Origin of the sequence: Mesorhizobium sp. M1396, from assembly GCF_040317725.1 — a bacterium.
In the GTDB taxonomy this organism is placed as follows: Bacteria; Pseudomonadota; Alphaproteobacteria; order Rhizobiales; family Rhizobiaceae; genus Mesorhizobium.
Genome location: NZ_JAMYLA010000028.1, coordinates 1 through 57671 on the forward strand (window position 1 = coordinate 1; position 57671 = coordinate 57671).

Here is a 57671-nt window from a genome sequence, read left to right on the forward strand (position 1 = left end):
GCGTAGGCGCCTTCCTTATATGGGACTGAGCAAAGCCGCCCAACACCTGCCGCCGCGTTCCTTCACACCCCCCTCTGTCCTGCCGGACATCTCCCCCGCAAGGGGGGAGATTGGCAGTTCCGCTGTCGGCGCCTTCCTTCCAACGCTGGAGACTAGCGAAGGCCGACGGACATCTGATCTCCCCCCTTTGCGGGGGAGATGTCCGGCAGGACAGAGGGGGGTGCTGTCCCGCCGACTTCTCATGAGACGGCAGCCGCTGATCACCCCTGCTCGGCCTGGATCCTGTTGTAGTCGTGGATGGTCTGGCTCAGCCGGCGGCGCAGGAAATTGGAAATGTTGTCGAAGACGAACACTACGACCAGGGTCAGCAGCACCATGTAGAAGACGTTGGCCCAGTTGGAGTTGGTGCGCATCGCTTCCCATAGCTTCAGGCCGATGCCGCCGGCTCCGACGGCGCCGATGATGGTCGCGCCGCGGGTGTTGGATTCCCACTGGTAGAGCGTCTGGCTGATGAACACCGGCACCACTTCCGGCAGCACGCCGTAGCGCTGCACCAGAAGGCCGTTGGCGCCGGTCGAGATGATGCCCTCGCGCGGCTTGTCGTCGATGTTCTCCAGCGCCTCGGAATAGGTTTTGCCGAGCGTGCCGATCTCGGTGAAGAAGATAGCCGCACTGCCCGCCAGTGGTCCCGGCCCGAAGGCACGGGTGAAGAACAGCGCCCAGATCAGCATGTCGATGGAACGCATGAAGTCGAAGAAGCGCTTGAGCACCTGGTTGACCAGCCGGCTGGGTGTGATGTTGCGGGCGGCGAAGAAGGCGAGCGGGAAGGCGACGATGCCGCCAAGCAAGGTGCCGAGAAAGGCCATGACGATGGTCTGCACGAGCTTGGTCCAGACATCGCCATGCTGCCACTGGGCGTTGTTCCAGATGTTGTCGCCGGCCAGCGCCAGGTTGGAGATGCCGGGTTTGAGTTCGGGCCCTGAGACGATCAGCGAAGCGACTTCGCCTGGCGACTTGCCGAAAAAGGGCGATCGCGTGTCGAAGATGAAATTCGGCCAGCCGAGAAAGCGCTTGCGTACCCTGACGCGATCAACGGCGACGCGGGCCTCGCCGGCAAAGCCCATGTCGGCGACGACCTCGTCCTCATGCGCCGTGATCCAGCCGGGAACCGGTCCGGAGATCAGCGGCTTGCCGGTGCCTAGCCCGACCGCAACGGTCTCACCGTTGGCAATTATCGTCGCTTGAGTCTTGTTGAAGGTGATCGACTTGGTGGTGCCGTCGATCAGGATCGTCACCGAACCATTCGGATTGGTCTTGACCCAGTCCGGATTTGGATTCGGGCCGAGCACCGAGAAGCGTGGGTATTTGGCGGTGATCTGCGGCTCATCGAGGCGGAAGATCGGCTGCACGTCGTAGCTGATCCACTGGGTCAGGAACAACGGCAGGCGCTCCCAGTGCGATTCCCGCATCACCTGCGGCAGATTGAAGAACCACAGTGCGTAGAGAAGGTAGAAAAAGATCCCGCCGAGCAACAGCAGCGGCCCGAAGCGTTTCTGGAACGGCCGCTTGAACACCTGCGGAAAGCGCTCCTCGATCGACTGGATTTCATCGGCGGTCATCGTCGTCATTCACGGACTCACAGCAAAAGCCTGCTCGCCGATTAGCTTGCGGCGCAACCAGGCGGAGAACTGGTCGACGATAAAGATCGTCGTGAACAGGAGCAGCACCAAGGCTATCGTCTTGGCGCCAAAGCCGCGCGAGATGGACAGTTTCAGTTCCTCGCCGATGCCGCCGCCGCCGACCGCGCCCATGATGGTGGAAATGCGGACGTTTATTTCAACGCGCAGCAGCGTGTAGGACATGAAGTTGGGCAGCACCTGCGGCAGACCGGCAAAGCGCACCCGCTCGAACCAGTTGGCGCCGACCGCCCTCAGGCCTTCCTCGGCGCGCATGTCGATGTTCTCGTTGATCTCGTAGAACAGCTTGCCCAGCGCGCCGATCGAATGCAGGCCGATGGCGATGATGGCGGCGATCGGGCCGATCGAGACGATGGCCGCGAACAGGCCGGCGATGACGATCTCGGGAAAGGCGCGCAGCAACTCCATGAAGCGCTTGACGATCAGCCGCAGCACCGGATGCGGCGTCAGGTTGCGCGCCGCGATGAAGGAAAACGGCACGGCAAAGACGAAGCCGATGAAGGTCGAGACCAGCGCCACGTTGAGCGTGGTCAGCATCAATTCGAAATATTCGGGGATGTAGAAGCTGCCCCAGACATAGGCGCGGCCAAGCGGAAAGTTGAATTCCTGGGTGCCGGTGTCATGCGGAGAAGCGATGTCGAACATCGCCCGCCAGACATCGTTCCAGTCCTTGGGGACGAGCCAGCTCAGGAAATCCAGCAAATGCGGCAGCCGGTCGAAGAAATGCCCGGCATTGGCCTCGTCGGCGAACCACATGGTGCCGCCGAGCGCGACAATGAGCAGGCCGACACCGATGGCGGTGTAGAGCCGGCGCAAGGACGTCTGGCGACGCCAGGCGTCGGCCATCTGGTGAGTGGTGCCGGAAGGGGCTGTCACGGAAAGGGTCATGATCGGACATGCAAGAAGGGCGGCGTTTTCTCGACGCCGCCCTTCCTGATTTTTGCCGTTAGCCGCCGATGGCTGCCTTACGAGCTTCGACGATGACGTTGTAGAAGTCTGCCTTCACTGGGACGTAGCCGGTAAAATCGCCGCCTTCGACGCCTTCGAAGCAAGCCTTGTCCTTCTTGGGCAGCTGCGTGAAGAAGTCGGCGAGCTTGGCGGTCATGTCGTCGCCGAGCGCGGTGCGCACGACCAGCGGGCCGTTCGGGATCAGGCCCGAGCGCCAGACTTCGGCGAAGTCGTTGGGGTCGACGGCGCCCTTGGCGACTTCCTTGTGGAAGGTGCCGGAGGTGTAGCCGTCCTTGAAGTCGCCGATGCCGGAGGAATCATCCACCGACACGTCGACCTTGCCGTCGCGCACGGCTAGCACGTTGTTCTCGTGACCGCCGTTGAACTGGGTCGAAGCGAAGAAGGTTTCGTTCGAAGCGCCGGTGTCCTTCGGGATCTGGGTCAGCGGGATCAGATAGCCGGAGGTCGAATCCGGATCGGCGTAGCCGAGCTTCTTGCCCTTCGCCGACTTGATGTCGGTGATGCCGGAGGATTTCAGCGCCAGGCCGATCGAATAGTAGCCGGTGGCGCCGTCGGTCTGCTGAGTGGTGAGGATCGGGGTGACCGCCTTCGGATCCTTGAGAACGACGCTGGCGTAGCCGGAAGCGCCGAGTTCGGCGAAGTCGAGCGTGCCGCCGAGCAGGCCCTGGATGACGCCATCATAGTCGGCGGCGGGGAACAGCGAGACCTTTTCGAAGCCGAATTCGGTCTTCAAATGGTCGGCGAGGCACTGGTAGTTGCGCAGCCGGTCGGTTTCGTTTTCGCCGCCGAGAATGCCGACGCGAAATTCCTTCATATCGGCCGCGTGGGCCATGCTGGTCGCCATGGCGAGCACCGAAACGGCGCTGAAAACCATCTTCCTGAACATCTGATATCTCTCCTGTAGGTTCCGGCCCCGCGCCGGCAGCGTTCTTGAGTTTGACTGTGCCCTTGACGTGGGCTGGCGATCCCGACCGCTCTCTTGTTTGTCCATGATCTCCGGACAAAACGGGTTCCCGTTTGTCCTAGAAAACCGGATTCCACTTTTCGGGATCATGGACTCAATATCCCGGAAATGCGGGTTCGAGCGGTCCGGCGGATGCGGCGATCTTTCGGCTGAAGGCAACGCTGGTCGAGGTGATGGCCTCTGAGATTTCCTGGCCATTGCTATCGGCGCCATAGACGAGGCGCACGGCCTCGCGGTTGAGCTCTTCCGGTGGGCCGTCGAAGACGACTTTGCCGGCGGCCATGCCGATGATGCGGTTGCAGTAGGTGCGGGCGGTATCCAGCGTATGCAGATTGGTGACGACGGTGATGCCTTCGCGCAAATTGATGTCCTGCAGCGAATCCATCACCACCTTGGCGTTGAGAGGATCGAGCGAGGCGATCGGCTCGTCGGCGAGAATAACCCTGGGCTGCTGCATCATGGCCCGGGCAATGGCGACGCGCTGCTGCTGCCCGCCCGACAAGGTGCCGGCGGGCTGCAGCGCGGTGCGGGCGATATCGAGCCGCTCGAGTGCCGCGACCGCCTCGGCGCATTCGGCGCGGGAGAACATGCCGAACAGGTTGGTGATGGTAGAACGGTGGTTCAGCTTTCCGAGCAGCACATTGGTCAGCACGTCGAGGCGTGGTACCAGGTTGAACTGCTGGAAGATCATGGCGCAGTCGCGCTGCCAGCGCCGCAGCGGCGAGCCGCGCAACTGGGAGACCTCGGCGCCGTCAAAAAAAATCGACCCCTGGCTGGGATCGATGAGACGGTTGATCATGCGAAGAAGGGTTGATTTGCCGGCGCCCGAACGGCCGATAATGCCAACCATCTGACCCTGCGGGATCGCGATGTTGATGTCGTTGACGGCAGTGTTCTTGCCAAATCGTCGGGTGACACCGCGGATTTCGAGCGTGGCAGAAATTGCTGGCATGGGCAGGTTCCAGTCCGGATCATATTGATCGTCAGGCTCTCGCCTAACGCAGCCACATGAACCTGCCGTGTCGCGGTGATGTCAGTTTTGTTACGCTCCACAGGTGTGGGCTACGGCCGGCCGGGGACCAGGAGTCCCTCGAAGCGCTTCATGTCCCTGAAGTTGCAGAAGGCCGTAGCCTTGCTTTCGATCACGGGAGCCTGCTGCTCGAAGAGCTTGAGAGAGTCATCGAACAGGTCCTCCCATGCGGCTGCCATGACGATGATGTGAAGAACTATCCTTCGTATTTTTCCAAAAACGCCTCGGCGGACATTTCCCGAAAATCCTCTAGGCAGGCACGTAGCCTGGCATGGTCCCAGTCCCACCAGGCAAGCGCCTGGTAGCGTTCGGCTGTGCGGCGGTCGAAGCGCTCTCGGATCGGCTTGGCCGGCACGCCTGCGACGATGGTGTAGGGGGCGACATCCTTCGAGACGACGGCGCCGGCGCCGACTGCGGCGCCATCGCCGACGGTGACGCCGGGCAAGATGGTCGAGCCATGGCCGAGCCAGGTGTCATGGCCGATGTTGACCCGCCTGGCGCGGCGCTGGGCGAAGAACTCGCTCTCGTGCTCGGCGTCGTCCCAATAATCCGAGGCGCGATAGGTGAAATGGTGCAGCGTCGGCCGCCAGGTCGGGTGGTTGGTGGCGTTGATGCGTACGCTTGCCGCGATGTTGGAAAACTTGCCGATCGTGGCGCACCAGACGGCGCAGTCCTGCATCATGTAGGAATAGTCGCCGAGTTCGCTCTCAGAAACCCGGCTGCGGTCGGCGATCTCGGTCCAGCGGCCGAGGGTCGAGTTCTGCACGTCCGCCGTCGGGTGGACCAGCGGCGCTTCCGAGAGCTTCCTGGTCATGCGGCGATTTTTCCGGGAGCGAAAGCGGTGACGTCGATGATGCGGTCGGCAACCGCCTCGCGCACGTCGTGGTCATGGAAGATGCCGAGCAGGGCGACACCCGCCGCCTTCTTGGCGGCGATGAGTTCGATCACCACGTCGCGGTTCCTGGCATCGAGCGAAGCTGTCGGTTCGTCGAGCAGCAGGATCGGGTGCTCGGTGATGAAGCCGCGTGCGATGTTGACGCGCTGCTGCTCGCCGCCGGAGAAGGTCGCAGGCGGCAATGCCCAGAGTTTCTCCGGCAGGTTGAGCTGCGCCAGCAAAGCGCGTGCCTTGCCGCGGGCAATCTCGCGGTCCTCGCCACGCTCGACCAGCGGTTCGGCGACGACACCGAGCGCCGAGACCCGCGGCACGGTGCGCAGGAACTGACTGACATAGCCGATCGTTTGCCGGCGTATGGCAAGCACGGTGCGCGGGCTGGCGGTGGCAAGGTCGATCAGCCCGTCATCATGGCTGACGATGATCTGGCCCTCGTCAACGGCATAGTTGCCGTAGAGCATCTTGAGGATCGAGCTCTTGCCGGTGCCGGACGGGCCGCCGAGCACGGTGCATTCGCCGGCCCTGATCGAGAACGAGACGCCGGCGACGACGGGCAGTTTGATGCCGTCGCGCAGATGCATGGTGAAGCTCTTGGCGACGTCTGAGACAACAAGCGGCGTTGGCATGATTTACACCTGCAAGATCGAGGAAACGAGCAACTGGGTGTAGGGCGCGCGCGGATCGTCGAGCACGCGGTCGGTGAGACCGCTTTCGACGACGCGGCCGTCCTTCATCACCATCATGCGCTGCGACAAAAGCCGCGCCACGGCGAGGTCGTGGGTGACGACGATCGCCGCCAGACCAAGATCGGTGACCAGACCGCGCAGCAGGTCGAGCAGGCGCGCCTGGACCGAGACGTCGAGGCCGCCTGTCGGCTCATCCATGAACACCAGCCGTGGCCCGGTAACGAGGTTGCGAGCGATCTGCAGGCGCTGGCGCATGCCGCCGGAAAAGGCGCGCGGCTCGTCGTCGATGCGGTCCTCGTCGATCTCGACGCGCGACAGCCAGTCGACGGCGGTGGCCCGGATCTTGCAGTAGTGGCGGTCGCCGACCGCCATCAGCCGCTCGCCGACATTGGCGCCGGCCGACACCGTCATGCGCAGGCCGTCGGCGGGGTTCTGGTGGACAAAACCCCAGTCGGTGCGCATCAGGAAGCGGCGCTCGGCCTCGCTCATGCGGTAGAGCTCGCGGAACTGGCCGTCGCGCATGCGGTAGCTGGCGGTGCCGGAACTCGGCAGCAGCCGCGTCGACAGGCAGTTGAGCAATGTCGTCTTGCCGGAGCCGGACTCGCCGACGACAGCCAGGACCTCGCCCGGCCACAGGTCGAAGGAGACGTTGTCGCAGCCGACGCGCGAGCCGTAGAATTTGGAGAGCGCGGAGACGCGCAGCAGCGGTTCGTCGGTCATTGCGCCGGCTCCCTGTTTCCTGGGGCAAGATGGGTTTCAGGGGCAAGATGGCCGCGATGGCCGTCCGCCCGCCGCTTCTCGCAGTGATCGGTGTCGGAGCAGACGAACATGTGGCCGCCATGGTCGTCGAGGATGACCTCGTCGAGATAGACGTTCTCGGCCGCGCACAGCGCGCAGGGCTGGTCGAAGGTCTGCACTTCGAACGGATGATCCTCGAAGTCGAGGCTGACCACAGCGGTGAAGGGCGGCACCGCATAGATGCGCTTTTCGCGGCCGGCGCCGAACAGCTGCAGTGCCGGCGAGCGGTGCATCTTGGGATTGTCGAATTTCGGCGTCGGCGACGGGTCCATCACATAGCGGCCCTCGACCTTGACCGGGTAGGCATAGGTGGTGGCGATGCGGCCGTGCCTGGCGATATCCTCATAGAGCTTGACGTGCATCAGGCCATATTCCTCCAGAGCATGCATCTTGCGCGTTTCGGTCTCGCGCGGTTCGAGGAAGCGCAGGGGTTCGGGGATCGGCACCTGGTAGACAAGCACCTGGCCCGCGGTGAGCGGATGTTCGGGAATACGGTGGCGGGTCTGGATGATGGTCGCGCTGGCGGTATCGGTGGTCACCGCGACATTGGCGACCTTCTTGAAGAAGGCACGGATCGACACCGCATTGGTGGTGTCGTCGGCGCCCTGGTCGATGACCTTCAGCACGTCGTCGGGGCCGATGATCGAGGCGGTGACCTGGACACCGCCGGTGCCCCAGCCATAGGGCATCGGCATTTCGCGCGAGGCGAACGGCACCTGATATCCGGGAATGGCAATGCCCTTGAGGATCGCCCGGCGGATCATCCTTTTGGTCTGTTCGTCGAGATAGGCGAAGTTGTAGGTGGCGATGTCTGTCGGTTGAGCGGTCATTCCGCGGCCTCCCGCTTCTCTTCGACCTTCGCCGGGTTTTCGCGGGCGTCGTATTCGGCGCGCATGCGGCGCACGAGGTCGAGCTCGGCCTGGAAGTCGACATAGTGCGGCAGCTTCAGATGTTCGACGAAGCCGGTCGCCTGGACGTTGTCGGAATGCGAGATGACGAACTCCTCGTCCTGGGCGGCCGCGACGACATCCTCGCCGAGTTCTGTCGCACGAAGAGCGCGGTCGCACAGCGCCATCGCCATCGCCTTGCGCTCGCTCTGGCCAAAGACGAGGCCGTAGCCGCGGGTGAATTGCGGCGGCGCCTTGGCCGACCCCTTGAACTGGTTGACCATCTGGCATTCGGTAACGCGGACAATGCCGAGCGGCACCGCGAAGGGCAGTTCGGGCACGTCGAGCTCCAGCTCGACCTCGCCGATGCGGATCTCGCCGACAAAGGGATGGTTGCGGGCATAGCCGCGCTGGGTGGAATAGCCGAGCGCCAGAAGGAATCCCTCATCGCCGCGCGACAGCGCCTGCAGGCGGATGTCGCGGGCCATCGGGAATTCCAGCGGCTCGCGGGTGATGTCGCCGGGGACGTGATCCTGCGGCATCTCTCCATCCGGCTCGATCAGGCCCTCGCGGGCGAGGATCGCCGAGACGCGCGGCATGGCTTGCGCTTCCGTCTCGCGCTGCAGCGGTTCGGCGACGTCACCTCCGGCGGCAAGCTCGGGATCGAGCAGCCGGTGGGTATAGTCGAAGGTCGGGCCGAGCAGCTGGCCGCCGGGCAGGTCCTTGTAGGTCGCCGACACGCGCCGCTCGACCAGCATGTTGGCGGTGTCGATCGCCTTGGAGTAGCCAAAGCGCGGCAGCGTGGTGCGATAGGCGCGCACCAGGAAGATCGCTTCGATCATGTCGCCGCGCGCCTGGACGATGGCGAGTGCCGCCAGTTCGCGGTCATAGAGCGAGCCTTCGCTCATCACCCGGTCGACGCCGAGCGCCAGTTGCTCGACGATCTGGTCGAGGCGAAGGGCCGGCACCGAACGGTCGCCACGGCGGCGGTCGGCAAGCAGGCTGTGGGCGTTGGCGATTGCGGCCTCGCCGCCTTTTACCGCGACATACATCTTACGCCTCCATCGTCTTGATGCGCGTGGTGCGCGGCAGGCAGGCAATGCCGTCCGATGTGGCGAGGATGATGTCGACGCCGCGCGGAAAGCGCTTGATATTCTGCTTCCACTGTTCGACGAAATGGCGCGGCATCTGTGCCGGCGCGATCGTGGCGCTGGTTTCGATGCCGGGCCCTTCGAGCAACAGCGGCATGCCGGAGACGAGATCGCTGATCTGCAGGATCAGCGTGGCCGAGCGGTCGGGATAATCCTGCGTGCCCTGCGAAAAGCCGTCGAGCGCCATCATCTCGGCTGGCGTTGCAACAAACGCGAAATGCGCATCGGGCGGCGTGTTGGCCAGTGGCGCGCCAGTGTGGAAACCGAGCCAGGGTTTGATGGCAGTGGAAGCCTGCAAAGCCGGGTCGAGCCAGAGCGGCGTGTCGTTGTCGCACAGCGCCAACGCTATGGCGCCGGCGGTTGCCGATAGCGGCGCCGGCGGGCGGGCGAAGGCCGGCAGCGGCTGCACGCTGCCCGGCCGCGCCATTGCGTCCATGACGGCGCGGAACACGGTCTGTGCGTTGAAGACCGGATCGGCGAAACCGCCGTCTATCGATTGGGCTGCGATGTCCATCAATCTTCTCCGCGAACCATGGTGAAGAAATCCACCTTCGTTGCCGCCGTCTCGGCGCGGCGTTTTTCATGGGCGGTGGTCAGGGCCGACCGGAGAGGGGCAATCAGCCTGGTTTCGACCTCGTTGCGGCGGGCCGGGTCCTGCCACAGTGCGTCGGCGATGGCCGCAAGCCTTGTCTTCTGCTTGTCGCGGCCAAGCGCATAGCAATGGCCGACCTGCCCGGATGGTAGCCGGACGGTGGCGCGGGTGACGGTCGCCTCGCCGACATTGAAGGGCGCGCCGCCACCGCCGATGCGGCCGCGCACGGTGACTAGGCCGGTTTCGGGGCCGCGCAGCAGTTCTGCTTCCGAAGGCAGTCTAGCCTCGTTCCAGAGCCGCACGATGTCATCGCCGCTGGATTGCGCCAGTGTTGCCATGGCGGCCTTGCGCTCGGCCTGGTCGCGGGCTTCCTGTCCTCGCATGAGCAATAGTCCTTGTGCCAAATTTGTCTATTGATATAGACAACTATACAAATTATACCCATTATTTAGCGCGAGTCCATGACGGGTGGATGACAGGGCTAAAAGGCTGGGGGCAATCAATGGTCGGGCGGCTGGCAGCGGACAGCATCGAGCGACGCAGCGGCGTTTCGCTGTGGCGGCAGATCGCCGACAAGATCCTACAGGCGATCGCCATCGGCGATTTCGCCGAAAACGCAGCGCTGCCGCCGGAGGTGGCACTGGCCGAGCGCTATGGCGTCAACCGCCACACGGTGCGCAGCGCCATATCAGCCCTTGTGCAGGAAGGGGTGCTGCGGGCCGAGCAGGGGCGTGGCACCTTCGTGCGGTCGCGCAAGCGGCTGTCCTATCCGATCGGCGCGCGCACACGCTTTTCGACAGGCCTGCAAGGGCAGACGTCGGAACGGCACATCGTCCTGCTTGCCTCCTCGGTCGAGCCGGCCAGCCAGCGCGTTGCCGAGGGGCTGGGGCTCGCCAAGGGGGCCGACGTGATCCGCCTGGAAACGCGCGGCGAAGCCGATGGGCGGCCGGTGTCGCGCGCTGCCGGCTGGTTCGATGCCAGGCGCTTTGCCGGCATCGATGCCGCCATGGCCGAGACCGGTTCGATCACCGCGTCGCTGGCCCGTTTCGGCATCGACGATTATCTCAGGCAATCGACCGTGCTGTCGGCGCGCCATGCCGATGCGGCGGACCTTGCCGACCTCGACCTGCAGCCGGGCGCCATCGTGCTGGTCACGGTCGCTGTCAATGTCACGCCGGACGGCCAGCCGATCCAGTTTTCCGAGTCGCGCTTCCCGGCCGAGCGCATCGAACTCAAATTGTCAGCTCTGTAGGGAGTGCCGACCTTATACGAGACTGTGATTTATCTGACTCACGCTGATATCAGGCCAGTTCGGTCGCGCTCACCTGTCAGCGTCGGCGCATTTGAGAACCGGCTTCGATCTGCGCGGGGCGTCGTCAATTCGGACCGGGTTCACCGCCTGCCATGTTATGACCCCACCTCGATCACGGCCTTGATCAGGCCGGATTTCTCGTGCGCCCAGCGGGCGAGATCGTGCGGCGTGCCGGCCAGCGTGGTGCGGTGGGTGACGAGCTTGGCCAGCGGCACGGCGCCGTTGCGGATCGAGGCGGCGACGTGATCGAAGTCGGCGCGCAACGCGTTGCGGCTGCCGATGAGCGTCATCTCGCGTTTGTGGAATTCCGGATCGGAAAAGCTGATGTCGTCCTTGACGACGCTGACCAGCACCAATGTTCCGCCATGCGCGACATGGGCGAAGGCCGACTGCACGGACTGGGTGTTGCCGGTGGCATCGAAGACCACATCGAAACCTTCGCCTGATGTCGCCTCCTTGACCAGATCGGGCACCGCGCCGCGCGAGCCGTCGAGGGTCTGGAAGCCAAGCTCGTTCGCGGCGAAGGCGAGCCTTTCGCTGCTCATGTCGAGCAGCGTCGCATCGAGACCGGCGATGCGGGCGAAGATGGCGGTGCCGAGCCCAATCGGGCCGGCGCCGATGACCAGCGTGCGTGCGCCGGAATCGGCGCGTGCACGCCGCACGGCATGCGCGCCGATGGCCAGGAACTCGACGGCGGCGGCGTCCGCCAGCGACAGGCCATTGGTGGGATAGAGATTTTGCGCCGGCACCAGGATGCGTTCGCACATGGCGCCGTCGCGATGCACGCCGAGCACCTCGATCCTGACGCAGCAATTCGGCTTGCCGTGCCGGCAGGCGATGCACTTGCCGCAGGAAAGATAGGGGTTGATGACGACCGGTTCGCCAACGGCAAGATCGACACCTTCACCGGTCTCGACGATTGTTCCCGCCACTTCATGGCCCATGATGCGGGGATAGGCGAGGAACGGGTGCTTGCCCTCGAAGATATGGTAGTCGGTGCCGCAGATGCCGACATGGCTGACGGCCACCAGTGCCCAGCCGGCAGGTGGCGCGCCGGGCGCTGGACGGTCTTCCAGGACAAGGTCACCGGGCGAGCGGCAGACGACGGCTTTCATGCGCAATTCCAGTCTGTAGTGAAATCGCCGGCCCGGCAGTCATGTCGGGCCGGCGACCGATTTGGGTTCGGCCTACTTGCCGCGACGGCGCAGCCCGTCGAAGTAGACGATGATGATGATAAGCGCGCCGGTGATGATGCGCTGCCAGAACGAGTTGACGTTGAGCAGATTGGCGCCGTTGTTGATGGTGGCCAGGATAAAGGCACCAAGCAGCGGCCCATGAACCGAGCCGACGGCACCGAACAGCGAGGTGCCGCCGATCACCGACGAAGCGATCGCCTGCAACTCCCAACCTTCGGCCTGGGTCGGGTTGCCGATGCCGATGCGGGCGGCAAGCAGCACGCCGACGAAGGCCGCGCAGAGGCCGGACAGCGTGTAGGCCATGTAGATGGTGCGCTGGACATTGACGCCGGACAGGCGCGAGGCCTCGGCGTTGGAGCCGACCGAAAACAGGTACCGGCCCCAGCGGCTGTGATGCAGGAAGATATACGCCGGAATGCCGACCAGGATCACCATCCAGAACAGGTTGGGGATGCCGATGAAGGAACTGCGCGAGAACGCGGTGAAGGTGTCGCTGTTGATGTTGATCGAATTGCCGTTGGTCATCAAAAGGCCGATGCCGCGCAGCGAGGTCAGCGTCGCCAGCGTGATGATGAAAGGCGGCAGGCCCATCTTGACTATGCCGAAGCCGTGAAACATGCCTATGGCGACACCGACCAGCAATGTCACCACAATGGCGAGCCAGATCGGGAAGCCGGCATTGATCATCATGGCGACGACGACAGTGGCGAAGCCGACAACGGCGCCAACGGACAGGTCGATGCCGCCGGTGATGATGACGAAGGTCTGGCCGACCGCCATGATGGCGATCATCGAGCCTTGGCGCAAAAGGTTGGCGATGTTGTTGCCGGAGGCGAAGCTCGGCGTCGCCACTGAAAGCACGATCCACAGCAGCACCAGCAACGCCAAAAGCGTCAGCCCAAACAGGACGTTATAGTTGCGCTTCGGCTTTTCGACAGCAATCGCCTCGGTGCTCATATCTGTCCTCCCTGCTTTTCTTGTTTCTCGGCGAGCGCCTGCGTGAGAATGTCCTCGTGGCTGGCGGCGCGAAACCCGTGCGTCGCCACCAGTTTGCCGCGCCGGAACACATGCAGCGTGTCGGCGAGTTCGTAGACTTCCGGCAGATAGGACGAGATCAGGATGATGCCTGCGCCCTTCGACAGCAGCGCACCGAACAGACGGTAGATCTCGGCCTTGGTTCCGACATCGACGCCGACCGTCGGCTCGTCGAAGATGAACAGCTTGGCGCCGTGGGCCAGCCATTTGCCGATGACGATCTTCTGCTGGTTGCCGCCCGACAGGCTGGACGCCAGCGCGCCGCGCGTCGGTGTCTTGATGCGCAGATCGGCGATCTGGCGATCGGCCTGCGTCTTTTCCTGCGCGCTCGAAATCAGCAGGTTGTTCGAAATGCGCTTGTAGATCGGCAGGTTGAGATTGAGTCCGACCGGCAGGTTGAGGCAGAGGCCCTGGTCGCGGCGGCTTTCCGGCGCCAGCGCCATGCCGAGCTTGATCGCGTCATGCTCGGAATTGACCTGAACCTCCTTGCCTTCCCAGAGAATCTGGCCGGCCGATTTACGGTGGCGGCCGTAAAGCGTGGTGACGAACTCGCTGCGCCCGGCGCCGATCAGGCCGTAGAGCCCGACGATCTCGCCGGCGCGGACCGTCATCGACACATTTTCGAACCCCTTGCCGGAGAGGTTCGTGGCTTGGAGGATCGCCGCGCCGGGCGTAAAATGTTCCTTGTGATAGATCTGCTCGATCGAGCGATTGATCATCATCTTGACCAGCTCGGCGTCGTTGGTCTCGGTGATGTTGCGGGTGCCGACCAGCGTGCCGTCGCGCAGTACCGAGACACGGTCGGCGAGTTCGAACACCTCTTCCATACGGTGGCTGATGTAGATGATCGTCACGCCCTCGCCCTTCAGCCGGCGGATCAGGGTGAAGAGCTGATCAGTCTCCTTGCGGGTGAGGTAGGCGGTAGGCTCGTCGAAGATCAGGAATTTGGTGCCGCGCACTGTGGCGCGGGCGGCGGCGATCAGCTGCTGCTGGCCGATGGTCAGGTCGCCGAGCGTGACGTGTGCCGGCAGGTCGAAGCCGAGATCGTCGATGATCTTCTGCGCTTCCTTGACCATGGCGCGTTGCTGCAGGATGCCGAAGCGGGAATTCTCCTCGCCGAGGAACATGTTGGCGGCGACGGTTAGGTGCCGGCAGAGTACGACTTCCTGGTGCACGGCGTTGATGCCGAGCGCCATGGCCTCATGCGGCGTCGCCAGAGCAGCCGGCTGGCCCTCCCAGATGACCTCTCCGGAGGTGCGCGGCATGACGCCGGTCAAAAGCTTGATGAGGGTCGACTTGCCGGCGCCGTTCTCGCCGACGATGGCGTGGATCTCGCCGGACTTGAAGGCGAGGTTGACCGGCTTGAGCGCGTGGGTGCCGGGATAACGCTTCTCCAGCCCGCGCAATTCGAGGATGGTCCGCCCCGGTTCCAGCACGGGTGCCGGATGCAGTTCCTGCGCCGTCGAAATCATGACAATCCTCCCAGATTGGCCGCACGATTGGCACGCGGCGAGGCAAGGATATGCCTCGAAAACAGCCTAGCCCAGGCTTGTGGATTGCCAAGCCGTTTGTGCCGGCAGCGGAAGTCTCCGGGGCCTGCGCCCCGGAGACGATTTTAATGCGACGGCTTAGAGCTTCGGGTTGAGCAGCGCGTCGATCTTCGGGTCCTTCATGTTGGCCTTGGTCACCAGATTGGCGCCGGTGTCGACATTGGCCTCGACCTTTTCCCCCTTCGAGGCGGCGAGCGCGGTCTTGATGCCGTCGTAGCCCATCCGGTAGGGATCCTGCACGACGAGAGCCGAGATGACGCCGTCATTGAGGAACTTGATCAGCTTCTCGTCACTGTCGAAGCCGACCAATCCGACCTTGCCGGAAAGGTTGTTCTCGGCAATCGCCTGTCCAACGCCCTGCGCCATGATCAGGTTGGAAGCGAAGATGCCTTTCAGATCCGGATTGGCGGTGATCAGGTCGGTCGCGATGTTGAGGCCGGTCGTGGCCTGGCCGTCGGCATATTTGTCGGCGACCAACTCGAGGCCAGGATATTTTGCCTTGAGCTGTTCCTTGAAGCCCTGGGCGCGCTGTTCGAGCGAGCCGGCGCCGGGAAGTGCGGTGATCAAGGCGACCTTGCCTTCAATCTTGCCGCCATTGGCTTCGCCGATGGCTGCGGCCAGACCGTCAGCAGCGACGCGGCCGCCCTGGACATTGTCGGTGGTCAGGAACGAGGTGAAGGCCTTGGAGTCGGCGCCGGAGTCGATGCCGATGACCTTGACCTTGGTGGCGGCCTCGTCAATCGGCTTGCCGAGCGCCTTGGCTTCGGTCGGCGCGATGACGACGGCGGCCGGATTGCCGGCGACGGCGTTCTCGAGGATCGAGATCTGGCCGTTGACGTCGGTTTCAGCCTGGGCGCCGAGCTCCGGCACATTGACGCCGAGATCCTTGCCGGCCTTGCGGGCGCCGGCCAGAACGATCTGCCAATAGAAGGACGTGGTGTCCTTGACGATGATCGGAATGGTCACGTCCGCCGCCGAAACCGGCGCCGAATGCATGACGCCGGCGAGCATCGAAGCTGCTGCCAGCGCCATGACGGCGCGGCGGTTGAGAATGCTGGTCACGAATTTCATGTGGTTCCTCCCTAAGTCGCCCGGTGAACGTCACGGAAGCTCCGTCCGGATAGGCGTGGCCCAAACAGAACTTTATCAATAAAAAACAGTTGCGATGTTTTGATAGTGCATCGAACCAGCCGATGCAAGCGGTGTTTGACGAGTCATCGCGAAGGCTGGCAGAGGCAAATCCATCGCGCTGCTCCTCCCTTGCCGTCGTCAAGCGCTTCCGTTTCCGTTCCGCGAATGCATGGAATATTAATTCCACATCTTCGTCAATATGGAATGTTCATTCTTTCCTGGGATCGCAAGAATGTGAGCCCTGGGCATTGTTCACTGGGGTGGATGCGAATTTCACGCCAGCTCCTGCACCAGCGTATAGGGGCGATATCTGGCGTATTCCGCCTCCGGCACGTCGAAGTCGAGCAGTTCGAGGTTGCGCGTCAGGTTTGCCAGCTTGGCGGTGCCGGTCAGCACGGTGGCGACCGCTGGTTCACGCAGCGGGAACTGGAACGCGGCGGCGGCCAGCGGATAACCGCCCTCGGCGGCGATCCTTTCCATCGCGCCGACGCGGTCGAGCACGTCATGGTTGGCAGGGCGGTAATCGAAATGCGCGCCCTGCACCGGCCCGGTCGCAAGGATGCCGGAGTTGAAGACGCCGCCGATGACCAAGGACGTTTGTTGCGCCCGGCACAGCGGCAGCAACTCCGGTTCGGCACTGCGATCGAGCAGGGAATAGCGGCTGGCGAGCAGGATGCAGTCGAGCGGTGCCCGGCGCATCACGTCGAGACAGATCCGCACCTCGTTGACGCCGAGCCCATAGGCGGAAATGACGCCGGATCGCTTCAGCTCTTCGAGCGCCTTGAGGCCGCCATCCATCAGATCGCGAAAGTGCAGCTTGGTCTTCTCGACGCCGTGCGTGTAAGCGCCGATATCGTGGACGAACAGGATGTCGATCTTGTTCAGGCCAAGCCGGGCATAGCTGAACTCGACCGAGCGCATGATGCCGTCATAGGAATAGTCATAGTCGAGCGCGAAGGGCAGCGGATCGACATAGGAGTGATCGGGAACATGATCATCCGGCACCGGGCGGAACAGGCGGCCGACCTTGGTGGACAACACGTAGGAATCGCGCGGCTTATAGCGCAGGAAGTCCCCGAAGCGTCGTTCCGACAGGCCGAAACCGTAGAAGGGTGCGGTGTCGAAATAGCGCAGGCCGGCTTCCCAGGCGCCTTGCAGCGTCTCCATCGCGGCTTCGCGAGGACAGGCGCGGTAGAGGCCGCCGAGCGCTGCGCCGCCAAAGCTGACCTCGGTGACCTCGAGCGCGGTGCGACCGATGCGGCGCTTGTTCATGCGAAAACCTCCCCGTTCCCGACCATTGTCCGGCCTGGCCATCTTCAGATATCAGTGGAAACTAAAGCGTCGCACCTAGGTGCCAGGGCACGAACTCGTTGTCGCCATAGCCGAAATCCTCGCTCTTGGTCTTGCGGCCGGAAGCCGTCTCGACGATCAGTTCGAAGATCTCCCGGCCCATGCCGGCGATTGTCTTTTCACCGGAGGCAATGACGCCGCAGTTGACGTCCATGTCCTCTTCCATCTGATGGTACATGGTCGAGTTGGTGGCGACCTTGATCGACGGTGTCGGCCGGCAGCCGAAGCAGGAGCCGCGGCCGGTGGTGAAGACGATGATGTTGGCGCCGCCCGCCACCTGGCCGGTCGCCGAGACCGGGTCGTAGCCGGGGGTGTCCATGAACACCAAGCCACTGCCGGTGACCTTTTCGGCATAGCCGAAGACGCCGTTGAGCGGTGTCTGGCCGCCCTTGGCGACCGCGCCGAGCGACTTCTCCAGGATGGTGGTGAGGCCGCCGCGCTTGTTGCCGGGCGAGGGGTTGTTGTCGATCGAGGCGCCGTGCTTGGCGACGTGATCTTCCCACCACTTCACGAAGCCATCGAGCTTCTGCGCGATCTCCGGCGTTGCCGCGCGGTAGGCGAGCAGATGTTCGGCGCCGTAGATCTCCGTCGTCTCGGAGAGGATGCCGATGCCGCCGACGCCGGCCAGGATGTCGACGGCAGCACCCAGCGCCGGATTGGCTGTAATGCCCGACATGCCGTCGGAGCCGCCGCATTGCAGGCCGACGACGATCTCGCTGACCGGGATCGGCTCACGCTTCAGCTGGCCGACTTCCTCGGCAATCTCGGCCAACACGCCCATCGCCTTTTCGACCGATTTGCGCGAACCGCCGGCGTCCTGGATGTTGAAATGGCGTTTGCCGGCAGCGACGCCCTTCTGGCCATAGAGGGTGAGCTGATTGACCTCGCAGCCGAGGCCGACCATCAGCACGCCGCCGAAATTCGGATGGCGGGCATAACCGGCAAGCGTGCGGTGCAGCACCATCATGCCGTCGCCGGTGGCGCTCATGCCGCAGCCTTGGCCGTGAACGATGGGCACGAAGCCGTCAATGCCGGGATATTTCGGCAGCAGGGTTCGGTTGGCGGTATCGGCGATCGAATGGCAGACGGTGGCCGAGCAATTGACGCTGGCGACGATGCCGATGAAGTTGCGTGTGCCGGCGCGGCCATCGGCGCGGCGATATCCCATGAAGGTGCGGGCGCGGTCCGCTTCCGTCGCGTGCTCGGCCTCGCTCGGCGGCACGACCGGCAAGCGGCCGGATTCGAAAACCAGATTATGCGAATGAACGTGCTCGCCCGCTGCAATATCCTGTGTCGCGCGGCCGATCGCCTGCGCGTATTTGATCACGGCCTCGCCGGCGGCGATCGGCTTGATCGCCACCTTGTGGCCAGGTTCGATCAGAGCGGCGGCGACGGCGCCGCCCGGCAGCACGGTGCCGATCTCGATGCGGCCGTTGGCGACGGCGACATTGTCGGCGGGGGACAGGAGGATGCAGTTGGAGGCGTTCACGGGCGGTTTCCTGGGTGATCCTGGGATGCGCGGACGGATTGACACGCGCCTGTTTAGAGATAATGTCTTTTATCGTGAAAAAACAGTTTTGCGTCAATTGTTTTTTCGCTGGGGAGTTCCGCATGTCCTTGGGTGTTCCGGACAGCGATTTCGCTTTTCAGGGTCACGGGAACGTCATATCGCGCTTCAAACCGGCCGCCGCAAGCGACGGCGTGCAACGGGTCAAGGATGTCGAAGAGCAACAACGTCTACAAGGATGCCTACAACCGCTGCCTGCGGCTGCTCGACGAAACGCGCAGCTTGCCTTCGGAGCCGGAACTGGGCACCTTGCTTGGCGTCAGCCGCACCACGGTGCGGACGATCCTTGCGCGGATGGAAGAGACCGGGCTGATCGCCTGGAACAAGCGCGCCAAGACGGTGCTGCGCGAACCGCGTCCCGATGATTTCTTCCCCGAGGAAGAAACCGACACGCTGGCCGAGATCATCGAGCGATCGTTCATGCGCAGGCTGCTCGCCGGCGGCGCCGAGGCCGGCATGCAGATCAACGAACTTGAACTGGCGCGCGAGATCGGCGTCGGCACCACCAGCGTGCGCGAATTCCTGATCCGCTTCTCCCGCTTCGGCCTGATCGAGAAGCGCCGCAACAGCCATTGGGTACTTAAGGGGTTTACGCGCGCCTTCGCGCTGGAGCTGACCGAAATCCGCGAGATGTTCGAACTGCGCTCGGCGGCGGCCTTCGCCGCTCTGCCGCAGGACAGCGCGGTCTGGAGCGATCTCGAGCGTCTGGAAGACGACCATCGCCGGCTGGCAAGCGAGATCGTCACCCGTTTCAACGAATTCTCCGAGCTTGACGAGCGCTTCCACCGGCTCATCCACCGCGCATCGCGCAACCGCTTCATTGTCGATTTCTACGACGTCATCGCCATGATCTTCCACTACCACTACCAGTGGAACAAGGCGCAGGAGCGCGAACGCAACGAAGTCGCGATCGGTGAGCATCTGGCCTATATCGAGGCGCTCAAATCGCGCGACCTCGGCAAGGTCGACGCCGCTTGCCGCAAGCATCTGAAGTCAGCGCGCCAGACCTTGCTGACCTCGATCCCGGAAAGCCGGTCTACACAAAAACCTTGATATGCCGCGTTGCCGCAGCAGCGATTTGGCGATTTTCCACCCGCCGGCCTCGTGCTAGGAATGTTGCGTTGCTGCGAAGAGGCAGGGATTTGGGCGTATCGAGGAGACGATGGAGCATGTCGGTCGCGCTTGTCGCGGCCTACCTGCTGTTGCTCCAGTCGACGCTTGGCGCATTCGCCTTCGCTGCCGGTACCAATGCATCGCAGCTCGATGCCTTCGGCAACGTCATCTGTACCCGAGAGGGCGCAACCCAGCTTCCCGGCGGCAACCCGCCGCCGTCCCATCTGCCGGCATGCTGCGTGCTCGGCTGCAGCATGTTTTCGCCAGTGTTTGCGCCGGCGCCCGATGCCGGCCTGGCACCGGGCGGCCTTTCCTTTGAAACGGTCGCCTTTGTCTTCCCGGCTGCCATCCATCTCGACTTTGCGCGTGAGCGTTCGCCGTCGAACCCGCGCGCGCCGCCGCTGACGGCGTGATGACGCTTTGCCCAACGGAACCTTTCGTGGGCTTACCCATCCAAAGATCAAACTGTCCGCGACCGGCAACGGCGCGACCATCACTTCATGGAGCAACCATGTCCCATTTTTTCCGCATCGCCGCGCGTCCTGTGCTCGGCAGCATTTTACGCAGCGTCGAAGGGCGTCTTGGCATTGCCGTGCTGGCTTTTGCGCTGCTGTTCGTCGGCACCCATCCCGTCTTCGCACATGAATTCAAGCTCGGCGATATCGAGATCGGCCACCCCTGGTCGCGCGCCACGCCGGCCGGCGCCAAGGTCGCCGGCGGCTATTTCACCATCACCAACAATGGCAGCGCGCCGGACCGGCTGCTGTCGATTTCCTCCGATGTTTCTGAAAAGGCCGAGATGCATGAGATGGGCGTCAAGGACGGCGTGATGACCATGCGGCCGGTTGCCGGCGGGCTGGAAATTCCGGCCGGCGGCAAGGTGGCGCTGGCTCCTGGCGGCTATCATCTGATGTTCGTCGGCCTGAAGCGGCAACCAAAGCAGGGCGAAAAGTTTTCCGCCACGCTGACCTTCGAGAAGGCCGGCGCCGTCAGCGTCGATTTCGCCGTCGAAGGCATGGGTGGTGGCGCCATGGATGATCATGCCAATTGATCCGTTAGACAAATTTTGAAGATCTGAGGGACCATCATGAACAAGTATCTTTTGGCGGCCGCGGCACTTTTCGTGCTCGGGACAAGTGCAGCCTTTGCGCATATCACGCTCGAAACCCAGGAAGCGGCCGTCGGCTCGACCTACAAGGCTGTCCTGCGCGTGCCGCATGGTTGCGACGGCAAGGCGACGACCGCCGTGCGTGTGCAGATCCCGGGAGGGGTGATCGTGGTGAAGCCGATGCCGAAGCCCGGCTGGACGCTGCGGACCAAGAAGGGCAAGTACGACAAATCCTACCAGCTCTACGGCCAGGCGGTGACCGATGGGGTCAAGGAAGTCGACTGGAGCGACGGCAGCCTGCCGGATGAATTCTACGACGAGTTCGTCTTTCGCGCGACGCTGACGGCGGACCTCCCGGTGGGCCAGACGCTTTACTTCCCGGTGGTGCAGGAATGCGACGGCGCCGCCGACCGCTGGATCGAGATCCCGGCGGCCGGCCAGGATGAAGACGCGCTCGAAAACCCGGCGCCCGGCATCAAACTGCTGCCCAAGAAATGATCTTTCGGGCGGCGCGCTCAGACCAGCGCGCCGCTATTCTCCTTGGCGGTGACATGAGCACGACGTCCTTCCCGCAAACGGCTTCCATGACCGGCAATCGCGCCGGCCGGCTTGTCGTCGGCCTGCTGGCCATGATCGTGTTTCTTGTCATCATGGGCGTGCCAAATCAGGCCTTCGCCCATTCCGCGCTGATCAAGACCGATCCGGGTGACGGCGCGGTGCTGGAACAGGGGCCGGCGCAGTTCTCGCTAACCTTCAGCGAGCCGGTCTCGCCGCTGGTGCTGACCCTGGTGCGACCCGACGGCACGCCGGTTCCGCTGACCGCCTTCCGTCTCATCGACCAGACGGTCGAAACCGACAATCCACGGACACTCGCGCCCGGCACGCATGTGCTGAGTTGGCGCGTCATTTCCGCCGACGGCCATCCGGTTGGTGGTGCCCTGTTGTTTTCCGTTGGCGCGCCAAGTGCGCCGCCGGCGATGTCCGAAGCCGTCGACCGGCCGTTGCGGTCAGCGATCTGGGTCGGCAAGGTCTTTCTCTACATCGGCCTTTTCCTCGGTGTCGGCGGCGCCTTCGCCCTTGCCTGGCTGGCCCGAGGTGCCCGCGCCGGACAGCGCTTCGTTGCGGCCGCAATCCTGTGCGGGTTGGTCGCGGCGCCTTTGTCGCTCGGCTTGCAGGGGCTGGACGCGCTCGGGGCGCCGCTCTCGTATCTGGCGCAGCCGGTTATCTGGCGGACCGGGCTCGGCACCAGTTTCGGCTGGACGGTGCTGGTCGCACTGATCGCGTTGGGGCTCGGCATGCTGTCGCTGGCCGGCCCCCGCGCCATCGCCAAACCATTCGCGCTGGCCGGCCTGGCCGGGGTGGGGGCCGCGCTTGCCGCCAGCGGCCATGCCAGTGCCGCCGAGCCGCAATGGCTGACACGGCCAATGGTGTTCCTGCACGGCGTCGGCATCGCCTTCTGGGCCGGCGCGTTGGTGCCGCTCGGTCTGGCGCTGAAGGTGCAATCGGCGGAGGCCGCGCCATTCCTGCGGCGGTTTTCTCACCTGATCCTGCCCGTGGTGGCCGTGTTTGCCGCTGCCGGCATCGTTCTTGCGGTCATCCAGGTTCAGACACCGGCGGCGCTGGTCAACACCGCCTATGGACGGCTGCTGCTGATCAAGCTCGGGCTGCTGGTCTTCCTGTTCACGCTCGCCGCCGTCAACCGATGGAAACTCACAGCGTCGGCCGAGACCGGAGCGACGGAAGTGCAACGCAGGCTCTCCCGCTCGATCGGCGTCGAACTGGTGATCGTGCTGGCGATCTTCGGCGTTGCCGCGGGCTGGCGCTTCACGCCGCCGCCACGAGCCCTGGCGATCGCCGCGGCGCAACCGGCCTCGGTCCACGTCCATGCACTGCAAGCGATGGCCGATCTCAGCATCACGCCCGGCCATGCCGGGCCGGTTACCGCCTCGATGATCATCATGACCGGCGATTTCGGACCGCTCGACGCCAAGGAGGTGACGTTGGTGCTGTCGAAGCCCGATTCCGGCATTGAGCCGCTGAAGCGTGCGGCGACCAAGCCTGGCGACGGCAGCTGGCGTGTCGACAACCTCGTCATCCCGGTTCCCGGCCGGTGGACGGTGCGCATCGACATCCTGGTCTCGGACTTCGAGATGGTGAAGATCGAGGCACCTGTCGACATCAGACCGTAATGCTGGACTGCCAGGTAGCTCGACACGGGCACGGCCGGCAATCCGGGTAACACAATTCGGCGAGGCGGTTGACGCAGGCGTCAAGGCCCGTCAATCATCGCCCGCAAATCGCGGTCTCAACAAACGATCCGAAAGCAGGGAAGAAACGATGGAAAAAGCCGAAATCGGCCTGATCGGCCTTGGCACGATGGGCTCCAACCTGGCGCTCAACATCGCCGAGCACGGGCATCGCATCGCCGTCTTCAACCGCACCAAAGCGCGCACCGACGCTTTCGTCGAAAATGCCGGCGCGCTCAGGGATATGGTCGTGCCTTGCTTCAGCCTGGAAGAGCTTGCCGCCGCCATCCGTCCTCCGCGTCCGATCATCATCATGGTGCTGGCCGGCAAGCCGGTCGACGAACAGATCGCCGCCTTGCGCGGCGTGCTGTCGGCCAACGACATCGTCATCGACGCCGGCAACGCTAATTTCCGCGACACGATGCGGCGCTTCTCCGAGCTTTCCGGCTCGGGTCTCACCTTCATCGGCATGGGCGTGTCCGGCGGCGAGGAGGGTGCGCGCCACGGACCGTCGATCATGGTCGGCGGCACGGAGGACTCCTGGAAGTGCGTCGAGAAGGTGCTGACCGCTATTTCCGCCAAGTTCAAGGACGAACCCTGCGCGGCGTGGCTCGGCACCGACGGCGCTGGCCATTTCGTCAAGACCATCCATAACGGCATCGAATATGCCGACATGCAGATGATCGCCGAGATCTACGGCATTCTGCGCGACGGCCTCGGTATGGGGCCGAAGGACATCGGCACGGTGTTTTCCAACTGGAACAAGGGCCGGCTCAACTCTTACCTGATCGAGATCACCGCCAAGGTGCTGGCCGCCGACGATCCGAAGACCGGCAAGCCGGTGGTCGACATCATCCTCGACCGCGCCGGCCAGAAGGGCACCGGCAAATGGTCGGTCATCGAAGCCCAGCAGCTCGGCATTCCGGCGACGGCGATCGAGGCGGCGGTGGCCGCGCGCGTTCTGTCGTCGATCAAGGACGAGCGGCTGGCGGCGGAAAAGGCCTATGGCAACGCTGGCGTGACGAAGATTACCGGTGAAAAAGACGCCTTGCTGAAAGGTTTGGAGTTGGCGCTGTTCGCCGGCAAGATCTCCGCCTACGCCCAAGGTTTCGCGGTGATGAGCGGCGCCTCCAAGGAATTCAACTGGAACCTGCCGATGCCGACAATCGCCAAGATCTGGCGTGCCGGCTGCATCATCCGCTCGCAGATGCTCGACACCATGGCGGAAGCCTTCAGCAAGGGCGGCGCCTCGACCAATCTTCTGATGGCGCCGGCCTTTATCTCGTTGATGCAGGAGGCACACCCGTCGCTGCGGCGCATCGTGGCAAGGGCATCGGAGGCCGGGTCGCCGGTGCCGGCGCTGTCTTCGGCGCTCGCCTATTTCGACAGCTACCGCCAAGGCCGGGGCACTTCGAACCTGATCCAGGCGCAGCGCGATTTCTTCGGTGCGCATGGTTTTGAACGCATCGACGATGCGGGCGCGTTCCACGGGCCGTGGGGCAGTGGAGCGGCTGGCTAGCAAGGCCGGTTCAATAAGCCATCTAGACGAGCACTGGCGGGCTGAACGCCTGGACGTCGCCGGCGACGACAAGGCTCTGCAAAGAGCCTGGTGCGGCGCCGCCAATCAAGCCGAGCACCGAGCGGGCAAGCTCGGAGCCAGCCAGCCGGAAATTCTCGTTGACGACCAGCAACTCCCTTCGGAACAGGTGCAGCAGGTCCGACGACTGCTTCGATACGACATCGACATCGCGGCCGAGCTTGAGACCGGCATCCTCGATGCCGGCGACGATGGCCAGCGTCGCCGCGGCGGCGCTGCTGACGAAGCCGTCCGGCCTGACATCACGGCGCATCACCTGAGCCGTCCTCATCCTGATCTGCTCGATCGTATGATCGATGGAAACGGTGTTGAACGGGATTTCGCTCGCGCCGACCTCGCTCAGCGCATCGGCAAAGCCGTTCAGCGTATGGCTGTAGTAGGTCAGCCCGGGCGGCGGCGACAGAAGTGCCAGCCTGCGTCGGCCCATGCTCGCCAACCGGCGCACGGCTGCACTCGCGAACGCATGGTTGTCGAAGTCATGGTAGGGGTGGACAAGGCCCATGTCGGTGCGGCCATGCGTAGCAAAGGGCATGCCGTGCTCCAGCATATAGCGGGCGCGCGGATCGTTGGGCTGGGTGCGTGAGATGATGACGCCGTCGGCCGAGCCGGTCTCGACCAGATAGCGGATCGGCTCCATCGGATCCTGCGACCGGGAATAGGGCGTGACGATCAGGTGATAGGGCGTTTCGGCGAGCACTTCCGATACGCCGTAGATGATGTCGGAGACGAAGCTCATGATCTCGCGATCGGTATTGAGCACGAGGCTGATGACATTGGTCCTGCCGGTGCGCAGGCGCACGCCGGCGCGGTTCGGCCGGTAGCCGATCTGCTTGGCGACGAGCTGGACACGGCGCCTGGTTTCGGCGCCGATTTCCGGGGCATCCTTCAGGGCACGCGAAACCGTGGTGACGCCGAGGCCAGTCATGAAGGCAAGCGTCTTCAGCGTCGGTCGCCCCTGCGCCGACGCTTCCTCGTTCTTTTCCGTACGCCGTCTGTCCATTCGTCCCGCCCGTCAGGCGCATAGCAGCCGCAGGCCGGGTCGGCAATCGCCGCCATTGCCATACCGATATGCGTTCCAGCCCGACGAAGCCTCAATATACTGAAACGTTACAGATTGCCAATGTCGAGATGCCGGCCGCTCGTGGCGAGGTGGACGGGTCTTTTGCGAAACCCATTGGGATTCAAGAAGAAATCGCCCTTGCCATCGCCTTTTGTCGGCTTTCACGCGCCATTTCGGTGTTTTGCACTGCAGCGACGATGTTGCAGTGCACATAAGGGCGGCTGTTCATACGAATTTGTTCGCAGCTCGAAAAAATCTCGAACGCGCTTCGTTCATGGGGTTGCGCAGTCCGCGCAATTCCCGTATCGAAAATCTGTAACGTTTCAGATTCTGGGAGGAACCGAAATGCGCTATAAACTTTTGACCGCTGCGCTGGCCGCGACAGCCGCACTGCAGTTCGCCGGTCCGGCGGCCGCGACGGACCTGGAAGTCACCCATTGGTGGACGTCAGGCGGTGAGGCAGCAGCGGTTGCCGAGTTCGCGAAGGCTTTCGACGCTACCGGCAATCACTGGGTCGACGGCGCCATCGCCGGCTCCGGCGGCACGGCGCGGCCGATCATGATTAGCCGCATCACCGGCGGCGATCCGATGGGGGCCACCCAGTTCAATCATGGCCGGCAGGCGGAAGAGTTGGTGCAGGCCGGCCTGATGCGCGACCTCACCGATGTCGCCACCAAGGGCAAGTGGACGGAAGTCGTGCGGCCGAAAAGCCTGCTCGACAGCTGCACCATCGACGGCAAGATTTATTGCGTGCCGGTCAACATCCACTCCTGGCAGTGGCTGTGGCTATCGAACGAGGCCTTCGAGAAGGCCGGTGTGCCATTGCCGAAGGACTGGAATGAATTCGTCGCGGCAGCACCCGCGCTGGAAAAGGCCGGCATCATCCCGCTCGCCGTCGGCGGACAGGCCTGGCAGTCCTCCGGCGCCTTCGACGTGCTTCTGGCAGCGGTCGGTGGCACGGACACCTTCCTCAAGGTCTACAAGGACAAGGACGCGACATTTGCCGCCGGGCCCGAAGTAGCCAAGGTCTTCAAGGCTGCGGACGACGCCCGCAAGATGGCGAAGAACACCAATGTGCAGGACTGGAACCAGGCGACTAACCTCGTCATCACCGGCAAGGCCGGCGGCCAGATCATGGGCGACTGGGCACAAGGTGAGTTCCAGGTTGCCGGCAAGACCGCAGGCAAGGACTATACGTGCCTGCCAGGCTTGGGGCTGAATGAAGTCATCGCCACAGGCGGCGACGCGTTCTACTTCCCGCTGCTGAAGGATGCCGACAAGTCCAAGGCGCAGGAGGTGCTGGCCGAAACGCTGCTCGATCCCAAGACGCAGGTTGCCTTCAATCTCAAGAAGGGTTCGCTGCCGGTGCGCGGCGATGTCGATCTCAATGCGGCGAACGACTGCATGAAGAAAGGCCTCGCAATCCTCGCCAAGGGCGCCGTCATCCCATGGACGGACCAGCTGCTTTCACAAGACACCCAGAAGCAGAAGGAAGATCTCTTCGCCGAATTTTTCGCCAAGCCGGACCTGACCGTGGAAGAGGCGCAGAAACGCTTCGCCGCCCTCATCGCTTCGGCGGACTGACGTTGGAGTCTACTCACCTCGCTCCCGGCCCCGACAGGGCCGGGAGCGGACCGTCCTTACCCAGCCGGCTGACGAGATGAGCAAGAGCGAACGCCCCAACCCGCTGTTCCGCAACCTTAATGCGAAGATCGCCTCGATCCCGATGATCCTAACCGCGATGGTGGTTTTCGTCGGCGGCACCGTTTGGACGGTGCTCTACTCCTTCACCAATTCGAAGCTCTTGCCGCGGCTGCATTTCGTCGGGCTTGACCAATATTACCGGCTGTGGGCGACGCCGCGCTGGCTGATCTCGATCGAGAACCTGTTGATCTACGGCGCGATCTCACTGGTGTTCTCGCTGGTCATCGGCTTCCTCCTTGCCGCGCTGCTCGACCAGAAGATACGCTTCGAGGACACGTTCCGGACCATCTTCCTCTATCCCTTCGCGCTCTCGTTCATCGTCACCGGCCTTGTCTGGCAGTGGCTGCTCAACCCCGACTTCGGCATCCAGCATGTGGTGCGGGGGCTTGGCTGGGAGAGCTTCAGCTTCGACCCGCTCTACAATTCCAGCATCGTCATCTACGGCATATCGATCGCGGCACTGTGGCAAGGCACCGGGCTCATCATGTGCCTGATGCTGGCCGGCCTGCGTGGCATCGACGAGGATATCTGGAAAGCCGCGCGGGTGGATGGGATACCGATGTGGAAAACCTATCTGTTCATCGTCATTCCGATGATGCGTCCGGTCTTCATCACCACGCTCGTCATCATCGCCTCCGGCATCGTCAAGGTCTATGACCTCGTTGTGGCCCAGACCAGCGGCGGCCCGGGCATCGCCTCCGAAGTGCCCGCCAAATACGTCTATGACTATATGTTCTTCGCCCAGAACCTCGGCCAGGGTTTTGCCGCCTCGACCATGATGCTGCTTTCGGTGGTGATCGTCATCGTGCCTTGGGCCTATCTCGAATTCGGGCGGCGCAAATGAACATGGCAAACACCACCGCTGGAACAAGCGTTGCCGCCGGCGCGCGCCGGGACATTATCGGCCCTTACGGCCCGAAGCCGCGCCGCATGATTTCGCGCCGTAACATCTTCCTCTACGGCACATTGTTTGTCATGGCGGCCTACTACCTGTTGCCGCTCTATGTGATGGTCGTCACCTCGCTCAAGGGCATGCCGGAGATCCGGCTCGGCAACATCTTTTCGCCGCCACTCGAGATCACCTTCGAGCCCTGGGTCAAGGCGTGGTCGACCGCCTGCACCGGCCTCAACTGCGACGGGCTTTCGCGCGGCTTCTGGAATTCGGTGCGCATCACCGTGCCGTCGGTGCTGCTGTCGATCGCCATCGCCTCGGTGAACGGTTACGCGCTGGCCAACTGGCGCTTCAAGGGCGCCGACACGTTTTTCGTCATCCTGATCGTCGGCGCCTTCATTCCTTACCAGGTGATGATCTATCCGATCGTCATCATCCTGCGCGAGATCGGCCTTTATGGGAGTCTCAGCGGGCTGGTGATCGTCCATTCCATTTTCGGCATGCCGATCCTGACGCTGCTATTCCGCAATTATTTTGCCTCGATGCCGGAAGAGCTGTTCAGGGCGGCGCGCGTCGACGGCGCAGGCTTCTGGGGCATCTTCCTGCGGATCATGCTGCCGATGTCGCTGCCGATCTTCGTTGTGGCCATCATCCTGCAGGTGACCGGCATCTGGAACGACTTCCTGTTTGGCGTCGTCTACACCCGCCCCGATACCTATCCGATGACGGTGCAGCTCAACAACATCGTCAACTCGGTGCAAGGCGTGAAGGAGTACAATGTCAACATGGCCGCCACCATCCTTACCGGGCTTGTGCCGCTCGTCGTCTACTTCATTTCCGGCAAGCTTTTCGTGCGCGGCATCGCCGCTGGCGCGGTGAAAGGCTAGTGGATATGGCGCAGAACGGCACCAGCGTTTCTATCCAAGACCTGTCGCTCAATTTCGGTGTGGTGACTGTCTTGGAGACGCTCAATCTCGATGTCGCCGAGGGCGAGTTCATCGTGCTGCTAGGGCCCTCCGGCTGCGGCAAGTCGACCTTGCTCAACTGCATTGCCGGCCTGCTCGACGTTTCCGAAGGCCGCATCTTCATCAAGGGCAAGAACGTCACCTGGGAAGAGCCCAAGGACCGCGGCATCGGCATGGTGTTTCAGTCCTATGCGCTGTACCCGCAAATGACGGTGGAGAAGAACCTGTCCTTCGGTCTGCGTGTCGCCGGCACACCAAGGGACGAGATCGCGAAGCGCATCGCGCGGGCGGCCGAAATCCTGCAGATCGAGCCGTTGCTGCAGCGCAAACCGGCGGCGCTCTCCGGCGGCCAGCGCCAGCGCGTGGCGATCGGACGGGCGTTGGTGCGCGATGTCGATGTTTTCCTGTTCGACGAGCCGCTGTCCAATCTCGATGCCAAGCTACGCGCCGAGCTGCGCGTCGAGATCAAGCTGCTGCATCGCAAGCTGCAGAACACCATGATCTACGTCACGCACGACCAGATCGAGGCGATGACGCTGGCCGATCGCATCGCGGTTATGAAGGGCGGTGTCATCCAGCAGCTCGATGCGCCGCAGACCATCTACAACAGGCCTGTCAACCGCTTCGTCGCCGGCTTCCTCGGCTCGCCCGCGATGAATTTCATCGACGGCCGCCTTGAAAACGCTGACGGCGGTTGGCGGTTCGTGGCCGACTCACTCGAGATTCCACTTGGCACTTATGACTTTGCCGGTCCTCCAACCGTCGGCCCCGCCGTATTCGGTATCAGGCCCGAGCATGTCAGCCTGAACAGCGGCACGGGCTGGCCGTTCTCGACCGCCGCCAATGTCGAGGTGGTCGAACCGATGGGCTCCGACACGCTGGTCTGGCTGAAGCTTGCCCATCAGAATTTCAGCGTCCGGGTGACCTCGGAACGCACACCTAACAACGATGAGGCGGTGACGGTCGGCTTCGATCCGATGCGCGCTTCGCTTTTCGACGCCGCAACCGGCAACCGCATCTAGCTCTCGACAACCATCCTTCTAGCGACAATCCCAAGCAAAACGGACAGAGACGATGAACTGGTCATTCCAACTTTACAGCGCCCGCAATTTCCAGCCCTGGGAAGGCGTGCTCGCCACGCTCGGCAAGCTCGGCTACACCCAAGTCGAAGGTTTTGGTGGCGTCTATGATGATCCCAAGGCCTTTCGCGCTGAGCTCGACAAGAACGGGCTCGCCATGCCGACGGGACATTTCTCGATCGACGCGCTCGAGAACGATTTCGACGGCGTGCGCAGAACCGCCGACGCACTCGGCATCACGCTGCTCATCTGTCCTTTCCTGATGCCCGACCAGCGGCCATCCGATGCGGCCGGCTGGCGCGGCTTCGGCGAGCGGCTGGCCAAGGTCGGCGACGCTGCGAAGAGGGCCGGCTACGGCTTTGCCTGGCACAACCATGATTTCGAGTTCAAGAAGCTCGCCGACGGCTCGGTGCCGCAGGATCACATCCTGTCCTCCGCGCCTGATATCGGCTGGGAGATGGACGTCGCCTGGGTGGTGCGCGGCGGCGATGATCCGCTGCCCTGGATCGAGAAGCACGGCAAGCGCATCAGCGCCGTCCATGTCAAGGACATGGCCAAGCCGGGTGAGGGGCTGGATGAGGATGGCTGGTCGGATGTCGGCCATGGCACCATCGACTGGGCCGGCCTGATCAAGGTGCTGCGCGCCAAGAGTGCCGCCCAATACTACGTCATGGAACAAGATAACCCCAACGACATCGAGCGTTTTGCCCGCCGCTCCATCGCAGCCGTCAAGACCTACTAGGAGCAATCAGCATGGCAAAGAAACTTGGCATCGGCGTCATCGGCTGCGGCAACATCTCGAAGGCGTATTTTTCATTGGCGCCGCTGTTTCGCGGCATCGAGATGCGCGCTTGCGCCGACATCAATATGGATGTGGCGAGGGCGCGTGCGAAGGAGTTCAAGCTGCGCGCCGAGACCGTCGACGGGCTGCTGGAAGCCGACGACATCGACATCATCGTCAACCTGACCATCCCTGCCGTGCACTACGAAGTGTCGAAGCGGGTGCTCGACGCCGGCAAGCATGTCTATTCGGAAAAGCCTTTCGTGCTGTCGGTCAAGGAAGGGCTCGACCTGAAGAAACGCGCCGAGGCGAAAGGCCTGCGCATAGGCTCGGCTCCCGACACGTTCCTGGGCGGCGCGCATCAGCTGGTTCGCGACCTGATCGATACCGGCAAGCTGGGCAAGATCACGAGCGGCACCTGCCACGTCATGGGCCACGGCATGGAGCATTGGCACCCCAATCCCGACTTTTTCTTCCAGCCAGGCGCGGGTCCGGTGCTCGACATCGGACCGTATTACATCACCAATCTGATCCAGCTGATCGGACCGGTAAAACAGGTCGCTGCCTTCGCGACGACGCCGGCCAAGGAACGCACGATCAGTTCAAAGCCGCGCGCTGGCGAAAAGATTCCGGTCAACACGCCGACGACCATCCACGGCCTGCTGGAGTTCGAGAACGGCGCCGTGGTGACGCTCAATACCAGCTGGGACGTCTGGGCTCACGGCCATGCGCCGATGGAGCTCTATGGTGAGGCGGGTACGGTGTTCGTGCCTGATCCGAATTTCTTCGGTGGCGACGTGCGCTTCACGGACTCGGCCAAGCCGGTCAAGAAGCTGCCGAAATGGCCGCATCCGTTCGGTGTTCCCAATGAAATGCATTCGCAAGGGATGATGGCCAACTACCGCACATCAGGCCTCGCCGACATGGCGGTGGCGATCGCGGAAGGCCGGCCGCACCGCTGCTCGATGGAACTGGCGCTGCATGCCGTTGACGTCATGACCGGCCTGCTGCGTTCCGGCGAGACCGGCAAATTCGTCGCCATGCAGACGACATGCGAGCGGCCGGCGGCACTTGGCGTCAAGCAAGCCAAGGAGCTTCTGGCGAAGAAGAAATAGGCAGCATACCTCGACCCTCTCCCCGTTGCGACGGGGAGAGGGTAAGGGTGAGGGGCACAGCCGACTCGCCGCGATGCCGCGATGCCTGGCTCGCTTCCATTGAGGATTTCCCCATGCCCTACACGCCCGCCGAAAACCGCTATGAAAAAATGATCTACAATCGCTGTGGCCGTTCCGGCCTGAAGCTGCCGGCGATCTCGCTGGGGCTATGGCACAATTTCGGCAACGACACGCCGCACCGGACGAAGCAGGCGATCGCGCGCAAGGCCTTCGATCTCGGCATCACGCATTTCGACCTCGCCAACAATTACGGCCCGCCGCCCGGCTCGGCCGAGACCGCTTTCGGCGAGATACTGCGCACCGACTTCGCCGCCTACCGCGACGAGCTGATCATCTCGACCAAGGCCGGCTACGAGATGTGGGCGGGACCCTACGGCGAATGGGGCGGGCGCAAATACATGCTTGCCAGCCTCGACCAGAGCCTGAAGCGGATGGGGCTCGACTATGTCGACATCTTCTATTCGCATCGCTTCGACCCCGATACGCCGCTGGAAGAAACGATGGGCGCGCTCGACCATGCCGTGCGCTCGGGCAAGGCGCTCTATGCCGGCATCTCGTCCTACAATTCGCAGCGCACGCGCGAGGCCGCCGATATCTTGAAGCAGCTTGGCACGCCTTGCGTCATCCACCAGCCGAGCTATTCGATGCTGAATCGCTGGGTGGAGGAAGACGGCCTGCTCGACACGCTCGAAGGGCTCGGCGTTGGCTCCATCGTGTTCTCGCCGCTGGCGCAAGGCATGCTGACCGACAAGTATCTCGGTGGCATCCCCGACGGCAGCCGCGCTTCCCAGGGCAAGTCGCTGAAGACTGCCTTCATCAACGACAAGACCATCGCCAATATCAAGGCGCTCGACGCCATCGCCGGCAAGCGCGGGCAGACGCTGGCGCAGATGGCGCTGGCCTGGGTGTTGCGCAAGGGCAAAGTGACATCGGCGCTGATCGGCGCCAGCCGGCCGGAGCAGGTTGAGGACTGTGTCGGCGCACTCAAGGTGCTCGACTTCAGCGATGCCGAACTCGCCGAGATCGATACCTATGCGCGCGAGTCCGACATCAATCTGTGGGCGGCTTCGGCCGAGCGCAAAGGTCCGCCGAGGAAATAGGCCCGCTCGATAAGCCGGCAAAACAAAAACGGCGGGAACTCCCGCCGTTTTTCATGTGAAGGCGAGGTAGCCGTTTTCAGGGCGTCTTCGGCTTCTGAGCCGTGCCCAGTCCCGCCTTAGGTTTTGCAGGCGCCGGAGCGGAAGTTTTCATCTTCGCCTCGATCCAGCCGGTGTAATTGGCCAGCCGGGTGTAGATGCCATAAGCGTCCTTGTGGCCGCAGGCCGCACTGCCGTCCGCCGGGCCTTCGCCCCAACTGACGACGCCGACCTGGACCGGGCCGCCAGTGCCGGTCATGAACAGCGGGCCGCCGCTGTCGCCGTTGCAGGCATCGCGCACGCCGCTGGTGGTGCCGGCGCAGATCATGTTGCCGGTCAGCGGATCGGTCATGTCGGCGGCAATCGCATTGGCGGCCGCGTCGATGCCTTTTTCCGAATAGCGCATACGATGGGACAGATCGCCAAGTGCTGCCTTCAGGTCATGCGCATAGATGGCCTTGATGCCGCTGTTGCAGGCGGTGTTCGGCTCTAGGTCGAGGTCGGCAACCATCAGCGTCGTCGGGAAGGTGCCATCCTGCATCTTGCCCCAGCCGGTGACCGTCGTCTTGCCGGTATCGGGCGTTGCGTCATGGGTGACCTTGATGGTCGGCGCATCGGCCGGTTCGGCAAGCCGGAGCAGGCCGAGGTCGTTGTCGAGGGTCTGCTCGCTGTAGCCTTCGTTGACGATAACCTCCACCACCTTGTGGCGTTTACCCTCGCTGAGGTCGGTGGCGCCGGTCAGCACGGTGACGCTGCCGGGCGAAATCGGCCGGCCCTCGTCGTTGAGACAGTGTGCCGCCGTCAGCACCCATTGCGGTGCGATCAGGCTGCCGCCGCAGAATTGGGCATTGGCCTGCGAGGCCGGGTTCTCGTCCAGCCTGTCGGTGGTGAGCAGCGCCACCTGGAACGGATAGGCGCCCTTTTCGGCCTGGTTGCCGCCATAGACGCGGTCGGCGCCGTCGGGGTTCTCCGTGGCGGCCTTCGCTCTTGCATCGGTCACCCGCTTCATCGGCGAAACCGTCGCTTCGGGCTTGGCGGCAGCTTCGTCCGCATGGGTGGAGTTGGCGGCCGCAAGCGCGGCAGCGATGCCGAGCAACGACGCGGCGACGATCGGCTTGAACCGATGGATGATATGCACCTGAAATCCTCCTGAGAAACGTTCCCGAACGAGCCAGCCCCGGTGCGTGGTCAACGAAACAGTCCCGGCAAGCAGGCGTTGCTTCGCGGATCGCGTTCCCGTGCGGAACCCAATCAAAACCCTATAGCCCCCCACGGGCTACGTGAAAGCGATTTGTCATTCCAATGTTGTATTAATTTAGGCAATATATGTGTGCGGGTGTCTTTGGCGGGGCCTTCGATAGACCGTATGGGGTGATGAGCAGGTTCAGGCGCCGGTAATCAAACTCATTTTTCGGCTTCACCACGATCTCGACAATATTTCTATATCTTGATCCAGTCCTTGCTGACTTTTGGGAGAGTCTCACCATGACAAAACTGACAAACGCTATCATTGCGTCCGCATTGCTTTCCACCGCAATGTGGGCGGTCCCGGTTTTCGCCGCCGACCCTGGCTCCGCCAGTCCCGGCAATGGCGAAAGCATGCGGGACGTGACTGCAGGCGACTACAAGCCCGGGCGGGCAAAGCCAATCGCGACGCCGAAGCTGACCGACGAAGACAGCCGCGCCGCGCCGCTTGCCGACGAGGCAACGGCTGTCAAATCCTACGGCATCGTCGGACGGTCCGCCGATGGCAAGGAAATCAAGATCGAGCCCAGCGAAGCGCTGCGGGACCTTATCATCAAGGAACTGAATGCTCCGGCCAATGGAAAAGACGGGGCTGAGCGGAAGACCGAGGATCCGGACCTCGGCGAAGGCGAAGCCGGCCGCCAGGTTTTCGGCGCCGACGATCGCGAGCAGGTCAAGAACACCAAGACCTATCCGTTCTCTGCAATAGGCTATCTCGAAGCCAAATCGGCGAAGACGGGCAGCTTTGGCAGCTGTTCGGCAACGCTAATCGGTCCGCGCACGGTGCTCACCGCGGCGCACTGCCTCTACAGCCATGAGGACAAGGACTGGCTCTCCGAGTATCTGTTCGTGCCGGGTCTCAATGGCAGCACCGCCGATGACGCACCGTTCGGCGCCTTCACCTTTGAAAGCGCCTATGTGCTGCAAGGCTTCATCGACAACTACCAGGGCTATTATGGTTCGGTCCTCCTGTGGGATCTCGGCATCGTCACGCTGAAGCAGGACGTCGGCACCAACCTCGGCTGGTTGGGCTACGCCAACTATGACGATCTCGGCGACTTCACCGCCAACCTCGTCGGCTATCCCGGTGACAAGCCGATGGGCACGATGTGGAAGGCAAACTGCGAAGTGCATGCCGAGAACATCGCCCCGGAATATTTCCAGTATGACTGCGATACGTTCCCGGGATCGAGCGGCAGCTCGGTTTATGCCTATGACAACAACTCCAAGCAGCGCATCATCACCGGCGTCAACGTGGCGGAAAGCCCCGACGCGAACACCGCCGTGCGCTTGAACGCTGCCAACATCCAGTGGATCAACAGCCTGTACAAATAATCGCCGCGCATTCGCAGTGGAAAGGCGGCGGAGCAATCCCGCAGCCTTTTTCTTGGCGGGCACTTCCGTCGCGGTTCTCTTGCACGAGGCCGGCTCGCCGACTACGCTTGAACGGCCAAGGGGTTGGCATCCAAAAGGGGTTTTGGAATGGCGCGGGTAAGGGCAGTGTTGGAGATCGCGGCCGCATCGATGCTGGCCGTGCTGATGCTTTCGCCGGCCTTCGCCGATCCGGCCGCCGCACCTGCCGATGGCGCCTGGGTGGAACGGGTGCAGATCCTCTATCGGGCGGACACCCGCTCCGTGCTGCGCAGGACGGTCCGGGTATGGGATTTTCATCCGGAAAAGAACCTCGACTTCGTGTGGGAGCCGGCGGCGAGCCAGTCGCCCGACCGGACGATCGCCGAAGACGGCACCATCAACGGCAGGGGCAGGCTGGTGTGGCGGGTGCGTGGCTCGGCCAGCTATGATCCCAAAACCATCTATTCCAGCTATTTCGGTGACATCAGGGAAGGCCGCCCCGACGGGCAAGGCCGGCTTGAGCTGCGTTCGGGCGAGGTTTTCGACGGGCATTGGCTTGCCGGAGAACTCAGCGGAAAGGGCATCCATGTCGATGCGGACGGCAACCGCTACGAGGGTCGGTTCGTCGCCGGCGTGCCGAATGGCGAGGGGCGGCTGCTATCAAAGACCGGGGAGATTTTTGCCGGCTCATTCGTCGACGGGTTGAAGAACGGCAGGGGCCGAATGCGGCTGGCCGGCGGCACGGTCTACACGTCGCAATGGGCGATGGGCGAGGAGGTCGGCGGCTCGCGCCCCGACGTGCTGGCCGATGCCAGGGTCGGTGGGCTCATCAAGGCACAGACCGGCGGTGGTGACGCAGACAAGGTCGAGATCGGCGTCGCGGTCGACCAGCGCATGACCCAGCAGTCCGACATGCAGTATCAGCATCTGGTGCGCGACGAAGACATCGCGATCTATCCGCAGTCAGATCAGTACAATGACAGCTGGAACGGCACCGGCCAGGTCGCCACCGGCAATGTCTACGAAGGCATGGACTGGGAGGACGCGCCGGCCTTTGCCGAAGTCGATCTGAAGACGTCGGACCAGTCCAAGGTCAAGCTCGACAGCCTGGAGATGAAGGTCGCCGCCAGCGATGCCTATCGCAAGCCGATGCTGTCGATATCGGAGCATTTCGGCTGCGTCGGCTTCAGGCCTGATTTCTCGATCGTCAACAATGGCTGGGGCGACGCCAAGGACATGAAGATGTCGATCCAGTTCACCGCGGTCGATGATGAAGGCAATCCGACCGGTGATCCCAGCCGCATGTTTACAAAGGACGTCGGCAGTTTCGGCGAGGGCGTCGACGTATCGGTCAAGAGCGTGCTCTCGGAAGCCGGCGTCGATACGGCCAGCCTGGAGACGGGGCGCTTTCCCTGTCCCTCGGTGGACAGTCTCAATGTTTGCCGCAGCCAGCTGACCAACAAGATCAAGTTCGGCGAGGTCGCCGATTATCTCGGCACCATGCAACAGGCGATGACGCTGAATGCGATCGGCAAGTTCGACTATTCCTGGTCCGATGACGAGGGTCATCTCTACCAGCAGAGCGAGCCGTTCCGCACCTCCATCACCATGGCGGTCCTGGAGACGCCGGAAGCGATGGCCGAATGCGGCGATGGCGGCGGCGGCACGCCGGAAGCGATGCGCTACCAGAACATCGAGTTCCCGATCGGCAAGCATGACTACACCATTGCCATGCCGGTGCGCGGCAACAAGAAGATCAGCGCCTACACGGCGCGGCTGAAGATGTGGTCGTCGATGTCGTCGATCCATAGTTTCAGCATCGCCGCGCACTTCGCCGACGGCAGCGTGCGCGAGAGCAAGCCGGTAACCTTCTTCTATTTCCGGCCGAAACAGTCGCTGTTCGAGACCAAGACCGAGCCGGCGGCATGCTATCTGCCGCGCGACATGGTCGGCTGCGGTTAGCTATTTGCGGCCCATCTCGAAATAGTTGGGCAGCGGGATGAGCCGGGTGAAGATCGTGCCCTGGGCGAAGACGCGCAGTTCCAGCAAAGAACCGGACGAGCGCTCGGCGCTCTGATCGAACAGGAAATTGCCGAGCGAATAGACCTCCGCCACATCGCCGCCGGCAAGCGGGACGATCGCCTCACTCGATACATGTGGGTGACCGCCGACGATGGCCGAGACACCGCGCAGGCGCATCTGGTCGGCAAGCATGTCTTCCCGCGCCGATGGTGCTGTCTTGTATTCGCGGCCCCAGTGGACGAAGGCGACCACTGGCCGCTCGGCATCCTCGTGCAGCAGCCGGTCGAGCAGGGCAGGGATGAGCAGGTCGGTGTTCTTCGAACCGTTGGTGTCGATGTCGGTCAGGCCGACAAGGTCGAGATCGGCAAGCGCCAGCGTCTCGCCCTGGCCGAAATGCGGGATGCCGGCTTCATCCAGGGCGCGCAGCGTCTCGGCGTAGCCTGACGGGCCGAGATCATAGGCGTGATTGTTGGCGAGGCCGACGCCGGTGACATGCAGCCTCTTCAGCATGTCGACCCCTAGATCCTCCGGCATCGCCAGCGTCATGTCGTCGATCGCTTCCGGCACGTTAGGCAGGATGACGCCTTCGAGGTTGACGATCAGCGGCCGCGATCCGGTCAGGGCCAGAACGCTGCCGACGATCCGGTCGGCAACGCCGTCACGAACAAGGATCTTCTTCATGGCGCGGCCGAAATTCACGTCGCCGGCGAGGTAATAGATCCTGTCCTTTGGCCGTGCCGGGTTGTTGAAGCCGGGGCCGAAGGCGCCGAACAGCGCAACGACATAGCTGGTGGTCCGCTCGACATAGTCCGACGTGTGTTCCTGCGAGTTTTCGTTGGCGACGACCAGCGGTTGGGCGCCGAACAGCTCGCGCTGCAGCCTCGTCTGAATATAGAGCGCGCCGACGGAATCGGCATGATCGGGCTGGTGAAGTGCTGCTATGCCGTCGAGCGACCCGGCGGCCAGCATGTTCAGCGACTGCTGGTCGAATCGTAGCGCGTCGTGCTGCGGCAGATAGTGCGAGAAGTCGGTGGATTCGACGATCAGCGTGTCCTGGTCGACGATCGGCTTCAGCGCCTCGGCCAGCCGGTCCCAGTCGCCGCGGCGTGCCTTCACCGACATTGCCACGGGCACGATTCTCGCCTCCGGGAAATAGTGATGCAGGAACGGCAGCATGGCGCGCACGCCATGCTCCTTGTCGAACAGGCACGACTCCTCGACCATATCGCCGTTCGTCTCGAGACGGCGTACGGCATCGGTGTCGGCCGCGATCGGGCCAAGCACGGTGTCGAAGCCGCGCAGCGTGGTGGCGTAGAGCTTGTGCGTCTTGTGAAAATGGTCCGGCGACAGGATGATGATCCGTTTGTAGCGGAAACCGGACGCCGCCCGGAACCCCAGCGCCACCAGGTCGGCCGCCAGCAGATGATGTGGCACGGTGATGCCGGTCAGCCGCTGGTTGGATGGTGGGACATCGGCAACGTTGGCGATGGCATCCTTGAACAAAGTGGCGTCGTCGTAGAAGGGCGGGAAGTTGTCGGTGCCGGGCGGGCAGACTATGGGGGCGGCGAAGGTGGGGAGGGGCAGGAGAGTGATGGCGAAGATCAGCAGGATGCTGGTCTGCGCCCAGGCACCCCCCTCTGTCCTACCGGACATCTCCCCCGCAAGGGGGGAGATTGGCAGCTTCTGCCTCGCGAGTTTTCTTGCAGCCCTGCAGATGAGCGTAAGCAGCCATGACAGCCGATCTCCCCCCTTGCGGGGGAGATGTCCGGCAGGACAGAGGGGGGTGCCTGGGCGCGAACCTCGCTTCCTCATGGCTCGGCGAGCACGATGTTTTCCACGCCGCCGACATAGTAGAACGGCTTCTGCTTCGACGACGTCAGCCGCACCACTTCGCGCGAAATATAGTCGGCAAGGCCGAACAGTGTCACGCCGCCGTCCGACGTCCTGGCTTTGCCGCGCAGGCCTTCGAGGATCGAATAGGTGAAGACGCCGTGGCCGAGTTCCGGCAGTTCGGCTGCGGTGTTGTTGGCGGCGGTGGCCGAGAACACGACGATGCGCGCGTCTTGCGCGTCTTTTTCCAGGCGCGGATTGAAGGCGTTGGCGGCATGGCAGGTGTCGAGCAGCATGAAGCGCATGCCCTTGGCGCGCTCGACCGATTTCTGGATGTCCGACCAGTCGACAAGCGAAGAGCGTTTCCAGCGTTCGGCATCCTGTTTGCGGCCGTCGGTCGGGATGAAATAATAGTCCTCGTCGATGTTGATGCCGTGGCCCGCGACGAAAATGATGGTGGTGTCGCGCTCGCCTGGCTGGTCGAGGAAATCGGCGAGCTGGTCGTCGATCGTGTCGGAGTCGGGCTCCAAGATGGTGTCGGCACCGGCGACGGCGTAGGTTTGCTTGGCCTTGTCGGGGCTCTCGTCGAGCGCTTCGCGGTTGACCAGCACCAGCGTCTCCATCGACGAGAACAGCGGTGCCGATTTCTGCGAGATCACCTTGAGGAACTCGGTGGCGTCATCGACGGGGTAGCGAAGGTCGCAGGCGCGGCCCGAACAGGCGTCGGGCAGGAACGGATATTTGTCGACGCCAATGACCGCGACATAGAGCTTGCCCTTGGCCCCAGCCTTCTCGGTCTTTCGCGCCAGCGCCGTCACGCTGCGCTCGGTCAGATAGCCATATTCGTTGGTGCCGGTGACGCGGATGGTGTTCTCGCCATTCTCGACCGGTATCTCGACGATGGTGCTGTCGCCGTCCACCGAGCGGGCCGTGACATCGCCGACATTGCGGCTGTTCGACAGGATCGAAAAGCCGGCGACATCCGTTCCGGCTTCCTTGGCGCCTGATATCTCGACGGCGACATAACCGTCGCGGACCTTGCTCTGGTCTTCGGCGACGCGGATGCCGAACTCCGGCGGCTTGCGCTGCAAAAGCTTCTGCAACTCGTTGTCGACGCCGGGCCGCATCTCCCCGACCGCCTGTTTGGCGCTGCGCAGGATGATTGCCCGGCGAACCATTTCCGGGCTCCAGAGATATTTCTTCAACTGGCCGGCGCGGATAAAACGACCTTCATGGTCGCGGCCCTGGTTGACCTGCCAGCCGATCAGCTTGTCGCCCTCGTCTGAGGAATAATAGTAACCCTGCGGCATCCAGACGATCCATTGCGAGCCGGCAAAGAACATCGACACGATCAGCTCGTGCGTCTTCAGGTTCCACAGTCTCAGCGTCTGGTCGGCACTGCCGGTGACCAGCAGGCCGGCCTTCTCCGAGGCGACCATGGCGTTGATCTCTCCGGCATGACCGGTGAATTCGCCCGACACTTTCGCGGTCGCGGTTCTGTATTCGATCAGCGTACCGTCATTGCCGCCGGTGATCAGGCCAAGGCCCTTGTCGATCAGTGTGTAGGCTGAATGGACAAAACCGTTGGTGGCGTCGTTCTCGATGCCGCCTACCATTTTGCCGCCATTGGCGATCTCCAGCACGGCATTTTCCAGTGCGTCCTTGCCTCCAGGCGCGGCGCGCAACGACCACTGGCCGTCGGCCAGCGCCGCGCGGGCGAACGAGCTTGGCTCGATCAGCGGTTGCGGGCCCTCGAAGAAACGCCCGGCGGTGGGCAGCTCCAATCTGTTATCCAACGCGCCTTGTTCTTCAGGGCAGGAGACGCGCTCGGGGCAAGGATTGGCGTTGCCCCAGGCGATGACCTCGTTCGCCGCGTCGATACCGACGGCGGTCACGGGTTCGCCCGCGCCCTGCAGCAGCGCCTTGCGTTCGCCGGTCGCGGGGTCCCAGACCTCGATGGCGTTGCGCGTGCCGCCGGCGGTCGCCACCAGCGCGCCACCGGCACTGGCAGTGCTGGCATGGACCGTGCCGTCATGGCCGGTGTAGTCGAGCGTCTTTTCGCCGGTGTCGGTGTTCCAGACGATGGAGCGGTGCCTGTCGGCGCAGCGGTAGCCGCAGGAGGCGATGAGCCGCGCATCCCTGGCGAAGGTCAGCGAGCCGATGAGGAAATCCTGCGTCGGCATGGCGCGTGCCAGTGTGCCGTCGGCCGCGCGCCAGAGCTGCACCTGCCCGTCCTTGCTGCCGGTGGCAAACAGGCTGCCGTCCTGCGACACGGCCAGTGCGATGACACTGATGTCCCGCAGCGGCTCGGCTTCGTCAGGCAAGGCGATCTCCTCCCCCTTCACGACGTCCCACAGCCGGATACCGTTGTCGGTGGTGGTCGCCGCCAGCCGGGTTCCCGCGGCGGCGAAGGCGAGCTTGTCGATGTGCCAGGAATCGGCGTCGAGCTTCTTGTCTAGTGTCCAGCCGATCGCGGATTTGTCGTCCAGCCGCCAGAGATAGACGACGCCGTCGGCGCCACCGGCAGCCAGTGTCTTGCCATCGGGAGAAAAGGCGAGATCGTAGGTCGCGTAATCGGCGGCCTTGAGCACAGCCCTGATCTTGCCGGTGGCAAAGTCGAACAGCCTGATGTCGCCATAGGGCGGCTTGTCGCCAAGACTGGCGCCGAAATAGCCGCCGGCGGCGATCGTCTTGCCGTCGGGCGAGATCGAGACCGCGAAGATCTTGCCGTCGCTGCCATTGCCGAGATAGCCGCGGATGGTGCGCAGCGTCGCCCCGCTCTGCCAGTCCCAGATGCGGATGGTCTTGTCGTTCGATGCCGAGACGATGTCTTCGCCATCGGGTGTGAAGGCGAGATCGGTGACCTGTGCACTATGGCCGCCAGTGTCCAGGTCGAGGTGGAAATCCAGTGCGTCCTCGGCACGGGCAACCGAAGTCCCGATCAATGCTCCGCCCAGAGCCAGCCAGCGGCAGGCGCGCATGATGCGGAGACTGGATTTTCCCATTGCTATTTGGCTTCGGCCGCAGGCGGCGCATTGCGCACATAGGTCTCGATCGCCGAGGCGAAAGCGGGTGAACCCGCCTTGCGCTGCTTGTCTATGTAGCCGGCAAAATAACTCCAGAAGGACACGGCGTAGTCGTGGAAATAGGCATCCGTGACTTTGCGCGAACACAGGTCGCCATCGACGCAGAAGGACAGGCGATTGAGGAAATAGACGATGCGGTCGAAATTTTCGTTGAAATCGGCGAGCGGCATGTCGCCCCCGGCGGCGGTCATGGCCTCGATGCCGATCCGCTGCCGGAACACCTGCTCCTCGGTAGGCGAGGGGTTGGCGCTGAGCAGGTTGTCATATTTGGCGTTGAGGGCCGTTAGACGATCTTTCAGGGCGCGCTGCGCCTGCTGGTAGTCCTTGTTTTCCCAAAGTTCGACCAGCGACATGGTCTGCTCGACGCGCTTCTGCTCCTGGTTGGCCAGGAACTGATAGACCGAGAACATCAAGGTGAAGATGATGGCGAGACGCACCGCCATGCCCGACCAGGCATAGGCCAGCATGCGCCAGTCGCGGTCGGTGAAGGGGTTGCTCTCCTTCTTGATCTCATGGCTGCTCGGCCACGGGAAACCTTCCGTGGTTTCCGGCAGAGGCGGTTTCGCGGGCGGCGCCTTTGCGGGCGCTGCTGTTTGCCTGGTGTTGCCCGCCGGTTTCTTCATCCGCAGCTGTCCAGTTCGATGGTGGCGGAGGGATCCAGCACGATGCCTGGCGCCTCCAGCTTCTTTTTCAGGCATTCCAGTTGCAGGCGCGAAATCATGAACTGCAAGTCGGGCTCCACCGCTCCCTTGTTCGGTGACGGCAAAGCTTCGACGATACCGCGCGAGGCGCAGTTGCTGAGATCGACGACAATGGCACCGCTGGCGCTTTTGGCGATCTGGTCGTACTGATCGAGAAAACAGGTCGCCAGCTCCGAATTGGTGACGATCTGCTTGACGCACAGGCCGCAGGCCTCGTCCGCTGAGGCATTGGCGATCAGCAACAGGCCGCCGGCAAGGCCGGCGACCGTTCCACGCCAGGAAAACACAGAGTTCTTCACAATCGATCCTATCCGTTTCATCCGGCCGTCATGCGCCAAGGCCGCGGGCCGGGAATGTTCTCATATCGCGCCGATCGCGCAAGAGCGGCGCAACAGAGGCGTGAGGCTTTGGCGCCGGTATCCGCTCAGGCGCGTGGCACCGTCTCCATCGGGAAGATCATCACCGCGCCCTTTGGCCCACCCTTGTCGCCAAACCGCATCACCGAGCGGGTTGCAGGCGCCATGCCGAGATCGGTCAGCATGTCGGAGAAGCTGGCGGAGCCCATCCCGCGTGTCGCAGAGGCGACGCCGTCCTGCGCCAGGAAACTCAGGTCCTGCTTCTCGCTTTCCGGCGGCGCCTCGGTCAGAACCGCAATCATCCGTTCCATGCCGAAGCTGGTGTCGGTGAAGGCCAGCAGTCCCTCCTCTAGCGTGGCCTGAGGGGCGAGGCGCTCGGCAACGATGTGGGTGATCGAATAGTCGCTGCCGACATAGAGCACGTTGATGTCGACCAGAAGGCCCGAGCTGTTCTTGGCCAGCACATGCACTTCGTCGCCCGGTGAGACGCGCGGCACCACTGACGCCTGCAAGGGTTCGAGGCCGTCCTTGTCACGGCGTTTGACCTGGAATTGGACATCGACGTCCGCGGGCTTGTAGTCGGAGGCCGCCGCCAGCCGCGAAAGCCCGGTGGCGCGGAAGATGGTGCGCAGGTTCCTGGTCGTCGCGTCGACCAGCTTCTGGCGGTCATCCATGTGGATGATGATCAGCAGCGGCTTGCTCCCGTCCTTCAGGGTCACATCGCCCGATGCCGGCAGCAACCATAGCGCCGGCTTGTCGGTCGCATCCTCGGCCGCGCCGGCAATGGCATTCTCGCGCATCACCGCGAAGCGGAGTTCGGCGCTTTTGCCGGGCTCGACCAGCTCGATGTTGAAGCCGGTCTCCTTGGCCGTCGCCAGTTCGTCGAGAACCGAATTGACCAGAGCGGTCTCCTTCTCAAATCCCTTGGCCGCGGCGGGCCGCGCCACGACGAGCTTGTAGTCGACAGCGATCTCCGCCACCCGCGCATAGGCGTTGGCCGGAATGTCGGCGACCTTGAGCGCCGGCTTCTTGTCGAACTCGACCGGCTTGACGCGGCTTTCCAGGTTTTTTGCCGACCGCACTTCCAAAAAGCCGACCGCGTCGGAAAGCGGCGATAGCGCCGAAGGCAGGATGGCGAGCTTGCTGCCGGGAGTGAGGCGATGCAGCAGACCGGCTCCGATCGTCGCTTCGCCGTCCTTGATGACGACGGGCCACTGCATGACCGCGTCTGTCTTGTCGGTGCCGAACACACGGGCATCCAGTTCGCCCTCGAACAGCGGCGTCGGCCGGGTGCGGCTGTCGGCCGAATATTGCTGCAGCACGGCCTGACCAAGCTGGCGGTAGGTGACGTTGGGATTCTCGGCCAGCTTCGACAGGATGGTGAAGGTGAACAGGCCGAACCGGGGCGCATCCGTCGTGCCCTTCGGCAGCGGCATTTCCGGCGTCGTCTCCACCGTCTGTGCGGCATAGAACGCGACCAGCTTGCCCTTGGCGATCGGTTCGCCGCCGGTCGGGGTCAGGCTGAAGGCGGGCTTGCGCGCGCCGTTGTTGTCGATGCCGCGCGAGCCCGGGGCCGATGTCACCTCCTCATAGGCCTTGATGGCAGCGGCCCGCTCGGCCTCGCTGCCGCCGACCAGGTCGGCGAACTCGACCTTGCGCTCCAGCTCGTCGTCGACCTCGACGGCGCGTGTCGCTGTGCCGGAATGGCAGCAGTCGAACACCACCCAGACGAAGGCGCCCTTGTCGCGGATAGCGTCGAGTGCCGCGCCGATTTCGTTGTCGATCAGCGCGTTCGGCACGCCGGCATCACGGTTGATCCATTTGTCGATGTCGACGGGCAGGAAGATCTCGTCGAGCCCGTCGGTCTCGTCGCCCTTGACCATCTGCGGCTGCTGGGCGCCATGCCCGGACAGGTGCAGGTAGACGAAATCGTCGCGCTGCACCTTGGCGGCGAGGTTGGCCAGTGCGGCCTTGATCGCCGCATGGGTCGGCAAGCCACTGGCGCCGGGGACATCCTTGGCGAGCAGCGTGACATTCTCGGGCGCGAACCGCACCGGGTCGGGCACGTTCTTAAGGAGATATTCGTGGACGAGGCCGGCATCGTTCTTCGGACCGATCAGCCAGTTCCTCCGCGGCAGAGCAGGATATTCGGTGCAGGCGACCAGCAGCGCATGGTAGGTGCGCGATGCGGCCATGGTCCGGAACGACACCATGCCGGCCATCGTCAGCGCGGACGTGCCGACCAGCAGCGTCCGCCGCGTCAATTTGATCATGATTGCTTCCCCAAGCCCGATCGAATTTCCAAGCGCGGCAACTCTTGCCGAAGATTTTGTCAGTATTTTGAATGTTGCACCGGAGAGCAATCTGCCTGTTACCCGCTCCGGCCGATGTTCTCGATAGCCTTCCCGGCAGAGATGGTGGAAACAGTAGCAAAAATGCTGGTTCGTCGCTATCTGGAGGGGACAGGGATCGCTTGTGCGTGGAAATGATGCGCAAGCGACGCAAGGCGAGTTGGATCAAGGACCATGGCGGCAAGGGATGTGCTGACGAAGAACCAGCTGTGCGTGCTTGAGAAGCTTGAGGCCGCCAGCGGCCCGCTCAGCGCCTACACCTTGCTTGACCAGTTGCGCGAGCGTGGTTTCCGCGCGCCACTGCAGGTCTATCGGGCGCTCGACACGCTGGTGAAGTCCGGTTTCGTGCATCGGCTCGAAAGCATCAACTCCTTCGTCGCTTGCGTCGAACCACACGATCACAGTCACTCGATGACCGCCTTCGCCATCTGCGACACTTGCGGGCAAGTGACCGAGATGTCCGACCATGATGTCGACCACCGGCTGGACGAATGGGTGCGCTCGACAGGCTTCGCCGCCAAGAAGGCGGTGATCGAATTTCGCGGGACGTGTGCCAAGTGCCTGGCGGAAGCGGCCTAAGACCTTATCTTCGTCATCCTAGGGCGGATTAAACGCGAAGCGGAACGGAGACCCTAGGATGACGAAGTGGCGGAGCGTCAATGCGCCTCGTCCCAGTTGTTGGCGGCGCGGGCGTCGACATGCAGCGGCACCGACATCGATACCGCCGGCATCGCCGCGTTCTCCATGACGTGGCGCACGACCGGGATCGTCGCCTCGACTTCGGCCTCGACGGTCTCGAAGATCAATTCGTCATGCACCTGCAGCAGCATACGTGCTGAAAGACCAGCTTTTTCCAGCGCCTCCTCCATGCGGATCATGGCACGGCGGATGATGTCGGCTGCGGTGCCTTGCAGCCGGGCGTTGATCGAGGCGCGCTCGTTGAAGGCGCGCAGCGACGGGTTCGAGGATCGGATGTCCGGATAGTGGATGCGGCGGCCGAAGATCGTTTCGACAAAGCCGTGCTCGCGGGCATAGGCCTTGGTCTCTTCGATGTAGTCGCGGATGCCGGGGAAGCGCTCGAAATATTTCTTGATGTAGTTGCTTGCCTCCTCGCGCGGGATCGACAGCTGGTTGGCGAGGCCGAAGGCCGAAATGCCGTAGATGATGCCGAAATTGATCGCCTTGGCGCGGCGGCGGACTTCCGAAGGCATGCCCTCGACAGGCACGTTGAACATTTCCGACGCCGTGATGGCGTGGATATCGGCGCCATCAGCGAAGGCCTGCTTGAGCTGTGGGATCTCAGCGACATGGGCGAGCACCCGCAGCTCGATCTGGCTGTAGTCGGCCGAGACCAGCCGATGGCTTTTGTCGGTGATGAAGGCGGTCCTGATCTTGCGGCCTTCGGCGGTGCGCACCGGGATGTTCTGCAGGTTCGGGTCGGATGATGACAGGCGCCCCGTCGTTGTCGCGGCCAGCGCGTAGGAGGTGTGGACGCGCTTGGTTTCGGGGTGGATGAAGCCGGGCAGCGCATCGGTATAGGTCGATTTCAGCTTGGTCAGCTGTCGCCAGTCGACGATCTTGCGCGGCAGTTCATGCCCCTCGGCGGCAAGGTCTTCGAGAAGCTGCGCCGAGGTCGACCACTGGCCGGTCTTGGTCTTGGACCCGCCGGGCAGACCCATGCGCCCGAACAGGATGTCGCCGAGCTGCTTTGGCGAGCCGATGTTGATGCGTTCGCCGATGAGCTGATAGATTTCTTCCTCCAGCCGGGCGGCGCCCTGCGCCAGTTCGCCCGACAGCCGCGACAGGATCTGCCGATCGACAGAGATGCCGCGCTGTTCCATGCGCGCCAGCACCGGCACCAGCGGCCGTTCCAGCCGCTCATAGACCGACACCAGACCCTTGGCGGCAAGGCGCGGTTTCAGCACCAACCAGAGCCGCAGCGTCATATCGGCGTCTTCGGCGGCATGTGCGGTCGCCTTGTCGATGTCGACCTGATCGAAACCGACGGAGCTTTTGCCGGAGCCGGTCACGTCCTTGAGCGAGAGAGGGGTATGACCCAGCCATTTCTCGGCAAGCGAGTCTAGGCCGTGACCATGGGGGGTACCGGCGTCGAGCACATAGGAGATCAGCATGGTGTCGTCAAAGGGCGCGACATCGATGCCGTAACGGCTCATGACGACGAGATCGTATTTCAGGTTCTGCGCGATCTTGAGAACCGACTTGTCTTCCAGCAGCGGTTTCAGCAAGGCCAGCGCCTCGCGCAGAGGAATCTGGTTTTCAACCACGCCGCCGCCGAGCAGGTCACCGTTGCCGCTTTTGTGGGTAAAAGGAATGTAGGCGGCGCGGCCGGGCGCCGTGGCGATGGATATGCCGATCAACTCGGCTTGCATCGGATCGGCCGACGTCGCCCTGACGTCGAAAGCGGCAAGGCCGGTCCCGGTTGCCTCGGCGACCCAGGCTTTCAAGGTCGCGATATCGCGGACGCAGTGATAGGCAGATGTATCGATCTTGCGGGTGGCCGCACTCTCCAGCCTCAGCGCGGCGAGCAGGGAAGGGGTGTCGCCTTGTTTTGACGTTTCCGTCGTTGCCGCTCCGCTGGCCTGGCCAGGCTCGGCGCCGGACTCGGCTCGGGCAACAGCTGGCACTCCGGCCCCGACATCCGGGCCATGGGCATGATCGGCGCGTTCGACCGTCACCGCGACGGCCTGGACATCACCTGCCTCGGTGCCGGTCGCTTCCGCCACGCGGCGGGTGAGCGAGGTGAATTCCATGGTCTTGAGGAAGCCGATCAGTTTTGGGCCGTCCGGCGGGTGCAGCACGAAGTCATCCAGCCCCTCGGCCACCGGCACGTCGTTCATCAGCGTCACCAACTGACGCGAAACGCGCGCCTTGTCGGCGTTGGCGATGATCGATTCGCGCCTCTTGTCCTGCCTGATCTCGCCGGCGCGGGCCAGCAGCGTGTCGAGGTCGCCGAACTGCTCGAGCAGTTGTGCCGCCGTCTTCGGCCCGATGCCGGGCACCCCAGGCACATTGTCGACCGAGTCACCGGTCAGCGCCTGCAAGTCGACCATTTTCTCTGGCGGCACGCCCCATTTCTCGATCACCTCGGGAATGCCGATCTGGCGGTCCTTCATCGGGTCGTACATGCCGACCGTGTCGCCGACCAGCTGCATCAGGTCCTTGTCGGAGGAGATGATGGTGGTGTCGCCGCCGGCCTCGCAGGCGAGCCTGGCATAGGTGGCGATCAGATCGTCGGCCTCATAGCCTTCGACTTCTATGCAAGGCAGGTTGAACGCCCTGGTTGCCTGGCGGATCAAGCCGAATTGTGGGATCAGGTCTTCTGGAGGCGCCGAGCGGTTGGCCTTGTATTCCGGGTAGAGGTCGTTGCGAAAGGTTTTCGACGAATAGTCGAAAATGACGGCGAAATGCGTCGGCACAATGCCTACATCGGTGTTGCGTGCGTCGAGCACCAGCTTCCACAGCATGTTGCAGAAACCGGAAACGGCGCCGACTGGCAGGCCATCGGATTTGCGGGTCAGCGGCGGCAGCGCGTGATAGGCACGAAAGATATAGCCGGAGCCGTCGACAAGGAAGAGATGATCGCCTTTTTTCATGTCGGCAGGGATAGCGCGGCTCGGCGGCTTGGTCCATGCCAAAGGCGGCCTCAAATATCGGTTCCGGCAACACCCTGACAGACCGGCACCGACCCGCTCACGGTCATGTTACAAAAGTGTAATCTTCGTGCCCTTGAATCGCCACGTTCAAAGACACAAATACATGCTATCGGCAATTTTCGCCGAGTCCGGAGCAAGGCCCGTCCCCCGCCTATCCCGGACACCTGCGGCAGCCTATCCCCCCTCTCCGGGCTGCCGCATCGTTTCGAGTAGAAGGCCGCCGCGGTTCCCCCTCCACCACGGCGGTCTTTTTTATCTCGGACGGACGTCTGCAGCCCGTGGTCCAATGATCGCGGGCTTTTCGTTTTCCTGTCCTGCCTTTACGGTTCCGGTTCTGAATCGAAAGGCTTCACACATGTCCGCAGTTTCCCCCGTTCTCGACCGTCTCGACAAGAATCTCGACCAGAGCCTCGAACGCCTGTTCGGCCTGCTCAGGATCAGGTCGATCTCCACCGATCCGGCCTATGCCGCCGACTGCCGCGAGGCGGCGGAATGGCTGATGGCGGAGCTCAAACTGATCGGCTTCGATGCCAGCGTTCGCGACACGCCCGGACACCCGATGGTGGTTGCGCATCACGACGGTCCGGCCGGTTCGCCGCATGTACTGTTTTACGGCCACTACGACGTGCAGCCGGTAGACCCGATCGAATTGTGGGAAAGCGACCCTTTCGCCCCCGCGGTCAAGGAGGTCGGCCCGGATCACAAGGTGATCACCGGCCGTGGTTCGGCCGACGACAAGGGCCAGTTGATGACCTTTGTCGAGGCTTGCCGCGCCTGGAAGCAGGTGCACGGCAATTTGCCCTGCCGCATCACCATCCTGTTCGAAGGCGAGGAGGAATCCGGCTCGCCGTCGCTGAAGCCGTTCCTCGAGGCCAATGCCGACGAGCTCAAGGCCGATTTCGCGCTGGTCTGCGATACCGGCATGTGGGACCGCGACACACCGTCGATCTGCGTCGGATTGCGCGGCCTAGTCGGTGAGGAGATCACGGTAAAGGCCGCCGATCGCGACCTGCATTCCGGCCTCTATGGAGGTGCTGCCGCCAATCCGATCCGCATATTGGCCAAGGTGCTGGCCGATATCCATGACAAGGATGGCCATATTGCCATTCCCGGCTTCTATGACGGCGTCGAGGAAACGCCGTCGCAAATCCTGAAATCATGGGAAACGCTTGGCGAGACGGCCGAGACTTTCCTCGGTCCTGTCGGCCTGTCGATCCCGTCGGGGGAAAAGGGCCGCTCGGTGCTGGAATTGACCTGGGCGCGGCCGACGGCCGAGTTCAACGGCATTATCGGCGGCTACACCGGCAAGGGCTTCAAGACGGTGATCGCGGCGGAAGCCTCGGCAAAGGTGTCGTTTCGCCTCGTCCATAAACAGGACCCGAAGAAAATCCGCGACGCGTTCCAGAAATTCGTCAAGGAGCGCATCCCGGCCGACTGTTCGGTCGAATTCCACCCGCATGGCGGCTCGCCGGCAATCCAGCTTTCCTATGATTCGCCATTCCTGGCCAAGGCCAAGAATGCGCTGTCCGACGAATGGCCGAAGCCGGCGGTGACGACGGGCAGCGGCGGGTCGATCCCTGTGGTCGGCGATTTCCAGACCTATCTCGGCATGGAATCGCTTTTGGTCGGGTTCGGCCTCGACGACGACCGCATCCACTCGCCCAACGAGAAATACGAGCTCAGCTCCTTCCACAAGGGCCAGCGCTCGTGGGCGCGGATTCTCGACGCGTTGACGCGCTGAGCAGCGGGACCCTAGTTTTCCTGTTGATTTTTCAGCGGATCGCGGCGAGGACGGGCCACAAGACAAAAGCGCTACAGCGTCCCTTGCGGGTCAAGGGACGCGCGACCGGAGAAGACAATGGCCGACATCCGTTTCCACAAGCATGATCTGCCCGATCTTTCGCATTACAATGTCGGGGCAGTCGCCATCGACACCGAGACGCTAGGGCTGAACCCGCATCGTGACCGGCTGTGCGTGGTGCAGATCTCGCCTGGCGACGGTACGGCCGATGTCATCCAGATCGCGCCGGGGCAAAAAAAAGCGCCGAACCTCGTCAGCCTGTTGAGAAACCGCGGCGTGACCAAGCTGTTCCATTACGGACGCTTCGACCTTGCGGTGCTCTACAATGCGTTCGGCGTGATGCCGGAGCCGGTGTTTTGCACCAAGATCGCCTCGCGGCTGACCCGCACCTACACTGACCGGCACGGGCTGAAGGACATATGCTTCGAGCTTCTCGGTGTCGGCCTGTCCAAGGCGCAGCAATCGTCGGACTGGGCGGTCGAAACCCTGTCGCCCGAACAGCTCGAATATGCGGCTTCCGACGTGCTCTATCTGCACCGCTTGCGCGATGTGTTGGCCGGGCGGCTGGCACGAGATGGGCGGACAAAGGAGGCCGATGCCTGCTTTCGCTTCCTGCCGACGCGTGCCAAACTCGATCTGATGGGCTGGGACGAAGAGGATATCTTCGCCCATAGCTGACCGTCGTCGCGGCGGTTTTCTTCCAATGGCCGGGTTTGGAACCGGATGCGGGCCGCTGCGTTCTGTCGGCTCAGCTTCGTCGGTTCAAAGGGGATGACATGACGGACAGGAAGCCGATAGCGACCGCGCCGACCGACGGCTCCAAGGTCTCCGTCAGCTGGAAGGACAGCGACGGCGTCATCAACCAATCCATCGCGCAATATCGCGACGGTGGCTGGTGGGTCTATACAGACAGTGACACACAAAAGAAGGTCGAACCGACCAGCTGGCGGCCCACTGCCAGCGACGACGACGATTAGAGCAGTTCACCGTTTCACGGAAACGGCGAGCTGCTCTAACTCCTTGTTTGACGCAATCCTCCAGGGAAAGCGCTGCGCGCCTTTCCCGGGAAACCGCTTCACACTTTTCCTAGAATTGTTCTGGTGAGCGGGCCGCTGGCGAGGCCGGCTGCTTTCGAATAGCCTGAAGCCGTTAATCGAGGCGATTCGGAGCCTTCCGTTCCGCCGTCGTCCTCTTGCTCGGAGGAAATCTCTATGGGTGTCGAAAGCCTGCTCGTCTTCATCATCATCGGTGCCATCGCCGGCTGGCTTGCCGGTCTCATCGTTTCCGGCTTCGGCTTCGGCCTGATCGGCAACATCATTGTCGGCATCGTCGGCGCGTTTATCGCCGGTTGGCTGTTGCCGCGGCTCGGCTTCTCCATCGGCGGCGGCATTCTCGCTTCCATCATACACGCCACCATCGGCGCCATCATCCTGCTGGTGCTGGTCAAGGTCCTGAAACGAGCTTGAGGCTCGACAACGCAAAGAGCGCGCCATGAAACAGAATACGCTCTATCTCGTCATTGGCGCGCTCGTCGTCGTGGTTATCGCGCTCGGCATTTATGTCTACCGCGAGCAGACCAAGCCGAAGGGCGTCGAGCTCAAGATCGACGACAAGGGTATTTCGATCCAACAGAATTGAAAACGTGGATTTCGGTCCGCGATTCAGGCATTTCCGATGATATCCAGGATCGCTTACAAGGCCAGTGAAGCGGTGCGGGCGGCCCTTTCGGCGATTGGGCGGACCGAGGATCTGCGCTTTTCGCCGGACAACCGGCTTCTGGCAATCGCGGGATATGCGCGCAGGCGCTGCCTGATCCTGCGCATCGACGTCGAGACGGGAGCTGACGGGCAAGGCGTTACACTTCACAATTTCATGGAGTTGACGTCCGACAGCATGGGCGAAATCCATGGCCTCGATTTCGTCGATAACCGCACCCTGGCGATCGCCAATCGCGATGGGCTGGTTGCGCTGTTTGCTCTGCCGCGTGAAGAACCGGCTGGCCAAAGTCGTGAGATTGCGGCCATTCGCCGGGTCAAAGGCCGGCGGTCTTCCAAACTGAATTCGCCGGGCTCGATTGCGGTCAGGCTCGAGTCGCACGGCCGGGTCACCCTGCTGGTCTGCAACAACTACACGCATCTGGTCACCCGGCACGTGGTCAACCGCTGGCTTGGCTATCGCGCCACAAGCAATCAGCCGCTTCTGAAGCGCGGTCTTGATATACCGGACGGCATTGCGCTCAGCCATGATGGCCAGTGGATCGCCGTCAGCAGCCACGGCACCAAGGATGTGAAGATCTACAGGATGTCCGCGTCGCTTGGACCGGACAGTGAGCCGGCCGGCGTCCTGCGGAACGCCGGCTATCCGCACGGCGTGCGCTTTACCGCTGACGATCGGCACATCCTCGTCGCCGACGCGGGCAGCCGGATGGTACATGTCTATGCCGGCAGCGGTGACTGGACCGGGAATCGGGCGCCAACGCGCTCGTTTGCCGTCCTCGACGAGGAAACCTTTCTACGTGGCAGAGCCAGCCCGGAGGAGGGCGGGCCGAAAGGTCTCGATATCGATCGGTCCAACAACGTCGTGGCTGTGACCTGTGAGGAGCAGACGCTGGCCTTTTTCGCACTGGCGTCGCTGACCAATCCCCAGGTGCCGGCATTCGGACACGACTTAACCCGCCCTTAAATCGCCGCATCTACTCTTCAACCCGAACGCCATAGGCATCGGGATATCAAGCACAGCGCATGGCGTACCGCAGAGACAACCGCATCGAACCCAGTTTCGACGGACCGCCGCAGGCGCGATCCTCGGCGGGCCTTTCGGTGAATGAGGAGGATCGCGTCGTGCCGAGCAACCGCAAAGCCTCCGCCAAACGCAAGCCGACCAAAGGAAAATCATCGCGGGCCAAGCGCGGCGGAAGCCGGCGCGGCCTGTTCGGCGCGCTCGGCCGGCTGTTCTACTGGTGCTTCGTGTTCGCCATCTGGGGCGGCATCGCGGTGGCCGGCATCGTCGTCTATTACGGCGCCAAGATGCCGGCGGCGACGACCTGGTCGATCCCCGACCGCGCGCCCAACATCAAGATCGTCTCGGCCGATAGCCAATTGCTCGCCAATCGCGGCATGAGCGGCGGCGAGGCGGTCGGCTTGCATGAAATGTCGCCCTATATCCCAGAGGCGGTCATCGCCATCGAGGACCGCCGCTTCTACTCGCATTTCGGCATCGACCCGATCGGTCTGTCGCGCGCCATGGTGACCAACGTGCTTGGCGGGCATTTCTCGCAGGGCGGCTCGACGCTGACCCAGCAATTGGCCAAGAACCTGTTCCTGACGCCCGACCGCACGCTGGAGCGCAAGGTGCAGGAGGTGCTGCTGGCGCTGTGGCTGGAGCACAAGCACACCAAGGACCAGATCCTCGAAATGTACCTCAACCGGGTCTATTTCGGTTCCGGCGCCTATGGCGTCGAAGCGGCCTCGCGCCGCTATTTCGGCAAGAGCGCACGCGAGGTCACCCTGTCGGAGGCCGCATTGCTGGCCGGCCTGTTGAAGGCGCCGTCGCGGTTGTCGCCGGCACGTGACCCCAAGGCCGCCGAGGAACGCTCGCAACTGGTGCTTGCCGCCATGCGCGACGAGGGCAAGATCAGCGCCAAGGAACTGACCTCGGCGATGAGTGCGCCGGCAACGCGCGCGCCATCCTACTGGACCGGCTCCGAGAACTACGTCGCCGACACCATCATGGAGGAACTGCCCGACCTGATCGGTGACGTGCGCGGCGACATCGTCGTCGACAGCACCGTCGACCTGAACCTGCAGAAGCTCGCCGAACAGTCTATACGCAGGCTGATCGACGAAAGCGGCAAGAAGCTCAACGTCAGCCAGGGCGTCCTGGTGTCCATCGACGATTCCGGCGCGGTGCGCGCCATGGTCGGCGGCTACGACTATTCGACCAGCCAGTTCGATCGCGCATCCGAAGCACGCCGCCAGCCGGGCTCGGCATTCAAGCCGTTCGTCTATATGGCAGCCCTTGAAGCCGGCCGCACACCCGACAGCGTGCGCAACGACGCGCCGATCAAGATCGGCAACTGGACGCCCGACAATTACCACGGCAAGTATTTCGGCAAGGTGACGCTGGCCACCGCATTGGCCAAATCGCTGAATTCGGTCGCCGCCCAATTGACCATGGAGGTCGGGCCGAACGCGGTTGTCGAGGCGGCGCACCGCATGGGCATCCAGTCCGACCTGCAGTCCAACACCTCGATCGCGCTCGGCACTTCGGAAGTGACGCCGCTGGAACTGACATCGGCCTATGTGCCCTTCGCCAATGGCGGCTACAAGCCGGACATCCATTTCATCCGCCGCGTGACGACCGCCGAGGGCAAGGTGCTCTACGACAGCGGTGGCGTCAGCGCGCCGCGTGTCGTCAAGCCCGACATCGTCGGCATGATGAACTCGATGATGACCGGCACGGTCGAGATCGGCACCGCCCGGAAAGCGGCTTTCGCCTGGCCGTCCGCCGGCAAGACCGGCACCAGCCAGAATTCGCGCGACGCCTGGTTCGTCGGCTACACCGCCAACCTCACCACCGGTGTGTGGTTCGGCAACGATGACGGCAGCCCGATGAAGAAGGTCACCGGCGGCGCACTGCCGGCGCAGGCCTGGCACGAATTCATGGTCGCAGCCCACGAGGGCGTGCCGGTGCGGCCGCTGCCCGGCACCTGGAAATCGACGCCGGCCGACACCGTCGTGCCCGATGAGATACCGTCGGCAAGCAACACGCCGCCGGCGCCGGTTCCGTCCGCGTCCGTCGGCCAGCAGGCGCGGCCAGCCGCGCCGGTCGCCCAGACGCCGGCATCGGTCCGCGCGGTGCGTCCCGCCCAGACCGTCGATGCCGATGGCCCTTCCATGCCGGAGGACGACGGCGCCACCGCGTCGATCAAGCACCCGGTGCCGCCAGGCGACGTCGGCGGTCCGCGCAAGAAGCGGCAGACCTCGATCCTCGATCTCCTTGGCGGCTGAACCAGCCGGCTAATTCGCCCGTGGCTTGGCGCTACCCAGCTTCTTGCTGTCAAAGGTCAGTTTGTCGCTGTGAATCTTGCCGCCTCTGACGGTGAGATGCTTGGCACAGGACAGCGCGCCGGACGACTTTGTCATCAAGTCATACATGAGCAGCGCCTGGCGATCATCACCAAAGGCGGCGATAATGCGCACACCGGTAACGTCGTGCGAAAGTTTGGTCAGGCCCTCGAGATAGGGTTTCTTACCGGTCGATTGCTGCATCGGCCCATCAAAGACGACGTCGTCGGCGACAAAGGATGCTGCCTTTTCAAGGTCGTGGCTTGTCCACGCCTTGGTAAAGGCGGTGGCGATGTCGAGGGGTGCTGTCTGTGTCATGGCTCTATCCCGATTGATCGATCTGAAACCCCACGCCCCTTACCCGCAACTCTCGAACCAACGGCGAGTTGGCTTCCCGGTTCCGGCGATGAGGCGAATGGTGACATTTCGGCTCTCGCCACCTCGGCGGCGTTCGGCTACATCTGCCGGCCGGAGACCCTGAAATGACCGAACTCGACACCAGAAAGACCATCGTGCTGACCGG

The 57671-nt window shown here is 63.2% G+C and carries 51 protein-coding genes (1 of these 51 running past the window's edge); 25 read left to right on the forward strand and 26 right to left on the reverse strand.

The genetic code is table 11. The annotated features are described in order from the left end of the window. Window positions 1–260: 260 nt before the first annotated feature. The 11 genes from phnE (NKH02_RS18995) to phnG form a co-directional block, all read right to left on the reverse strand. Window positions 261–1628 carry a phosphonate ABC transporter, permease protein PhnE gene (gene phnE, locus NKH02_RS18995; protein WP_352870043.1) on the reverse strand — a complete coding sequence of 456 codons (1368 nt, stop codon included), beginning with the start codon at window positions 1626–1628 and terminating at the stop codon, window positions 261–263. Continuing rightward, window positions 1629–2585: a phosphonate ABC transporter, permease protein PhnE gene (gene phnE, locus NKH02_RS19000; protein WP_352880684.1), complete on the reverse strand. Its 957-nt coding sequence runs from the start codon at window positions 2583–2585 to the stop codon at window positions 1629–1631. A gap of 58 nt (window positions 2586–2643) precedes the next feature. After that, window positions 2644–3552: a phosphonate ABC transporter substrate-binding protein gene (gene phnD / locus NKH02_RS19005; protein ID WP_352880686.1), complete on the reverse strand. Its 909-nt coding sequence runs from the start codon at window positions 3550–3552 to the stop codon at window positions 2644–2646. A gap of 172 nt (window positions 3553–3724) precedes the next feature. After that, on the reverse strand, window positions 3725–4582 hold the full coding sequence (gene phnC, locus NKH02_RS19010; protein ID WP_352870039.1) for a phosphonate ABC transporter ATP-binding protein: 858 nt from the start codon (window positions 4580–4582) through the stop codon (window positions 3725–3727). Window positions 4583–4856: 274 nt separating this feature from the next. Next, a complete protein-coding gene (locus NKH02_RS19015) occupies window positions 4857–5474 on the reverse strand; it encodes a DapH/DapD/GlmU-related protein (protein WP_352880688.1) in 618 nt (205 codons plus the stop codon). Beyond that, entirely contained in the window at window positions 5471–6178 is a 708-nt protein-coding gene (gene phnL, locus NKH02_RS19020; protein ID WP_352880690.1) for a phosphonate C-P lyase system protein PhnL, read from the reverse strand. The genes NKH02_RS19015 and phnL overlap by 4 nt, the downstream gene beginning before the upstream one ends. 3 nt (window positions 6179–6181) lie before the next feature. Next, a complete protein-coding gene (gene phnK / locus NKH02_RS19025) occupies window positions 6182–6958 on the reverse strand; it encodes a phosphonate C-P lyase system protein PhnK (RefSeq protein ID WP_352880692.1) in 777 nt (258 codons plus the stop codon). Further along, window positions 6955–7866: an alpha-D-ribose 1-methylphosphonate 5-phosphate C-P-lyase PhnJ gene (locus NKH02_RS19030; protein ID WP_352880694.1), complete on the reverse strand. Its 912-nt coding sequence runs from the start codon at window positions 7864–7866 to the stop codon at window positions 6955–6957. The genes phnK and NKH02_RS19030 overlap by 4 nt, the downstream gene beginning before the upstream one ends. After that, complete coding sequence (locus tag NKH02_RS19035; protein ID WP_352880695.1) at window positions 7863–8975, reverse strand: carbon-phosphorus lyase complex subunit; 1113 nt, start codon at window positions 8973–8975, stop codon at window positions 7863–7865. Before NKH02_RS19035 ends, NKH02_RS19030 begins: the two co-directional genes overlap by 4 nt. Before the next feature lies 1 nt (window position 8976). Next, window positions 8977–9588, reverse strand: coding sequence for a phosphonate C-P lyase system protein PhnH (gene phnH, locus NKH02_RS19040; RefSeq protein WP_352880697.1), 612 nt, complete (start codon window positions 9586–9588; stop codon window positions 8977–8979). Then, complete coding sequence (gene phnG, locus NKH02_RS19045) at window positions 9588–10049, reverse strand: phosphonate C-P lyase system protein PhnG (RefSeq protein ID WP_352880699.1); 462 nt, start codon at window positions 10047–10049, stop codon at window positions 9588–9590. Before phnG ends, phnH begins: the two co-directional genes overlap by 1 nt. Before the next feature lie 119 nt (window positions 10050–10168). Here phnG and phnF point away from each other — a divergent pair, with 119 nt between their 5' ends. Further along, window positions 10169–10918, forward strand: a complete 750-nt coding sequence (phnF, locus tag NKH02_RS19050; protein WP_352870047.1) for a phosphonate metabolism transcriptional regulator PhnF — start codon at window positions 10169–10171, stop codon at window positions 10916–10918. Window positions 10919–11073: 155 nt separating this feature from the next. Here the strand turns inward: phnF and NKH02_RS19055 are convergent, their stop codons facing one another. From NKH02_RS19055 to NKH02_RS19080, 6 genes are all read right to left on the reverse strand, one after another. Then, window positions 11074–12093: a zinc-binding alcohol dehydrogenase family protein gene (locus NKH02_RS19055; RefSeq protein ID WP_352870026.1), complete on the reverse strand. Its 1020-nt coding sequence runs from the start codon at window positions 12091–12093 to the stop codon at window positions 11074–11076. A 72-nt stretch (window positions 12094–12165) separates the two neighbouring features. After that, the gene (locus tag NKH02_RS19060; protein WP_352880701.1) at window positions 12166–13131 is read right to left on the reverse strand and encodes an ABC transporter permease; all 966 of its coding nucleotides are present in this window, start codon (window positions 13129–13131) and stop codon (window positions 12166–12168) included. After that, window positions 13128–14681: a sugar ABC transporter ATP-binding protein gene (locus NKH02_RS19065; RefSeq protein ID WP_352880702.1), complete on the reverse strand. Its 1554-nt coding sequence runs from the start codon at window positions 14679–14681 to the stop codon at window positions 13128–13130. Before NKH02_RS19065 ends, NKH02_RS19060 begins: the two co-directional genes overlap by 4 nt. Before the next feature lie 156 nt (window positions 14682–14837). Continuing rightward, a complete protein-coding gene (locus NKH02_RS19070; RefSeq protein WP_352870020.1) occupies window positions 14838–15830 on the reverse strand; it encodes an ABC transporter substrate-binding protein in 993 nt (330 codons plus the stop codon). Between the two features lie 333 nt (window positions 15831–16163). Then, on the reverse strand, window positions 16164–17162 hold the full coding sequence (locus tag NKH02_RS19075; RefSeq protein WP_352880703.1) for an aldo/keto reductase: 999 nt from the start codon (window positions 17160–17162) through the stop codon (window positions 16164–16166). Between the two features lie 61 nt (window positions 17163–17223). Continuing rightward, window positions 17224–18729 (reverse strand): UxaA family hydrolase, encoded by a 1506-nt coding sequence (locus tag NKH02_RS19080; protein ID WP_352870016.1) that lies wholly within the window; start codon window positions 18727–18729, stop codon window positions 17224–17226. Between the two features lie 228 nt (window positions 18730–18957). Between NKH02_RS19080 and NKH02_RS19085 the strand changes: the two genes are divergently transcribed. The 6 genes from NKH02_RS19085 to gnd all read left to right on the forward strand — a co-directional run bounded on the left by NKH02_RS19085 (window position 18958) and on the right by gnd (window position 24793). Then, entirely contained in the window at window positions 18958–19860 is a 903-nt protein-coding gene (locus tag NKH02_RS19085; protein WP_352870015.1) for a GntR family transcriptional regulator, read from the forward strand. Between the two features lie 116 nt (window positions 19861–19976). Beyond that, window positions 19977–20333: a DUF2946 family protein gene (locus NKH02_RS19090; protein ID WP_352880705.1), complete on the forward strand. Its 357-nt coding sequence runs from the start codon at window positions 19977–19979 to the stop codon at window positions 20331–20333. Window positions 20334–20431: 98 nt separating this feature from the next. Further along, window positions 20432–20971: a copper chaperone PCu(A)C gene (locus NKH02_RS19095; protein ID WP_352880706.1), complete on the forward strand. Its 540-nt coding sequence runs from the start codon at window positions 20432–20434 to the stop codon at window positions 20969–20971. 36 nt (window positions 20972–21007) lie between these two features. Continuing rightward, window positions 21008–21526, forward strand: coding sequence for a YcnI family copper-binding membrane protein (locus NKH02_RS19100; protein ID WP_352880707.1), 519 nt, complete (start codon window positions 21008–21010; stop codon window positions 21524–21526). 53 nt (window positions 21527–21579) lie between these two features. Then, complete coding sequence (locus NKH02_RS19105; protein ID WP_352880708.1) at window positions 21580–23217, forward strand: copper resistance CopC/CopD family protein; 1638 nt, start codon at window positions 21580–21582, stop codon at window positions 23215–23217. A 148-nt stretch (window positions 23218–23365) separates the two neighbouring features. After that, complete coding sequence (gnd, locus tag NKH02_RS19110; protein ID WP_352880710.1) at window positions 23366–24793, forward strand: NADP-dependent phosphogluconate dehydrogenase; 1428 nt, start codon at window positions 23366–23368, stop codon at window positions 24791–24793. A 22-nt stretch (window positions 24794–24815) separates the two neighbouring features. On the opposite strand, the gene NKH02_RS19115 is transcribed toward gnd, so the two are convergent. Beyond that, the gene (locus NKH02_RS19115) at window positions 24816–25871 is read right to left on the reverse strand and encodes a LacI family transcriptional regulator (RefSeq protein WP_352870006.1); all 1056 of its coding nucleotides are present in this window, start codon (window positions 25869–25871) and stop codon (window positions 24816–24818) included. 405 nt (window positions 25872–26276) lie between these two features. Between NKH02_RS19115 and NKH02_RS19120 the strand changes: the two genes are divergently transcribed. The 7 genes from NKH02_RS19120 (at window position 26277) to mgrA (ending at window position 33627) form a co-directional block, all read left to right on the forward strand. Further along, window positions 26277–27515 (forward strand): ABC transporter substrate-binding protein, encoded by a 1239-nt coding sequence (locus NKH02_RS19120; protein WP_352870004.1) that lies wholly within the window; start codon window positions 26277–26279, stop codon window positions 27513–27515. 76 nt (window positions 27516–27591) lie between these two features. After that, on the forward strand, window positions 27592–28479 hold the full coding sequence (locus tag NKH02_RS19125; protein ID WP_352870002.1) for a carbohydrate ABC transporter permease: 888 nt from the start codon (window positions 27592–27594) through the stop codon (window positions 28477–28479). A 2-nt stretch (window positions 28480–28481) separates the two neighbouring features. Then, entirely contained in the window at window positions 28482–29414 is a 933-nt protein-coding gene (locus NKH02_RS19130; protein ID WP_352880777.1) for a carbohydrate ABC transporter permease, read from the forward strand. 5 nt (window positions 29415–29419) lie between these two features. After that, on the forward strand, window positions 29420–30514 hold the full coding sequence (locus NKH02_RS19135; RefSeq protein WP_352880712.1) for an ABC transporter ATP-binding protein: 1095 nt from the start codon (window positions 29420–29422) through the stop codon (window positions 30512–30514). A 52-nt stretch (window positions 30515–30566) separates the two neighbouring features. Then, window positions 30567–31313 carry a sugar phosphate isomerase/epimerase family protein gene (locus NKH02_RS19140; RefSeq protein WP_352880714.1) on the forward strand — a complete coding sequence of 249 codons (747 nt, stop codon included), beginning with the start codon at window positions 30567–30569 and terminating at the stop codon, window positions 31311–31313. A gap of 11 nt (window positions 31314–31324) precedes the next feature. Further along, window positions 31325–32467, forward strand: coding sequence for a Gfo/Idh/MocA family protein (locus tag NKH02_RS19145; protein WP_352880715.1), 1143 nt, complete (start codon window positions 31325–31327; stop codon window positions 32465–32467). Between the two features lie 113 nt (window positions 32468–32580). Continuing rightward, a complete protein-coding gene (mgrA, locus tag NKH02_RS19150; protein WP_352880717.1) occupies window positions 32581–33627 on the forward strand; it encodes an L-glyceraldehyde 3-phosphate reductase in 1047 nt (348 codons plus the stop codon). A 76-nt stretch (window positions 33628–33703) separates the two neighbouring features. Here the strand turns inward: mgrA and NKH02_RS19155 are convergent, their stop codons facing one another. Further along, complete coding sequence (locus tag NKH02_RS19155) at window positions 33704–34801, reverse strand: S1 family serine peptidase (protein ID WP_352880718.1); 1098 nt, start codon at window positions 34799–34801, stop codon at window positions 33704–33706. Between the two features lie 347 nt (window positions 34802–35148). Between NKH02_RS19155 and NKH02_RS19160 the strand changes: the two genes are divergently transcribed. Further along, window positions 35149–36243 (forward strand): trypsin-like serine peptidase, encoded by a 1095-nt coding sequence (locus tag NKH02_RS19160; protein ID WP_352880719.1) that lies wholly within the window; start codon window positions 35149–35151, stop codon window positions 36241–36243. A gap of 147 nt (window positions 36244–36390) precedes the next feature. Continuing rightward, window positions 36391–38223: an MORN repeat-containing protein gene (locus NKH02_RS19165; RefSeq protein ID WP_352880721.1), complete on the forward strand. Its 1833-nt coding sequence runs from the start codon at window positions 36391–36393 to the stop codon at window positions 38221–38223. Here NKH02_RS19165 and amrB read toward each other — a convergent pair whose 3' ends face one another. The 5 genes from amrB to NKH02_RS19190 all read right to left on the reverse strand — a co-directional run bounded on the left by amrB (window position 38224) and on the right by NKH02_RS19190 (window position 46529). After that, entirely contained in the window at window positions 38224–39936 is a 1713-nt protein-coding gene (amrB, locus tag NKH02_RS19170) for an AmmeMemoRadiSam system protein B (RefSeq protein WP_352880723.1), read from the reverse strand. 155 nt (window positions 39937–40091) lie between these two features. Then, window positions 40092–43118 (reverse strand): hypothetical protein, encoded by a 3027-nt coding sequence (locus NKH02_RS19175; protein ID WP_352880725.1) that lies wholly within the window; start codon window positions 43116–43118, stop codon window positions 40092–40094. A 2-nt stretch (window positions 43119–43120) separates the two neighbouring features. Further along, entirely contained in the window at window positions 43121–43822 is a 702-nt protein-coding gene (locus NKH02_RS19180; RefSeq protein WP_352880727.1) for a DUF4760 domain-containing protein, read from the reverse strand. Next, the gene (locus tag NKH02_RS19185) at window positions 43819–44142 is read right to left on the reverse strand and encodes a hypothetical protein (protein ID WP_352880729.1); all 324 of its coding nucleotides are present in this window, start codon (window positions 44140–44142) and stop codon (window positions 43819–43821) included. Before NKH02_RS19185 ends, NKH02_RS19180 begins: the two co-directional genes overlap by 4 nt. Before the next feature lie 182 nt (window positions 44143–44324). Then, window positions 44325–46529 carry a caspase family protein gene (locus NKH02_RS19190; protein WP_352880731.1) on the reverse strand — a complete coding sequence of 735 codons (2205 nt, stop codon included), beginning with the start codon at window positions 46527–46529 and terminating at the stop codon, window positions 44325–44327. Between the two features lie 252 nt (window positions 46530–46781). Between NKH02_RS19190 and NKH02_RS19195 the strand changes: the two genes are divergently transcribed. Further along, entirely contained in the window at window positions 46782–47186 is a 405-nt protein-coding gene (locus NKH02_RS19195) for a transcriptional repressor (protein ID WP_352869978.1), read from the forward strand. A gap of 77 nt (window positions 47187–47263) precedes the next feature. On the opposite strand, the gene polA is transcribed toward NKH02_RS19195, so the two are convergent. Next, window positions 47264–50221, reverse strand: coding sequence for a DNA polymerase I (gene polA / locus NKH02_RS19200; RefSeq protein ID WP_352880779.1), 2958 nt, complete (start codon window positions 50219–50221; stop codon window positions 47264–47266). A 415-nt stretch (window positions 50222–50636) separates the two neighbouring features. Here polA and NKH02_RS19205 point away from each other — a divergent pair, with 415 nt between their 5' ends. From NKH02_RS19205 to NKH02_RS19235, 7 genes are all read left to right on the forward strand, one after another. Then, entirely contained in the window at window positions 50637–52022 is a 1386-nt protein-coding gene (locus NKH02_RS19205) for a M20/M25/M40 family metallo-hydrolase (protein WP_352880732.1), read from the forward strand. Between the two features lie 117 nt (window positions 52023–52139). Further along, on the forward strand, window positions 52140–52760 hold the full coding sequence (locus tag NKH02_RS19210) for a ribonuclease D (RefSeq protein ID WP_352869974.1): 621 nt from the start codon (window positions 52140–52142) through the stop codon (window positions 52758–52760). Window positions 52761–52858: 98 nt separating this feature from the next. Beyond that, window positions 52859–53059, forward strand: a complete 201-nt coding sequence (locus tag NKH02_RS19215) for a hypothetical protein (protein ID WP_352880733.1) — start codon at window positions 52859–52861, stop codon at window positions 53057–53059. Window positions 53060–53293: 234 nt separating this feature from the next. Next, window positions 53294–53548, forward strand: coding sequence for a GlsB/YeaQ/YmgE family stress response membrane protein (locus NKH02_RS19220; RefSeq protein ID WP_352880735.1), 255 nt, complete (start codon window positions 53294–53296; stop codon window positions 53546–53548). A gap of 25 nt (window positions 53549–53573) precedes the next feature. Then, on the forward strand, window positions 53574–53720 hold the full coding sequence (locus tag NKH02_RS19225; RefSeq protein WP_013529552.1) for a hypothetical protein: 147 nt from the start codon (window positions 53574–53576) through the stop codon (window positions 53718–53720). Between the two features lie 255 nt (window positions 53721–53975). Beyond that, a complete protein-coding gene (locus NKH02_RS19230; protein ID WP_352880737.1) occupies window positions 53976–54764 on the forward strand; it encodes a YncE family protein in 789 nt (262 codons plus the stop codon). A gap of 59 nt (window positions 54765–54823) precedes the next feature. Further along, entirely contained in the window at window positions 54824–57091 is a 2268-nt protein-coding gene (locus NKH02_RS19235; protein ID WP_352880738.1) for a transglycosylase domain-containing protein, read from the forward strand. Window positions 57092–57100: 9 nt separating this feature from the next. Here NKH02_RS19235 and NKH02_RS19240 read toward each other — a convergent pair whose 3' ends face one another. Then, window positions 57101–57466 (reverse strand): nuclear transport factor 2 family protein, encoded by a 366-nt coding sequence (locus tag NKH02_RS19240; RefSeq protein WP_352880740.1) that lies wholly within the window; start codon window positions 57464–57466, stop codon window positions 57101–57103. A gap of 164 nt (window positions 57467–57630) precedes the next feature. On the opposite strand from NKH02_RS19240, the gene NKH02_RS19245 reads away from it, so the two are divergent. Continuing rightward, window positions 57631–57671, forward strand: the 5' portion of a protein-coding gene (locus NKH02_RS19245) for an SDR family NAD(P)-dependent oxidoreductase (RefSeq protein ID WP_352869962.1). It continues 712 nt past the right edge of the window; the window shows 41 of its 753 coding nt (coding positions 1–41); its start codon is at window positions 57631–57633; its stop codon lies beyond the right edge, outside the window.

Excerpts from the sequence above, each read along its gene's own strand:
- phnE (WP_352870043.1), bottom strand. The coding sequence starts at position 1,628 with ATGACGACGATGACCGCCGATGAAATCCAGTCGATCGAGGAGCGCTTT.
- phnE (WP_352880684.1), bottom strand. The coding sequence starts at position 2,585 with ATGACCCTTTCCGTGACAGCCCCTTCCGGCACCACTCACCAGATGGCC.
- phnD (WP_352880686.1), bottom strand. The coding sequence starts at position 3,552 with ATGTTCAGGAAGATGGTTTTCAGCGCCGTTTCGGTGCTCGCCATGGCG.
- phnC (WP_352870039.1), bottom strand. The coding sequence starts at position 4,582 with ATGCCAGCAATTTCTGCCACGCTCGAAATCCGCGGTGTCACCCGACGA.
- NKH02_RS19015 (WP_352880688.1), bottom strand. The coding sequence starts at position 5,474 with ATGACCAGGAAGCTCTCGGAAGCGCCGCTGGTCCACCCGACGGCGGAC.
- phnL (WP_352880690.1), bottom strand. The coding sequence starts at position 6,178 with ATGCCAACGCCGCTTGTTGTCTCAGACGTCGCCAAGAGCTTCACCATG.
- phnK (WP_352880692.1), bottom strand. The coding sequence starts at position 6,958 with ATGACCGACGAACCGCTGCTGCGCGTCTCCGCGCTCTCCAAATTCTAC.
- NKH02_RS19030 (WP_352880694.1), bottom strand. The coding sequence starts at position 7,866 with ATGACCGCTCAACCGACAGACATCGCCACCTACAACTTCGCCTATCTC.
- NKH02_RS19035 (WP_352880695.1), bottom strand. The coding sequence starts at position 8,975 with ATGTATGTCGCGGTAAAAGGCGGCGAGGCCGCAATCGCCAACGCCCAC.
- phnH (WP_352880697.1), bottom strand. The coding sequence starts at position 9,588 with ATGGACATCGCAGCCCAATCGATAGACGGCGGTTTCGCCGATCCGGTC.
- phnG (WP_352880699.1), bottom strand. The coding sequence starts at position 10,049 with ATGCGAGGACAGGAAGCCCGCGACCAGGCCGAGCGCAAGGCCGCCATG.
- phnF (WP_352870047.1), top strand. The coding sequence starts at position 10,169 with ATGGTCGGGCGGCTGGCAGCGGACAGCATCGAGCGACGCAGCGGCGTT.
- NKH02_RS19055 (WP_352870026.1), bottom strand. The coding sequence starts at position 12,093 with ATGAAAGCCGTCGTCTGCCGCTCGCCCGGTGACCTTGTCCTGGAAGAC.
- NKH02_RS19060 (WP_352880701.1), bottom strand. The coding sequence starts at position 13,131 with ATGAGCACCGAGGCGATTGCTGTCGAAAAGCCGAAGCGCAACTATAAC.
- NKH02_RS19065 (WP_352880702.1), bottom strand. The coding sequence starts at position 14,681 with ATGATTTCGACGGCGCAGGAACTGCATCCGGCACCCGTGCTGGAACCG.
- NKH02_RS19070 (WP_352870020.1), bottom strand. The coding sequence starts at position 15,830 with ATGAAATTCGTGACCAGCATTCTCAACCGCCGCGCCGTCATGGCGCTG.
- NKH02_RS19075 (WP_352880703.1), bottom strand. The coding sequence starts at position 17,162 with ATGAACAAGCGCCGCATCGGTCGCACCGCGCTCGAGGTCACCGAGGTC.
- NKH02_RS19085 (WP_352870015.1), top strand. The coding sequence starts at position 18,958 with ATGTCGAAGAGCAACAACGTCTACAAGGATGCCTACAACCGCTGCCTG.
- NKH02_RS19090 (WP_352880705.1), top strand. The coding sequence starts at position 19,977 with ATGTCGGTCGCGCTTGTCGCGGCCTACCTGCTGTTGCTCCAGTCGACG.
- NKH02_RS19095 (WP_352880706.1), top strand. The coding sequence starts at position 20,432 with ATGTCCCATTTTTTCCGCATCGCCGCGCGTCCTGTGCTCGGCAGCATT.
- NKH02_RS19100 (WP_352880707.1), top strand. The coding sequence starts at position 21,008 with ATGAACAAGTATCTTTTGGCGGCCGCGGCACTTTTCGTGCTCGGGACA.
- NKH02_RS19105 (WP_352880708.1), top strand. The coding sequence starts at position 21,580 with ATGAGCACGACGTCCTTCCCGCAAACGGCTTCCATGACCGGCAATCGC.
- gnd (WP_352880710.1), top strand. The coding sequence starts at position 23,366 with ATGGAAAAAGCCGAAATCGGCCTGATCGGCCTTGGCACGATGGGCTCC.
- NKH02_RS19115 (WP_352870006.1), bottom strand. The coding sequence starts at position 25,871 with ATGGACAGACGGCGTACGGAAAAGAACGAGGAAGCGTCGGCGCAGGGG.
- NKH02_RS19120 (WP_352870004.1), top strand. The coding sequence starts at position 26,277 with ATGCGCTATAAACTTTTGACCGCTGCGCTGGCCGCGACAGCCGCACTG.
- NKH02_RS19125 (WP_352870002.1), top strand. The coding sequence starts at position 27,592 with ATGAGCAAGAGCGAACGCCCCAACCCGCTGTTCCGCAACCTTAATGCG.
- NKH02_RS19130 (WP_352880777.1), top strand. The coding sequence starts at position 28,482 with ATGGCAAACACCACCGCTGGAACAAGCGTTGCCGCCGGCGCGCGCCGG.
- NKH02_RS19135 (WP_352880712.1), top strand. The coding sequence starts at position 29,420 with ATGGCGCAGAACGGCACCAGCGTTTCTATCCAAGACCTGTCGCTCAAT.
- NKH02_RS19140 (WP_352880714.1), top strand. The coding sequence starts at position 30,567 with ATGAACTGGTCATTCCAACTTTACAGCGCCCGCAATTTCCAGCCCTGG.
- NKH02_RS19145 (WP_352880715.1), top strand. The coding sequence starts at position 31,325 with ATGGCAAAGAAACTTGGCATCGGCGTCATCGGCTGCGGCAACATCTCG.
- mgrA (WP_352880717.1), top strand. The coding sequence starts at position 32,581 with ATGCCCTACACGCCCGCCGAAAACCGCTATGAAAAAATGATCTACAAT.
- NKH02_RS19160 (WP_352880719.1), top strand. The coding sequence starts at position 35,149 with ATGACAAAACTGACAAACGCTATCATTGCGTCCGCATTGCTTTCCACC.
- NKH02_RS19165 (WP_352880721.1), top strand. The coding sequence starts at position 36,391 with ATGGCGCGGGTAAGGGCAGTGTTGGAGATCGCGGCCGCATCGATGCTG.
- amrB (WP_352880723.1), bottom strand. The coding sequence starts at position 39,936 with ATGTCCGGTAGGACAGAGGGGGGTGCCTGGGCGCAGACCAGCATCCTG.
- NKH02_RS19175 (WP_352880725.1), bottom strand. The coding sequence starts at position 43,118 with ATGGGAAAATCCAGTCTCCGCATCATGCGCGCCTGCCGCTGGCTGGCT.
- NKH02_RS19180 (WP_352880727.1), bottom strand. The coding sequence starts at position 43,822 with ATGAAGAAACCGGCGGGCAACACCAGGCAAACAGCAGCGCCCGCAAAG.
- NKH02_RS19190 (WP_352880731.1), bottom strand. The coding sequence starts at position 46,529 with ATGATCAAATTGACGCGGCGGACGCTGCTGGTCGGCACGTCCGCGCTG.
- NKH02_RS19195 (WP_352869978.1), top strand. The coding sequence starts at position 46,782 with ATGGCGGCAAGGGATGTGCTGACGAAGAACCAGCTGTGCGTGCTTGAG.
- polA (WP_352880779.1), bottom strand. The coding sequence starts at position 50,221 with ATGAAAAAAGGCGATCATCTCTTCCTTGTCGACGGCTCCGGCTATATC.
- NKH02_RS19205 (WP_352880732.1), top strand. The coding sequence starts at position 50,637 with ATGTCCGCAGTTTCCCCCGTTCTCGACCGTCTCGACAAGAATCTCGAC.
- NKH02_RS19210 (WP_352869974.1), top strand. The coding sequence starts at position 52,140 with ATGGCCGACATCCGTTTCCACAAGCATGATCTGCCCGATCTTTCGCAT.
- NKH02_RS19215 (WP_352880733.1), top strand. The coding sequence starts at position 52,859 with ATGACGGACAGGAAGCCGATAGCGACCGCGCCGACCGACGGCTCCAAG.
- NKH02_RS19220 (WP_352880735.1), top strand. The coding sequence starts at position 53,294 with ATGGGTGTCGAAAGCCTGCTCGTCTTCATCATCATCGGTGCCATCGCC.
- NKH02_RS19225 (WP_013529552.1), top strand. The coding sequence starts at position 53,574 with ATGAAACAGAATACGCTCTATCTCGTCATTGGCGCGCTCGTCGTCGTG.
- NKH02_RS19230 (WP_352880737.1), top strand. The coding sequence starts at position 53,976 with ATGGGCGAAATCCATGGCCTCGATTTCGTCGATAACCGCACCCTGGCG.
- NKH02_RS19235 (WP_352880738.1), top strand. The coding sequence starts at position 54,824 with ATGGCGTACCGCAGAGACAACCGCATCGAACCCAGTTTCGACGGACCG.
- NKH02_RS19240 (WP_352880740.1), bottom strand. The coding sequence starts at position 57,466 with ATGACACAGACAGCACCCCTCGACATCGCCACCGCCTTTACCAAGGCG.